The organism is Vreelandella alkaliphila, assembly GCF_016107625.1.
Lineage (GTDB): Bacteria > Pseudomonadota > Gammaproteobacteria > Pseudomonadales > Halomonadaceae > Vreelandella > Vreelandella alkaliphila.
Genome location: NZ_JABASV010000003.1, coordinates 57672 through 115342 on the forward strand (window position 1 = coordinate 57672; position 57671 = coordinate 115342).

The window sequence follows — 57671 nt, forward strand, 5'->3', positions numbered from 1 at the left end:
AAGAAGGTGGTTCAAACCGGCCCTGATTTCCAGATCGAGACGGTAGAAAACATCGACGAGGACGCCCAGGCACTGCTGATGGGAGCGCCGGAGGGCAGTGCTACTTATATTCCAGGCAAAGACCTGCCATTAGAACAAACCATCGCCAATATGAGCGCGATGCTGGCTGACCTGGGCATGAAGATCGAGATCGCCTCCTGGCGCAATATCGTGCCCCACGTCTGGTCACTGCATATTCGCGATGCGGCTTCACCGATGTGTTTCACCAATGGCAAAGGGGCTACCAAAGAGAGCGCCCTGTGTTCGGCGCTGGGCGAATTTATTGAGCGCTTAAGCTGTAACTTCTTCTATAACGATCAGTACTTTGGTGAAGAGATTGCCAACAGCGATTTTGTTCACTACCCCAATGAAAAGTGGTTCAAGCCGGGGCCTAATGATGAACTTCCCGCAGAAATTCTCGACGACCATTGTCGCGATATTTATAACCCTGAAGGCGAGCTGTGTGGCTCGCATCTGATCGATACCAACTCTGGTCGTGAAGATAGGGGCATTGTCTCACTGCCGTTTGTGCGCCAGTCCGACGGCGAAACGGTCTACTTCCCCTCCAATCTGATCGAAAACCTGTTCCTCAGTAACGGTATGAGCGCGGGCAATACCCTGGTAGAAGCCCAGGTGCAGTGCCTGTCGGAAATTTTCGAGCGGGCGGTGAAGCGTGAAATCCTCGAGCAGGAGTTAGCTCTGCCGGATGTACCGCAGGACGTGCTAGCTAAGTATCCAAGTATCGTAGAAGGCATTAACGCCCTGGAAGCCCAAGGGTTCCCGGTGTTGGTCAAAGATGCCTCTATGGGCGGGCAGTTCCCGGTGATGTGCGTCACCTTAATGAACCCGCGTACCGGCGGCGTATTTGCTTCATTTGGTGCCCACCCAAGCTTTGAAGTGGCGCTGGAGCGCAGCCTAACTGAGCTTCTGCAGGGGCGCAGTTTCGAAGGATTAAACGATCTGCCGCTGCCGACGTTTAACTCGCAAACCGTTTCTGAACCCAACAACTTCGTTGAGCATTTTATCGACTCGGTGGGCGTGGTTTCCTGGCGCTTCTTTAGTGCCAAGCCCGATTTTGAATTCAGCGAATGGGATTTCTCTGGCAGCAATGAGGAAGAGGCCGCGACGCTGTTTGGTATCTTTGAAGAGTTGGGCGCGGAAGTGTATATGGCGGTCCACGAAGACCTGGGCGCACCCGTCTGTCGCATTCTGGTGCCGGGTTACTCAGAGGTGTACCCCATTGAAGATTTAATCTGGGATAACACCAATAAAGCGTTGGATTACCGGGAAGATATTCTCAATTTGCATCGCTTGGATGACGACCAGCTCACCGACCTGGTCGAGCGGTTGGAAGAGAGCCAGATGGATGACCACGCCGATATCATCACGCTGATCGGTATCGAGTTTGATGAGAACACTGTGTGGGGGCAGCTAACGATTCTAGAGCTCAAGCTGCTGGTTTACCTTGCGCTGCAACGCCATGAAGAGGCGCTGGACTGCGTGCAGATGTTCCTGCAGTACAACGATAATACCGTTGAGCGCGGCCTGTTCTACCAGGCGGTGAACGCGGTGCTGGAAATTGTGTTGGATGATGAACTGGAGCTTGAAGATTATCTGCATAACTTCCAGCGCATGTTCGGCGAAGCGACCATGGCGGCTGTCGTGGGGTCGGTAAGTGGCGAAGTACGCTTCCACGGCCTAACGCCGACTAACATGCAGTTAGAAGGCCTGGAGCGCCACCAGCGCTTGATCGAAAGCTATAAGAAGCTTCATGCGGCACGGGCGGCGAAAGCGGGCATTTAAGCATTCCCCAAACGCGCTGCTAGTTAACTGTTTTGCTGGTGTTACGGCGCCAGCAGAGCAGGTCGCCATTTTGCCCGAACAGACGGTCTAATCAGCAGCGTGGAACCAAGATTGGCGGCTGAGAAATTCGATTAACTCGCTGCGGAACACCTTTGAACGCGCTGAAAGGCTGCGCCGGTAGGGCCATACCAAGAAGATCTCACGGTGGCGTCCCCGCCACTCAGGGAGCACTTGTATTAACTCTCCCGCTTGTAAGCTGTTCGCCACCATACTGGCGGGCATCAACGAGACGCCTGCTCCCGACGTTGTGAGGTTCAGCACAATATTCATATCGTTACTGATATGGAAATGGCTCTTGTGACAAGCGTGCTGACTACCGTCGTGATGGAACAGCAGCCAATCGCTAAACATTTTTGCTGCCACGCTGGGGCATGCTTGTAGCTCTTTAATAGTGCTCGGAAGAGGATGCTTCATCGACGGTGAAGCCACCAAAATCGGCTCTATATAACCCAGATGTTTTTGGATCAGCGTCGAATCTTTTTGTGGCCCCGAGCGAAGCGCAATATCAGCCTGGTGGTCGCGAATATCAACCACGTTGTTATCGAGTTCGATCGTCAGCGCAATCTCAGGGTAGCGATCAATAAAGTGACGCCAAAATGCATCCAGTGGCCCGCTGCCCAGGTTGACAGGTGCCATAACCTTCAATGGCCCGCTTAGGCTATACAGTGTTTGATCCAGGTCTGAAATTCGCTGATCCAGTGCGAGTACTAACTCCTCACACTCGCGGAAGTAGGACTCACCCTGAGGCGTCAACGTTAACCCCTTGGTTGAGCGATGGAGCAACTCTACGCCTAGTGTGGCTTCCAGTGCGCTTATGCGCCGAGACACGGTGGCAATGGTCATCTTCAACGTTGCCGCCGTAGCCGTGAGGCTGCGTTGGTTGGCGGCCACGATAAAGATATTTAGGTCATCAAGAGAGGGTTTTCGCATTTTGCAATTCTGTAAAATTGATTCTCATATATTGGCATATATTACCGTTATAGGTGTTTGTTAATCTGTCCGCACTCAAACATCACTCTCAGGTACTGCCATGAAACACAGAATTATCTTCGCTATTCTCATGTCGTTTACGCTATCGCTGATTATGTCTGCCTGGGTGACGTACGTGAATATCGGAACTCATGCTGATTTTGTTGGCATCTGGATGCACGCTTGGCTGCTTGCTTGGCCAGCTGCTGGGATCATTGCGTTTATCTGCGGCCCCTTTATTCATAAATTAGCCCATCGCATTGCCGAGAAAGTCTGACGGCTTGCCTGATGCACTCTGGTGCACCCGCTGATGCAGTGAGTGCACACAACTGCATCGCTGCGCCAAATTTAATTCTTCCCCATGCTTGGTAAAACGTTCTCCGCGGCGCGGTTTTAAGAAGCGCGAAATAAAACGACGCGAATTCCAACATAACGCTAATACAAGAACGCGGAGACAATCACATGCTTGATATGCTCAATGAGCTCCTCTGGGGAAAGGTACTGCTAGTGCTGCTAGTCGGCGTTGGCATCGGTTTTACCGTTGCTTCCCGCTTTGTGCAGTTTCGTTATTTCAGCCAAATGTTTCGCATCCTGGGGTCGGGTCAGGCCTTCAAGCGTAATAAACACGGCCACTTAAGTTCGTTTCAGGCGCTTGTTCTGTCAGTGGCGGGGCGTGTGGGTGGCGGTAATATTGCCGGCGTGGCGGTCGCGATTACGCTAGGTGGCCCTGGGGCTATTTTCTGGATGTGGCTGGTGGGCCTGATGGGGATGGCGACTAGCTTTTTAGAATGTACCCTCGCGCAGACCTACAAAGAGGCGGAAGGCGATGGCACTTATCGCGGTGGCCCGGCGTACTACATTGTTAAAGGGTTGGGCAAACAGTGGCGCTGGCTGGCAGCGTTTTACTCGGTGCTATTGCTGTTAACCTTTGGTTTTGCCTTTACCGCACTGCAATCTTATGCGGTAGCGACCTCGTTTGGCGACGCCTTCGGTGTGCCGGTGCTTTACAGCGGCATTGCCCTGGCCATGCTGGTCGGGCTGATTATTTTTGGTGGCATCAAGCGTATTGCGCGTATCTCAGAGTATCTAGTGCCTTTTATGGCGGTCAGCTATATCGCCATTGCGCTGTTGGTCATCGCCATGAACATTGGTGAAATTCCCGGCGTTATAACGCTAATCGTAAAAAGTGCGTTCGGCCTTGAGCCGCTGATTGGTGGCGGTATTGGTGCGGCCATTATGATGGGCTTGAAGCGTGGCTTGTTTTCTAACGAAGCGGGTCTGGGCAGTGCGCCTAATGTGGCGGCGGTTGCTTACGTACCGCACCCAGCTAACCAAGGTATCGTGCAGGCGTTTTCGGTGTTTATCGATACCGTGATTATCTGCTCGGCCACGGCGTTTTTGATTCTGCTCAGCGGTGTGTACGACCCGGCCGCAGGTGCTGGCGTTGAAGGTATCGCCCTCACCCAAGCGGCGCTTGCCGATCATGTAGGCGAATGGGGTCGCACCTTTGTTAGCCTCGCGCTGCTGTTGTTTGCGTTCAGTACTATTTTGTACAACTACTACCTAGGCGAGAACAGCCTCAACTTCTTTAGCCGCGATAACCAGAATCTGTTTAACGCTTTCCGGGTCGCCATTGTGTTGCTGGTGTGCTGGGGCGCGACCACAGATCTTGGCACTGTGTTCGGATTTGCCGATGTCACCATGGGCCTTCTGGCGGTGGTTAACCTCGTGGCACTGATTCTGTTGTTCAAGTGCGGCCTACGCATTCTTAACGATTACGATAGCCAGCGTCGCCAGGGCATCAAGCAGCCAATTTTCGATGCCAATCAACACCCAGATCTTGAGCTAGATCCGAAAGCCTGGGAGCTAGAGCCTGAAGAGGCCGAAGCGTTAAAGCAGCGTCTAGAAAGCGCGCCTGCTAAGTAAGCCCCCGTATGCACTAACGCTATTAGATAAGGAGGGACTATGCCCCGCGTACTCATGCTCTACACCGGCGGTACCATTGGTATGCAGCCATCGCCACATGGGTATGTGCCTTGCGCGGGGCTGGCCGAGCGCTTAACCGCGCACTTAGCGATGGGCGATGCCGACAGGCTACCATCGTTTGATGTGCTGGAAATGCAGCCTCTCATTGATAGTGCCGAGCTAATGCCCGACGCCTGGAACCGTTTAGTGGCACAGTTAGAAAGCCACTGGCAAACATACGATGGGTTTGTGGTGCTACACGGTACCGATACCATGGCGTATAGCGCCGCTGCGTTGTCGTTTATGCTCGGCGCGCTCAACAAGCCGGTGATCTTCACTGGCGCTCAAATTCCTTTGGGGGAGCCCCGTAGCGATGCACTGAATAATCTCGTCAGTGCACTGCAACTGGTGGCTAACTCCGCAACACCTTGTGAAGTGAGTCTGGTCTTTCACGATCGACTTTTGCGCGGTAATCGCGCGCGCAAGGTGCGCACCCAGGGGTTAGATGCCTTCGACTCTCCCAATTTTCCTTGGCTTGCCGAGCTTGGCATCGCCATATCTTACCCTCAGCCCTCTGCGTTGCTGAGCGGACGGCCTGACTTTTCTCCCATTGAGGTAGATGATGAGGCGGTTGCGATATTGCCACTCTATCCTGGTATGTCGCTACGTCGCGCCAAGGCGTTGCTGGCCGATGAACGCTTAAAAGGTTTGATTCTGCATAGCTACGGCGTGGGCAACCCGCCTAGTTTTGAAGGCGAGCTGTTAACGGCGTTAACGGCTGCAAATGAACGAGGGGCCGCACTGCTTAACGTGACTCAGTGCGCCCAAGGGGAAGTCGTACAGGGAGCCTACGCTACCGGCGCGGCGCTGAACCAAGCCGGTGTGATTGCAGGAGGTGATATCACCCTAGAGGCCGCCGTTGCAAAGCTCACGGTGCTGCTAGGTCGTGGAATGAGCGGCCCTGCACTGCGCAGGGCACTTAGCGGCTCACTACGGGGCGAGTGCAGCTAACGACTTGCCTACTAGTGCTTTTTAACCTTCCAAATTCGCCACGTTAAGATGGCTATAATAAGCGCACTCAGTGGCGCTATAACGGAGGCAGCAACGTTGGGTTCGATATCGACACCGAGTGCTCTTAAGCTTTCCAGCCCTAATTTCATTAAGCTAAAAATGTAGTAGCTGATGACGATGATCGAGAGGCCTTCAACGGCCTTTTGGATTTTTAGCTGGCTGCTCGCACGGGCATCTAAACTCTGCAAAATTTTGTAGTTTTGTCTCTCGATTTCGACCTGGGTGCGGGTACGCAACAAGTCGTTTAAGCGTGTAGCGCTGGTGGCCAGCGTTTCTACGCGGCGATTCATGGCATCGCAGTAACGCACGGCAGGCTCAAAACGCCGCAAAATAAACATGCCAAGCCGAGGATAATTACCGATACGCTCCTCGCGTAGCTCATTGATGCGTGCCAACACGATGTTGGCATAGGCATCGGTCGCGCTAAAGCGTTGACGTGTTTGTACTCCGCAGCGTTCGAGTTTTGCCGAGAGCAGTGTCAAGGCGTTGAGCAACGGTTCGGCTGGTGAGGTGTGCTGTTCGGCGTGTTGATGAGAGAGCGCAGACAGCTCCGTTTCATAGTGTTGTAGCTCACGGCTGAGTGCTTTGGCTTCCGGTAGCGCCAGCATTGCCATTATGCGGTAAGTCTCAATATCAAATAAGCGTCTTGCCATCCTGCCTAGTCGATAGCTATCCAGATTATCGTTAACCATTAGCAATCGGTTTCTTTGTTGATCATCCAGGTTGAAGTCGCTCCAAACCGTGGCATCTCCGCCGCCTACCTGTGAACCCGCTGGCTGATCTAATCCATAGGCCTCCACGCTACCTGCCCATCGATTAGCCGTTTCCACGCGCAATACGCTGGCGCTGATTATTTTATCGGCAACATCCGCGAGCAAACGGGCTAAAAAAGTAGGTGGTGTTGGCCAAATGCGAGGGTTGCTGTTGTTGTCGTGCTTAATGGTCAGCGTAAAAAACTCGGTGTGCCGCTCCCACTTTACTAAGCAACCCTGGCAACTGACTATTTGCTGAACCTGATCGGGCGTGACAGCGACCTCTGTCAGCTCTGCTAGGCGATTAAGCAACGTCGTAACGTCATCGCCTTCAAGCGTAAAAGCGTAGTGATGAAGACAAGCAGGCCCTTCAAAATAGATGGGAGGCCGCGCGTGAAGCTCGTTATGTAATGCCGTGTGTTGAGCATGCATGAAACAAATTACCTGATCTATTGTTGTTACGAGTGTTGTAAAGAGAGTTGTAAAGAGTGTCGTTAAGAGCGTTGTGACGAATGTTGTTATGAATAACCAGTTTGTTGGCTAACCTAGTTGCCAAGCGGCGTTAGCCAAAGAACCAATAGCAGACAGTGATGGCAGTAATAATGCCCGCAGCGTCAGCGATGAGCGCGCAGCCCAGGCCATGGCGAATACGGGTAACGCCGACCGCGCCAAAATAGACCGCTAGCACGTAGAAGGTCGTCTCGGTGCTGCCTTGCAGGGTGGCGGCCAGCAGGCCAGGAAAGCTATCGACGCCAAAGTTGTTCATTGTCTCAATCATCATGGCTCGCGAGCCGCTACCAGAAAGCGGTTTTACAAAGGCGGTAGGCAGCGCATCTACAAAGCGAGTGTCCCAGCCAATCCCTTCCACTAACCAGCGAATGCCACTGAGCCCTGCGTCCAGAACGCCGCTGGCACGCAGTACGCCAACCGCCACCAGCATGGCAATAAGATACGGCAGCAGGGTGACGGTAAAACTGACACCTTCTTTTGCCCCTTCAATAAAGGCGTCATACACCCTGACACCACGCAGTGCGCCGACCACTAAAAACATCATGACAATAGTGAATAACGTTAGGTTACCCACCAGTGTTGAAGCAGCCGCCAATGCCTGGGCCGACATGCCCGCCAGCGTGGTGATTAATAGCCCTAAGGCAAGCGCTGCAGCGACCAAATAGGCCAGCACCACGGGTTGCCAGAGCTTTAAGCGCTGTACGAGTGCAACCGCGAGTAGCCCTGCCAGGCTGGAGGCGCTGGTAGCCAACAAAATCGGAAGAAAAACCAGGGTGGGCTCTGCCGCGCCTTGCTGAGCACGATAAATGAAGATCGTGACAGGTAGCAGCGTCAGTGATGATGTGTTGAGCACTAAAAACAGAATTTGTGCGTTGCTGGCGGTATCGCGGCTCGGGTTGAGACTTTGCAGCGATTGCATGGCTTTAATGCCAATCGGTGTGGCGGCGTTATCTAAGCCTAGAATGTTAGCCGCAAAGTTCATGCTAATTAGCCCCATGGCAGGGTGGCCCCGGGGCACTTCTGGCATTAGGCGGGAAAACAGTGGGTCAAGCACGCGGCCTAGTAAGCGAATCATGCCTGCCTTTTCGGCAATTGAAAGAAAGCCTAACCAAAGCGTCATCGTGCCTAGCAGCACTAAAATAATATCCACGCTGACGCTTGCCATATCGAACAGCGATTGCACTAAGCGAGCAAAAACCTCGCTATCACCACCGACTAACCACTGCCATAAAGACGCTGCAAACGCAGCAATGAAAAAGCTTAACCAAATTCCGTTTAGCATGGTAGGCAGTCATCCTGGGCAGTGAAGCAGTTGTGTTTTAACTGCGCGTACACTCCTAACTAAGCGTGCGCAAAAGGGTACGTAGTTACAAATAACGCTGCTTATCCTACCCAATGATTGCCTGCAATCGCTAACCCGACAGCGAAAGAAAAAACAGAATCAGTGGTGGAGAGAGTAGTGACAGGATAAATCCGCTGACCACTGCAATCGGGACACAGGCCACACCGCCGTGCTGCTGGATCACCGGCAAGGTAAAGTCCATCGACGTCGCGCCGCCATAGCCAATGGCTAGCGCGGTGTGGCGGTGGATAACGAGCGGAATCAGAATAAATGCCAGCAGTTCGCGCGTTAGGTCGTTGAAAAACGCCACGCCACCCATTAACGGACCAAGTTGGTCGCCAATCAAAATAGCCGAAAGCGAATACCAGCCAAAGCCAGATGCCATGGCTAAGCCTTCATTCCAGCTAAGTGAGAGTAGCGGGGCGGCTAACAAGCCAGCCAACAGTGAGCTCAGTGCAAGGGTGACCGCGATGGCAAGCCCTAGGCGATTGAGCAAAATTTGTTTAAGTGGCATGCCAGAATTGCGTAGCTGGCAGCCAATTAGCATCAATAGTGCGTATAGCACCCATTCCGCCAGCCAGTCGGCGGTGGTAAACAGCGCTTCCCCAATAAGCGGGCCGAGCAGTAGCCCAACCGCTACACCACCTGCCACCACGCCTACCAACATTAGCGAGCCCTGCATGGCGGCGAGTTTGCTGGTAGGGGCATTTTCCACCACCGGTGAACCACCGGCCTTCAAAGCCACTCGGCGTGATAGCCACCATAGGGCGCCTAAGTTGAGCACCGTGGTAATGCTAAACAGCAGTAGCGCGTTACCGCCTAATCTTGAAAGTTGGCTGCCCAAGTTTTCAAGACCCGCAAGGCTGACCCCCATAAATAATAGAATCAAATAAACCGAGCCATTAACGGCTCGGTTGATGAGGTTCAGTAAGCGGGTAGAACGAACGCGCACTAAGTAGCCTAACAAGAGAGGCAATAAGACAATCAGTAATCCAGAAAGCATTTAAGGTGCGTTACCCCCAGCGGGGTTGAATTGAGTCATGGTGAGATACGTCTGACGACGCCCCTCTTTTCGATATTCTGCCGAGAGGATCAGTCCTGGCCAATCTGGGTGAAAATTAATGTGTAGATATCGGTCGGGCTTTTCTTTATCAATCAGCGTGACGCGCGTGGCTTCGAACTCACCGGCGGGAATGGTAATGGTGTTGGGCTCGTTGATATTCTGTTGATCGACATAGTACTGAAAGTGTTCGTCGCGTCCGCGGTGATCAACAAACTCGATATCACAGGGGGTGCTTACCATGCAGTCTTCATGACCCGCTCGTCGGGAAAGGTCAAATAGAGCGGCCTGGCGATCAAGCGAGCTAATATCACTTTCGTTGAGTTGGTAACTGTCGCCTATACCCAGTAGTGAATAACTGCTGTTATAGAGCAAAGAGCGAGTCGAGGTATCGTCTATCGAAAAGCGACTACGCTCCTCACCTCGGGCAATCGCGACTGCAAAATTCATATCACTTAACCAGTGAAGCCCTTCATTACTGAGCGTATGGGTAATAGTTGCGCCGGGCCAGCCGCGTATTTCTAAACGATATTGAGCCTGGAAGGGGTGTGGGGCCTGCAGAGTTTGCTCATCTTGTGGAGTATCTGCTGTTGCTAAGCCGCACAGGGAAAACAGGCAAGCGCCCAATATTGCGCTCGCAGACTTAGGGTGTCTGATGCCTCTTGTAACATAACGCAAAGGCCCTTCCTCCTTCTCGAGTGTTTTCCTAAGAGCCTTTAGCTAGCGCTTGGTTCCCCGTGCAGTATAGCGTGCGTATGGCTAAGCGTCAGTAGCCTGCTTCTGGGCTAATCGTTGCTAACGATTCACCCGCTTCAAATGCCTCAATATACGCAATGACTTGATCAATGGCGTCATTAAGTGGTGTAGGCGCTGCCATGTGAGGCGTTACTAACACGCTTGGGTGCTGCCAAAGGGGGTGGTTGGTTGGAAGAGGCTCTTCACAGAAAACGTCTAGCAGGGCACCACGCAGATGTCCTGGCTTATTCGTTTCACCGAGCGCATCTAGCAACGCCTGTTCATCGATTAGGCTGCCGCGACCGGGGTTAATAACACTGGCACCTTCGGGTAATTTCGCTAGCCGTTCGGCGTTAAGAATGCCTTCAGTGGCGGCGGTGTCTGGCAAAATAGTGACTAAGCTCTGCACTTGGCCAAGCAGTTCATCAAGCCCTTTATCGCCATGCAGGCAGCGTACGCCGCTAATTTCTTTAGGTGAGCGGCTCCAGCCAAGTACGGGGAATCCTGCTTGCGACAAGTGAGTGGCTACATAACTGCCGATTGCGCCAAGGCCTAATACGCCAACTGGCCACTGTGTTTTTTCAGGCACGGCTTGGGGTTTCCAAGTAGCGCTCTGCTGTTGAGTGGCGTAGCGATCCATGCTGCGGTAGAAGTGCAGTACGCCATATAGCACGTAATCTGCCATGAGTTCGCCCATGCCAGCATCACGTAATTTCACGATAGGAACATCGCTTGGAAGGCCGGGTGTTTTCAGTAAGTAATCAACACCCGCACCCAGATTAATAATGCCTTTGAGCTGGCTTTGCTCCTGCAGTAAATGCTCTGGGGCTTTCCAAACGGCAAGGTAGTCGGCGTTTTTTCGTTCATCTTCAGGTGCGTCACTTGTCAATACAGTGGCCTGGGGTAACGCTTTTTCAAGTGCGGCTTGCCATTGGGCTGAATCATCAATATGGATGACTACTTTCATTTTTCCTCCTGACTACATGTTAACTATGGTTACGCTATCACGGCTTGCCACAATTTTTGTCATAAAGGCTTTGACCGGCAACCAAGGGTCGGTGCTAGTATCGCCCTAAGACGACATTGGCAGGCCTACTGCGGGGGTGGCCAGGTCGATCCTGTGGCCCAGCGTACCTAACTTACAATAGATGGCGCTGGTTCTTAGTGATCTTTGATGGCGAGTTGCCCGATGACTGAGGTTTCCCTGCCTTTCACGCGTGAAGAGTATGCTAATCGCTTGTGGAAGGTGCGTGCAGAAATGGCTGGCCGTGGCATTGACGTGCTGATTGTCAGTGACCCCTCCAACATGGCGTGGTTGACCGGCTACGACGGTTGGTCATTTTATGTTCATCAATGTGTATTGGTGGGCCTTGAAGGCGAACCTGTATGGTTTGGCCGCCGTATGGATGCCAACGGCGCGCTGCGCACCTGCTGGATAGACCCCGATAATATTACCTACTATCCGGATTACTATGTTCAAAATCCGGATATGCATCCAATGGAGTATCTTGCCCAATCGATCATGCCCGACCGCGGTTGGCATACCGGTGTGGTGGGTATGGAGATGGATAACTACTACTTCTCTGCTAAAGCCTATCAAAGCCTTTTACGTGAGCTTCCCCATGCGCGTTTCATGGATGCCAACGCACTTGTCAATTGGTGCCGGGCGATTAAGTCGCCGCAAGAAATAGCTTATATGCGTGTGGCAGCAAAAATTGTTGAAGGTATGCACACGCGTATTTTGGAAGTTATTGAACCCGGGCTGCCAAAAAGTAAGCTGGTGTCGGAAATTTACCGCGTCGGCATCGAGGGATTTGTCGACGAGAATGGCAAGGTGTTTGGCGGCGATTATCCTGCCATTGTACCGATGTTGCCAACCGGTAAAGACGCTGCTGCGCCGCACCTTACCTGGGACGACACGCCATTTCGCAAAGGCGAAGGCACGTTCTTCGAAATTGCTGGTGTATTCAAGCGCTACCACGCGCCGATGTCGCGCACCGTATTTTTAGGTACGCCGCCAACAGACTTTATTCGTGCTGAATCTGCCTTGTTGGAAGGCATTGAGAGTGGCTTGGCCGTGGCTAAGCCGGGCAATCGTACGGCGGATATTGCCATGGCACTGGGTGCGGCGATGGATAAGTACGGTTTTGACCGTGGTGGCGCACGCTGTGGTTACCCGATTGGTATCTCGTACCCGCCGGATTGGGGCGAGCGCACGATGAGCTTACGCCCCTCAGACGAAACTATTCTTCAGCCCGGAATGACATTTCACTTCATGCCTGGCCTCTGGGTAGAAGACTGGGGGCTGGAAATTACCGAAAGCATTCTGATTACTGAAAATGGCTGTGAAACCCTGGCCAATTTTCCGCGCCAGCTGTTTGTTAAGTAGCTGTCTATACAATACAAGGGACATACAATGACGCTTCAACCGAACCAACTGCGGCCTAGCCCTATTTCCGCCACCGTTGATTTCGACGCCGATGGCGTACAGCACGGTTTTTTAAAACTGCCGATTTCCACCGATGAGTCTGCCTGGGGCGCGGTGATGATACCTATTACCGTGGTTAAAAATGGCGAAGGCCCCACAGCGTTATTAACGGGCGGGAATCATGGCGATGAATACGAAGGCATAACGTCGTTGTTGAAGCTTTCTTCCACGTTGAAAGCGGAAGAGGTGAGTGGGCGAGTAATTATCGTACCGTGTATGAACACGCCAGCAGTCATGGCCGGGAAACGCACGTCGCCGATGGATAAAGGCAACTTGAATCGTAGTTTTCCAGGGGACCCAAACGGCACCGTAACGTCGCAAATCGCTGATTATTTTACCCGTGTATTGGTTCCTATTAGCGATGTAGTACTCGATTTGCACTCTGGTGGCCGCACGCTGGATATTTTGCCGTTCGGCGCTTCTCACGTTTTAGACGATAAGTCTCAACAGCAGGCTGCGTTGGAAGGCGCTAAAGCGTTCGGCGCTCCCTACGCGATGGTGATGTTTGAGCTAGATGCAGAAAAGCTGTTCGATACTGCCTGTGAGCGCCAAGGTAAAGTATTTGTGGCCACTGAACTTGGCGGCGGCGGTACGTCCACGCCGCAAAGCATTGCTATTGCTGAGCGCGGTGTGCGCAATTTTTTGATCCAGTACGGTTTGGTGCAAGGCAAAGTGGAAATGCCTGAGGGCGGGCAAATGTACCTCGATATGCCAGATGCCAGCTGCTACGTGCAAAGCCAGCACTCTGGGGTGTTAGAGCTGTTGGTGGCGTTGGGTGATAGCGTGAAAAAAGGCCAAACCATTGCTTATGTTTATGATATGACCCGCAGCGGTACCGCTCCTGTGGCTTACAAAGCGGAACGTGATGGCATCTTAATGGCTCGCCGTGCGCCATCGTTAATCAATATGGGGGACACCCTGGCGGTGATTGCCGATGTTGTTGAACGCCTGGAGGCGTGACAACCAGCATGATGAAATTGGACCGTTATGATTTAAAAATTCTCGATATTCTCTCTCGGGATGGACGAATCACTAAGTCGAAGCTGGCGGAAGCCATCAACCTCTCGGTGAGTCCCTGCTGGGAGCGAGTTAAACGCCTGGAAAAGGCGGGCGTTATCGAAGGATATACCGCGCGCATTAATGCTGATGTATTAGTGCCGCGCAACTCCGTATGGGTGCAGATCGAGCTTAAACAGCACAATGCTGAAAGCTTTACCCGCTTTGAAGCATTAGTCATGCAAACGCCCGATGTCACAGAGTGTGTGGCGGTAGGCGGTGGCGTGGACTATCTAGTGAAGTTTGAGGTGTTTTCCATCGACAGTTATCAACGTTTGATCGATAGTTGGTTGGTCTCGGACGTGGGAATAGAGCGTTACTTCACCTATATCGTGACCAAGTCCGTCAAACGGACTGAGCCAGGTATTGGATCGAACGACTTTTTGTAATGTCGGTCTGTGCAAATTGGATTTAATAAATCCCCTTTGTATTTGATCAACGATATTTCAGCGTTTCATTGGCTTAACATGAAAGTTAATGCCACTCACCACTAGCTTAGTGAAAGACATCCATAGAAGTTAATTTGCTAAGCGGAAACAGTCAGACCGCCTGACGCAGAGAGAAGCTAATGTCATATTTCACCATTGCCGGTGTTCAAATGCATGCCCTGCACCATGGCGACAATACCGAGGCTATGCGCCATCGGATCGATGCGCTAATGAATCGTTTTCCTCAGGTTCAAATGGTGCTGTTCAGCGAATTAATGCCGATGGGAGCTTCACCGCTCCACGCTCAAACGTTGCCCAGCGATACCGAAGCATTTTTTTGCCAACTGGCTGCGCAACATCGCATCTGGTTAATTCCGGGCTCAATGTTCGAGCAAGTAGGCGAGCATACCTACAATACCTTGGTAGTGATTAACCCACTGGGCCAAGTTGTAACGCGTTATCGCAAGATGTTCCCGTTCCGGCCTTACGAAGCCGACGTCGAGGGCGGCAGTGAATTTGTGGTCTTCGATGTGCCAACGATAGGCCGCTTTGGCGTTTCTATCTGTTATGACATGTGGTTTCCCGAAACGACTCGTACTCTGGCTTCAATGGGGGCCGAAGTCATTCTCCACCCCACTATGACGGATACCATTGACCGAGATATTGAGCTGTCAATTGCCCGCACCAATGCGGCGATCAACCAGTGTTACTTCTTCGATATCAATGGCGCTGGCGCGTTGGGGAACGGCCGCTCTATCGTCGTTGGTCCTTCTGGCGATGTAATCCATCAAGCGGGTATTGGTGAAGAAGTCATACCCATCGAAATTGACCTCAACCGCGTCCGCCGCGAGCGCGAAACAGGGTTACGCGGTTTGGGCCAGCCACTGAAAAGTTTCCGTGATCGTGAAGTCGATTTTTCGCTATACCGTAGCGAAAACGGATCTTCTCCTTTCCTTGACACCTTAGGACCACTTGCTAAACCGGTACGTACCGACCAAGACATTTTTTAGGAGCCTATTTGGCTTGACCCATCATCACGAGAAGAACGGATTTCGCGCCAAGCTGGATGATCAATTTAGGCGAATATCGCGATATTTAGCGAAACTCCTAGGCAGCACTAGTTCAACACGGCCTTCAGTACGTGTCATACAAGGAGCGAAAACAATGAATAAAATAACGTCCATTGCAGATGTTCGTAGATATTTTTTAAACAATAAAGAGCCGGTTTACTTTATTTCTGCGACGAACTTCAATCTTCTGGGTATCGGTGATTGGGTAGGGAGCTTCCGTCATATTAACTATATTGACTGCTTTGAAGGCAAGCAGCGTAATGTCTTCGTGCCTAAACAGAAGTTTCCCCGCGACTTCGAGAGCATTGAAGACATTAATAACTATCTGCTTGAGCACAAAGAAGTCATTGATTTCATTCAATCACGAGCCAATGGCGAAAGCGCAGGGGTGGCAGCGTTTTTAATGTTTGATGAGCACACCGAAGAAATTTGTGAGCAGTTGGGCCTGCGGGTTGCCTTCCCTCCCGCCGAACTGCGCAAGCGGATGGATAATAAAATTGAGACGGTGCGTATTGGCAATAAAGCGGGTGTGCCCAGCGTGCCCAACGTGTTGGCCAGGGTAGGCAGTTATCAGGAGCTTCTAGAGGTCAGCGAGTCGCTCGGTAACGATTTAGTGGTACAGACCGCGTTTGGCGATTCTGGTCATACCACCTTCTTTATTGCCAGTGAAGAAGACTATTATAAGCATGCTGAAGAGATCGAAGCCGAACCCGAGGTCAAGATCATGAAGCGCATCAACTGTCGCGGCTCGGCGATAGAAGCTTGTGCCACGCGTTGCGGTACGGTCGTAGGCCCGCTGATGACAGAGCTTGTAGGCTTCAAATCCTTGACTCCTTATAAGGGCGGTTGGTGTGGCAACGAAATGTTTGCCGGCGCCTTTAGTCAGGAAGTGCGTGATTTAGCGCGCGAGTACACCTTTAAGTTTGGTGAGGCACTACGCGAAGAGGGCTATCGAGGATATTTTGAACTCGATTTCCTGATTGATATGGATACCAATGAAGTGTATCTGGGTGAACTTAACCCCCGTGTGACCGGAGCAAGCTCTCTGACGAATGTGGCGGCTTTTGCTCATTCTGATATTCCACTGTTCCTGTTTCACCTGCTTGAATTTTCGGATGTCGATTTTGACCTGGACATCAATGATATCAACGAGCGTTGGGCGCATCCTGAAAGTGTCGACAGCTGGAGCCAGCTGGTTATCAAGCATACTGATGAAAGCGTTGACCTGTTAACGCAGGCGCCTACTACCGGCGTATGGCGCATGAATGCTCAGGGCGAAATTGCTTATGATCATTATAGCTATCACCCCCACGCGGCAGAGAACGAGCATGAAGCCTTTTTTCTGCGCATTAGTGGCGCAGGAGACTTCCGGTATGAGGGGGCCGACCTGGGTATTTTGATCACCCGGGGGCGGTTAATGGATGATGACTTCCAGCTGAATGAGCGTGCCAAGGCTTGGATAGACGGCATTCGTGGTCAGTACACCGGACAGGCGTTGCAAGATCCAGTGGTGGAGGAAGTTGCCGTCAGCCATGCTATCGGCGGTGGCAACTTCAAAATTCTTTAATCATGGACAGCAACTTTGCTGCAGGCCGAGCACCTGGTGTGGAGCTGGACAAAGCCTTGACGTTTCGCACCGTGCATGAAGAGGTGGCGGGGCCAAAATGGCAGTCGTTGTTCCATTACCACTGGCCTGCCTATGAACCCTGGTATCTGGCCGAAGGCGAGCGTGAGCGTCCCTCTTATCTTGAGTGTCATAACGCCTTACGCAAGCACATGCCCGAATTGCTGGCTACTTACCGTACGTTGTGCGAAGTAGCCGGTGGAGGAGATCTTTCGTCACGGCTACTGAGTTTGTATCGTCCGCCGCCGTATATTACCGGCTGCTCACAGGCGGTACTAGCAAGGCCGACATCAACTGTGCTGGCACGCAACTATGATTACCCGCCGGAGCTATGCGAGGGCTCCATTCTTTACACCCGCTGGAATCAGCGCCGTGTTATCGCTATGTCTGATTGCCTGTGGGGCGTGCTAGACGGGATGAACGATTCAGGGCTTGCTGTTTCTCTGGCCTTTGGTGGGCGCAAGGTGGTGGGGGATGGCTTCGGTGCTCCGATTATTCTTCGCTACATTCTCGAATTCTGCGATACCGTGCCCGAAGCTGCTGCGGTACTTGCGAGAGTGCCTACCCATATGGCCTACAACATTACCGTGGCAGATGCTTCGGGACGTTATGTCACGGCGATGATTGCACCAGATCGCCGCGCCAGCATTCGGCGGGTGGCGGTGGCTACTAATCATCAAAAGAAAATCGAATGGTATGCCCATGCGCTGGCTTCTGAAACCCTAATTCGCGAGCGCCAGCTCTCGATTCTGGTGGACGATGACGCCACCACTGAAGAGCGACTAATTTCGGCTTTTTCCGCTCCTCCTTTGTTTCGCCATGACTATCGGCGTGGCCTGGGCACAGTGTATACCGCGGTATATCGCACCAAGGAAAGGCTTACCCAGTTCCGTTGGCCCGGCAGAGTATTAGACTTGAACTTCGACGAGTTTCCAGAGGAGCAGATTACCGTGCGTTATGGCTCCCGCGGACTGTATGGCTGATTAGCACTATTGCTGAGGCAAGTGTCTTTTCCAGATAAATACCTAAAAAGGATGGGTGTCGTCATGCAAGAGAATAATTCAACCGAAACTTCCTACACCGCCCTGGGTTTTTATCACAAAATTTCCCAACTTCGTGCTGATACCTGGAATGAGCTTAAACGTGATTTGGGTATTTTGACGCGCCTTAAAGAAGAGGATCGCGCCAAAAACTTGATTAAAGCTATCGACATCAAGTTGACACGCTTAGAGATTATTGAGGACTACCACGCATTTCCATCCAAAGAGGATTTTCGCCACCTTTGGACGCTATTTAATCGCGGTGAATATGCGCTGTTGGATAAAGTCGTTAAGCGTTTGGTAAGGGCGTTGATCAGTGAGTCCTATCGTCGACGGCATGTCGATCTTTCTGAGACGGATGCGGGTGCTGAAGACATGGAAGCACTGGACGCCCTTAATCAACTTCGCCGCGGGCACCCGGCTTCCAATAGTTCGGCGCAACCTTACTTTGAACTGCTGATCGTAGATAATCTTTCTAACCAGGAAGAAGATGTGGTGCGTGAAGCATTTCATAACATGCGCCGATCTGAAGATCGCTTTGTTTACGATGTTGTAACGGTAAAAAGCTTTGAAGATGCGTTGATTGCCATATTAGTGAATCCTAATATACAAGCATGTCTGATTCGCTACGAGTTTCCGTATAAGTCCAAGTATAACCTCAGTGCTTTGCGTAATTATCTGGAAGGTCTCTCAGAAAATGAGCTGGAGCACCATAGCGAAGCTGATCGCAGTATCCTGCTGAGTTCGATGATTCATGAGTTGCGCCCAGAAATTGATCAATTTCTGGTGACGAGCGGTGATGTTGAAGCCACGGCAAGCCGAGATATTAAGCACTTCAACCGTATCTTCTACCGCGAAACGGATTACATCGAGCAGCATCATACGATTCTACGCGCCATTGATAATCGCTATCGCACACCGTTTTTTGATGCTCTGCGTGAATACAGTAGAAAGCCCACAGGGGTATTTCATGCCATGCCCATTTCCAGGGGCAAGTCGGTGACTCGGTCCCACTGGGCAGGGCACATGATCGACTTCTACGGCATTAATATTTTTCTGGCAGAAACATCAGCAACATCCGGGGGACTAGACTCTCTGTTGCAACCGTTTGGGCCAATCAAAAAGGCACAAGAGTATGCTGCCCGCGCCTTTGGAGCTCGTCGTAGCTTCTTTGTGACTAATGGTACGTCCACTGCCAATAAGATTGTGGTGCAGGCGCTAATTAAGCCGCGAGACATCGTGTTGATCGATCGTGACTGTCACAAGTCGCATCATTACGGCATGGTTTTAGCCGGTGCACATGTCAGTTATTTAGACTCCTATCCGCTTGATGATTATTCCATGTACGGTGCGGTGCCGCTGCATGAAATCAAGAAAACGCTGCTGTCCTACAAGCGTTCCGGACAATTGCACAAAGTTAAGATGTTGTTGCTGACCAACTGCACCTTCGATGGCATCGTCTATAACGTGCGCCGAGTGATGGAAGAGTGTTTGGCGATTAAACCAGATCTGGTTTTTCTTTGGGATGAAGCATGGTTTGCTTTCGCTGGTTTTAACCCGACGTATCGGCCACGTACGGCTATGAATGCGGCACGTACGTTGCGCGATCGTTACCGAAGCGAGAGTTATCGGGAAGAGTATGCGGCTTGGAAAGCCGAGTTCGATAAGCTCGACCCAGAAGATGACGCTACATGGCTTGACCAGCGACTGATGCCCGACCCAGATGAAGTACGTATTCGCACCTATGCTACTCACTCAACCCACAAAACGCTGACTTCATTACGCCAAGGCTCAATGATTCACGTGTGGGATCAAGATTTTCGTCAGAAAGTGGAGGCTTCTTTCCATGAAGCCTACATGACTCACACTTCTACTTCGCCCAACTATCAGATTGTGGCATCGCTGGATGTGGGAAGAATGCAGGCGGAAATGGAAGGTTTCGAACTGGTACATGCCCAGGTAGAGACGGCGCTTTCGCTCCGCGAACAGCTCTACACCCACCCATTACTGCAGAAATATTTCCGCGTATTGAAGAATAGCGACATGGTGCCTGAAGCCTACCGCGAGTCGGGTGTAGAGTCCTATTACGACCCGGTGACGGGTTGGAATAAGATGGAGGAAGCCTGGGCGCGAGACGAGTTTGTTGTTGACCCTTCCCGTGTCACGATTGCCATCGGCAATACTGGGGTTGATGGCGATACATTCAAAAATGAATACCTGATGAATAAGTACGGTATTCAAATTAACAAAACTTCCCGCAACACCGTACTGTTTATGACCAATATCGGCACGACACGGGGCTCTATTGCCTACCTGCTGGATGTGCTGATCAAGTTGGCGAAAGAGTTCGAATATCGCTTGGAAGACAGTAGTCGTCCTGAGCGCAAAATCATCGAAAATCAGGTGCATTCGCTGAATCATGATTTGCCGCCACTACCTGACTTCAGTCGTTTCCACGATGCCTTCCGGCCGAATCCCGATACGCCCCAGGGCGATATTCGTTGCGCTTACTTTCTAAGTTACGACGAAGAGAATACTGAGTACTTACGCTTCGATAATGGCAAGTTGCAGGCGCAGATGCGTGCCGGTCGCGATGTTGTATCGGCAAGTTTTGTCATCCCTTATCCGCCAGGATTTCCGGTGTTAGTACCAGGGCAGGTCATCAGCGAAGAAATTTTAGCGTTTCTTCAGGCGCTGGATGTCACTGAGATCCACGGCTATCGGCCGGAGTTAGGGCTAGTGGTGTTTACCGAGGAAGCCTTGATTAACCCCGCAGCAGGTTAAATGCAGCAGATTAAATAGAGGCGCTGCCAAAAAAAAGCACTTTAAAGGTAGCTTTCACAAAAAAAGCGCCGGAATTATCCGGCGCTTTCAAAAACACTTCGTGCGGTATCTCCCTTACGCTAGACACACTGAAACAGCCCATCGAGACGTTGGGCTGTATAGCGATTTTTTAGCAACATTTTTCTGTGCAACGGTTTGTCGCCAGCGATTGGCTTCACCGTAACTGGCTGCAACCTGGGGAGGTGCCCATGACCACACTATCGACCACGCTCACTAAGCGCTTGGAAGATCCGCGTCTGTTCCGGCAGTACGCCTACGTAGACGGTAAATGGACCCACGGTGACGGCGGCCGCGAAGAAGCGGTGTATGACCCGGCGACCAATGAAGCCATTGGCCACATTCCCTTGCTGGAAGCGGAACAAATTACCGCTGCCGTGGATGCTGCTGAAACTGCCTTTGTACAGTGGCGTGCCCTACGCGCTGACGAGCGCTGCGAGCGCTTGCTGGCTTGGTACGATTTGATTCAAGCCAATCGTGAAGACCTAGCCACCATCATGACGTTGGAGCAGGGCAAGCCGCTGCCGGATGCCCGTGGCGAAGTAGAGTACGGTGCCAGTTTCGTACGTTGGTTCGCTGAAGAGGGTAAACGCACCTACGGTGAAACCATTCCAAGCCATATTCCTAATGCATCACTGGGCACCATTAAAGAGCCGGTAGGCATTGCGGCGATGATTACGCCGTGGAACTTCCCGCTGGCAATGATTACCCGCAAGGCCGCAGCGGCGTTGGCCGCTGGATGTCCGGTGATCATCAAGCCTGCCAATGAAACGCCGTTCTCTGCGCTGGCGCTGGCGGAGCTTGCCGAGCGAGCAGGGATTCCGGAAGGTATTTTTAACGTCGTACTGGGTGATCCTGCAGAAGTCTCTAAAATTTTGTGCAGCGAGCCGCGTATCCGAGCGCTCTCTTTCACTGGCTCCACCCGTGTTGGCCGCTTGCTGATTGAGCAGAGCGCAAATACGGTCAAACGGCTATCGCTGGAATTAGGTGGCAATGCGCCGTTTATCGTTGGTCCGGATATGGATCCCAAAGAGGCAGCCTATGCTGCAGTCTCGGCCAAGTTTCAAACGGCTGGGCAAGATTGCCTAGCCGCTAACCGCATTTTGGTTCACGAATCTATCCATGATGAGTTCGTTGAGCAATTTACCGAGCGTATGGCGGCACTTACCGTGGGTAACGGATTGCACGGTGAAGTTGACCTTGGCCCGCTGATTCATCGCCAGGCAGTCGAAAAAGCAGCATCGATTGTTGATGATGCGATTTCCAAAGGTGCCACTATGATTGCTGGTGACCAGAGCCAAGCACCGGGCGATAACTTCTTTATGCCAGTGCTGTTGACCAATGTAACACCGCAAATGAAAGTCTGGCGTGAAGAGAACTTTGCCCCGGTGGCCGGTATTACCGCTTATAGTACCGATGACGAAGTTATTGAAATGGCCAATGACACCGAATACGGCTTAGCGGCCTATATCTACACCCATGATATTCGTCGTATCTGGAAGCTAATGCGGGCGTTGGAGTATGGCATGGTTAGCGTCAACTCCGTGAAAATGACAGGCCCACCGGTACCTTTTGGTGGCGTGAAACAGTCCGGCCTTGGCCGTGAAGGCGGCGCTACTGGTATCGATGAGTATTTAGAAACGAAGTACTACTGTCTTGGGGCATTAGGTTCAGTATCGGGAAGTTGATATCCAATCGGTTTTATTAATTTAAGCATCCTCCTCACACGGTGGGGAGGGACTGTATAGAGAGAACGTTATGAGCTTGCATCAGGATCTGATCGAACGCGACCGTAAAGTCACTTTTCACGCCTCTACGCACCTGCGCGACTTCGCCCACGGCGATTTGCCAGGTCGTGTTATCACTGGCGGTAAAGGTATTAATATCGTAGATAAAGATGGCCGTGAGTTTATCGACGGCTTTGCGGGCCTTTACTGCGTCAATATTGGCTATGGCCGCACTGAAGTTGCTGAAGCGATCTATAAGCAAGCGCTAGAGCTTTCTTATTACCACACCTATGTAGGCCACTCGAACGAGCCGCAGATCGAACTTTCTGAGCGTATTCTGAAAATCGCTGGCATGAACATGTCCAAGGTGTATTACGGCATGTCAGGCTCTGATGCGAATGAAACACAGCTCAAAATAGTACGTTACTACAACAACGTGTTGGGACGTCCGCAGAAGAAAAAAGTGATCTCGCGTATGCGTGGTTACCACGGTTCCGGCATCGCATCTGGTTCGCTAACTGGTCTTAAAGCGTTCCACGACCATTTTGACCTGCCAATTGACACCATTCGCCACACTGAAGCGCCGCACTACTATCTGCGCGCGGCAGAACAGCACGGTATGACAGAACTCGAGTTTTCTGCCTACTGTGCTGAGAAATTAGAGGCAATGATTCTGGAAGAAGGCCCCGACACCGTCGCAGCATTTATCGGTGAGCCGGTGCTGGGTACCGGTGGTATCGTACCGCCGCCAGAAGGCTATTGGGATGCGATTCAAGCAGTGCTGAACAAGTATGACGTGCTATTGATAGCCGACGAGGTCGTGTGTGGCTTTGGCCGTACCGGTTCGGACTTCGGTAGCCACCACTACAACATGAAGCCTGATTTGGTCACCATTGCTAAGGGGCTAACCAGCGCGTACCAGCCGCTTTCTGGCGTGATTGTTGGCGACAAAGTATGGAAAGTGCTTGAGCAGGGTACTGGTGAGTTTGGTCCCATCGGCCATGGCTGGACCTATTCAGGTCACGCACTAGGCTGTGCCGCTGGCCTTGCCAATTTGGATATTATCGAACGCGAAAACCTAGTGGGTAACTCTGCTGAAACTGGCGGCTACTTCCAGCAGCAGCTCCAGGCTACCTTTGAAGGTCACCCGTTGCTTGGCGACGTGCGCGGTGTTGGCCTAATGGCCGCTCTAGAGTTCTCGCCAGACGCCAAACAGCGCTTGCATTTCGACCCGGCGTTGAAAGTTGGCCCGCGTGTTGCTGCAGCGGCAATGGAAGAAAACCTGATCGCCCGTGCGATGCCACAAGGTGATATTCTGGGCTTTGCACCGCCACTGACTATTAACCGTGATGAAGTTGACGAAATGATTGGTCGCGCCAAACGCGCCATTGATCGCGTGACTGATGAACTGGTGCGTTCCGGTGATCTTAAAACCGGTGAGCAAGAAGCCGCCTTTACGATTTAATAGCGCTTAACGCTCCCCAAACGCCGCTGCCTATCGCAGCGGCGTTTTTGTTTTTGAAGAGGGCAGCTATGCTAAATGCATGAGATCATCTATCTCCCACCATTATCCGATCCATCAGGCTAGGAGTTATCATGCAACCGGTACTTGCTTTTGATGTATACGGCACGCTCATTGATACCCAAGGGGTAACGGTTGAGCTGGAGCGCCGCCTAAGTGACGCAGCCAAAGCTGGGGATTTTGCTAAGCGCTGGCGGGAAAAACAGCTGGAATACAGCTTTCGCCATGGTTTGATGGGGGCTTATGTGCCGTTTTCGGAGTGCATCCGGGAGGCATTAGTGTTCACTGATCGTGCGATGCAAACCGGTCTTTCTGATAACGATCATGACCACTTAATGGCGGTTTATGCGGAGTTACCTGCATTCCCAGATGTGGTGCCTGCCCTAGACCAACTACGTGATGCTGGAATTCGTTGCGTGGCGTTTTCTAACGGCACTCAAGAAGCTGTAATTAAGCTACTGGCCCGCGCAGGTGTGGAAAACCACATGGATGCGGTGGTAAGTGTTGATGACGTTAAGCGCTTCAAGCCTGATCCTGCAGTATACGCCTACTTACGCGAACGTTTAGAAGCACGCCCAGAACATACTTGGCTGATTTCCAGCAATCCTTTTGATGTGATTGGAGCAACGCATGCAGGTTTACATAGCGCCTGGGTGCGCCGCCACCCTGATGCGCCGTTCGACCCTTGGGGTGGAGAGCCGGATATGACAGTGCCAGATTTGGAAATGCTGGCCGAACGAATGAGCCGTTAGGTTGTTAACCCACACCGACAAGCCGCATAATGGTGCCAACTTAACCGCTTAGGATATGACCATGTCGGAAAAAATTTATTGTATCGCCAGCTTTAAGCCCAAAGCTGGAAAAGAAGAAGCGGTATTTAAAGCGCTGCAATCATTAGAACCAAACACCCATCGCGAAGATGCTTGTATTCACTACACTGTGACTCGGCAAATCGACAATCCTTTTGCCCAGGGCACCAGCTACCCGATCGTGTTTCATGAAATTTGGGCCAGCCGAGAAGAGTTTGAAGCCCACTGTCAGCGCAAAGAGATACAAGAGTTTTTCGCTAAGCACGTCGAGTCACCCGACGGCGATATTGAAGATGCCAACGTGTGTGTTTATACCGACGAGCCGTGGAATTTCGACGCTCCCAAGGTGTGAAAAGCGGTAACGGTGTAGAATAAGTAAGCGTTGTACCTAGATGACGGAGCCAACATGACTGAAAAGAAAATGAACGTCGAAAGCTTTAACTTGGACCATACCAAGGTAAAAGCACCTTACGTGCGTTTGGCCGATATTAAAGAAGGCCAAAATGGCGACCGTATCCACAAATATGATTTGCGTATTTGCCAGCCCAACAAAGAGCACATGGAGATGCCCGCGCTGCACTCCCTGGAGCACTTGATGGCTGAAATGTCGCGTAATCACACCGATAAAGTGGTTGATATTAGTCCGATGGGTTGCCAAACCGGTTTTTACATCGCGATGATTAACCACGACGATTATGACGGCGTGCTAAGCATTATCGAGCAAACGCTCAACGATGTGCTGACTGCCACGGAAGTACCTGCCTGTAATGAGATGCAGTGCGGCTGGGCCGCTAGCCACAGCCTGGAAGGTGCCCAGAAGCTAGCCAAAGGCTTGCTGGCTAAGCGCAGTGAGTGGACCGAAGTATTTGCTTAAACGGTAAGCACGTAATATCGGTAATACGCCTCCTTATTGGGGGCGTTTTAGTGTTAGTCCATTAACCAATGGAAAACGCCCAATAACGTTAAGCATGGGGAAGGTATGAACATCACTGCTCTATCAATCGAGCAGTGATGTTTAAGCGATTTAAAATACGACGGTTTGATTTAATCACATTATTGCGTGGCTTGAAAATTCTCGGCAGCTGCTTCTAGTACGGCTAATGCAGACTCGGCGTCTTCAAACCCTAGACCTTCCATACCACCGTCAGGGCCTTTGTAATTCGCGAACCAGATATCAACAATCTGGCTAACACCAGGGAACTCACTATCGAGTTGCTGCATGCTTTCAATATGGGCAAATGGTGAATCCTGGGTAAGCACCGCCACCAGTTTGTCGTCTTGCTCACCGTCGTCTAACATTTTTAAAACGCCAATAACACGTACATCAACGACTTCACCGCGCGGTAATGCTTGGCCTAATACGATGACATCTAGTGGGTCACCGTCACCGCCTAGTTCTTTGGGCAGGGCGGTACCCGGTATGGCGCCATAATTGCCGGGATAACCCAGGTAATTTACAACGCGCGGCTCGCCATCTTTATACTCCCAATAAACCGCGTTCGGGTCTTCTTTGCTAACTTCCCATTTGGCAGATGTGCCAGTTGGTATTTCGATAATGGCGTTGGCATAACCATTGCTATTAATGGCATCCATCGCCATTAAATCGACATCACCGACAATGGTGAAATCATCTTTTAGGGTCATGTCTGAGGTATAGGGCGTTGTTTCAGAAAAGGCTAGATTGCCTAATGACTCCGCATGCGCCGTAGAGGTTAACATCGAGATGCTTATCACACCTGCAAGCAGTAGTTTGTTATGCATGACCATTCCTGTAAGCGATTTAATTCGGTAAACCCTATCAGGTGGGAGTGACGAATTAGTGACAGGGGTAAGTCGGTCAAGCGGGGTCTATCGTTAGCAATAGCCGCTTTTGACCTGCCTCCAAAGAGGGGCTGCGGTGCACTAAGCCATGCTCTTCACAGCCCACCCAACCGCTGCCTTTTAGCAACGCGATGTCACCAGCCAGCAAACGCTGAATGGCAGTTGGGTCGTTGATAATCTCGGGGCGATCAGGCGTTGGCGCACCTAGCCCTGCGCGGTTAATCGCATTTTCAGGCAACCACTCGCTGCCTGGGCCGACATAGGTGGTCACTAAACGTACCGGCAAGTTGTCGCAGTGAAAACGTGGGCACATCGCCGCTGTTAATAAGCGTAGACGAATGCCAACAGTGTCGGTATCAAACAGGAATGCGATGGCTTCAGCAATGGTTGCGATATCGTCAACCAACGCATCTCCTGCTGAGGGCTCTGGGAGCTTTCGACGCAAGTCATTTTTAAAGTCATCTGTAGGACTGCCAAGCCATGCATACTGCCAGTCTCGCGATGTTTGGCTCTGTGCGTTTGCGCTAAGCGCCACATCGGCGGGCAGAGCGCGTTGCAGAATAGCGATGTTAATCTGCTCTTCAAATATACGCGGAAGCACGCTGATGTCGGTATCCAGTGCGGCGTGTTGTGGTAGCGGCCAGGATGCTGCTTGATGAGAGTGTGGGGTGGGCATGTAGGTCTCCTGTTACGTTTAGCAGTGCACTAGCATTGAGAAAGGTTAGGTCGCAGAGCTCTATTTGTTATGTTATAACGTTTTTATCAATAGGAGGCTATACATTGCAACCCGATATCACTCAGTCAGTAACTGCCAGAGCAGACAGTGGCGCTGAATTCCTAGATGCAAAAAAAGCTGAGGAGGCTTTGCTGTTGGCCTCATCAGCAGACGAGTACATGAATGCCGTACAGCTTGCGTTTTTCCGTCAGCGGCTTTTGAACGAACGTGCGGAGCTTGAGGCGCATTTAAACGAGGTGAAAACGGCTATCGCCTCCCATGAGAGAGATAGCGACGAGGCTGATCAGGCCTCGTTTGAGGAGGAGCTGCGGTTGTCACTTCGCCAAGCAGATCGTGAAAGTCGGTTGATCAATAATATTGATGTAGCCTTACAGCGTATCGAAAATGGTGAATACGGCTTCTGTGAAGAAACTGGTGAGCCCATTGGTCTCCCACGGCTACTTTTTCGTCCCACGGCAAAGCTTTGCATTGAGGCAAAGGAGCGCCAGGAGCGTAAAGAGCACCATTTCCGCAAGGCACGGGGGGAGTGATGCAGTTCTCCACGCTGACACCGGTTAACGTACTGACCGGTTTTTTAGGGAGCGGTAAGACAACGTTACTCAATCGTTGGGTACGCCAAGCGTCAATGCAAAACACGCTGATCGTAATTAATGAGTTTGGTGATATTGGGCTAGATCATCAGTTGATTACCCAGAGTGATGAGCAAGCGGTGGTGGAGATGAGCAGCGGCTGTTTGTGCTGCACATTGAGGGGGGACTTAAGCCGTACGCTAAAGCAGGCTATTGATTCGCTGTTGGCAGAGGGAAAACCAGCACCTTCCCGTGTTGTGATTGAAACCACAGGACTGGCCGATCCCGCCCCTATTTTACAGCTGTTAATGACCGATCATTGGCTTGCCCACCGTTTCCAGTTGGATAGCGTGGTGTGCTGTGTTGATGCCGCGAACGGTGAGGCAACGTTGCAGGCGCATCGTGAGTCACAGCGCCAGATAGCGATAGCAGACCGGTTACTCATCACCAAAACTGACCTGGTCGACGAAGTCCGCCTAACACCACTGGCTAACCAACTGGCGTCCATCAATCCGGCAGCAGAGCAGTGGCAGGTAGTGAACGGTAACCTTTCGCCTGAGTTGTTGGTAGGTGCAGGGCTTTTTCGTCAGGATTCTCAACGATACCAGGTAGAGCAATGGCTGAAGTCAGCACGTTACAGCGTTATCCACGCTGAAGATGTTAAGCACGAGGGGGAGCAGCAGGGCGACAGTAACGCTGCTTTTGTGCAGCCCACTAGCCAGCCAACGTTGACTCGTCATGGGGAGAATATCAATGCGTTTTGTTTTTGCGTTGAGGGATTAATTACTCCAGAGGCTTTGGAAAACTGGCTGGATCTATTGATGTCGTTGATGGGCGAGAAAATGCTACGCATTAAAGCGATTGTGCATCTTACCGATCGCGATGAACCGCTCGCACTGCACGGCGTCCAGCACATTTTCCACCCGCCGACGCCTCTGCCGATGCAGTGTGTTAATGACCGCATTTCTCGGTTTGTCTTCATTACTCAAAATGTCGCGCCTGCCACTGTGGCGCAGCTTTATCGTTATTTCACACCCTTTAACTCATCAGCTAACTCATCAACGAACGAGGCAATTTAATGACGGCTTTTACTTTACCCGATATTGCCCAACAACCTGCCCGTTTACCGGGCACGCTTTCCTGGGTTGGGATGGAAGGCATTGCGTTGCCGGTACAGCTGGCGGGGTACCAAGTGAATGCCAATGTGTCAGCTGGTGTTAGCCTTGAGGAGGCCGGTGCTCGTGGTATCCACATGTCACGGCTGTATACCGCATTGGATGCATTAGAGCACCAGCCGCTAACGCTCACATTAATTCATCGTGTTCTTGCGGCTTTTTTAGAGAGTCACCAAGCATTATCAGAAAATGCTTACCTAACGTTCAGTGGGGAGGTATTACTTAAACGTGACGCGCTGATCAGCCCTTTGTCAGGTTGGAAAGGCTATCCGTTTACACTGCACAGCCAGCTCACACCGTCAGGTTTTAAGGTAGAGCTAGACGTATCCGTTGGTTACTCCTCAACTTGCCCTTGCTCAGCGGCATTAGCAAGACAGCTAATCCAGCAAGCGTTTGTGGAAGATTTTGAAGAGATCCCCTTAACCAAGCAGGCTGTACTTGCGTGGCTAGGCAGCGAGGAAGGGGTACTCGCCACTCCACATAGTCAGCGCAGTGTTGCCCACTGTTCCATACGGCTGGCAGGAAACGATGTTATTCCGCTTGCCGACCTTATTGAGCGTATTGAGAACGCCCTGGGGACAGCGTTACAGACAGCTGTTAAACGTATTGATGAGCAGGCATTTGCGCTCGCCAATGGTCAGAATCTGATGTTCTGCGAAGATGCAGCCAAACGTCTAGATCAAGCGCTTAGAAGGATGGCTGATATTTCAGGCTTCCAGCTGAAGGTGGTTCATGCTGAAAGTTTGCACGCCCACGATGCGGTAGCGAGATGCGAATGGCAGTGGTGAGAAATGTTCATGAGAAATGTTCATGAGAAATGATGTTAGCTGGCTGTAAGAAAATAAAGATGTGTTTACGCATTGACACCAAGCAGTCGTGACCTTATATACGATGCATCATCCATCACTATGAGCTCCCATGTTCCTTCTTATCACGATTGCTACCCTTTCAATCGCGTTCTCTTTTCTGTGCTCTATCCTTGAAGCAGCGTTGCTGTCTATTACGCCAAGCTATATCGCCAAGCAAAAAGAAGATAATCCCAAGCTTCATGCGGCGCTGACGAAGCTAAAAACCAATATTGATCGGCCGTTGGCCGCGATCTTAACGCTTAACACCATTGCGCATACTGTCGGTGCAACGGCAGTGGGGGCGCAGGCCGCGGTCGTGTTTGGCGAAGCCTCTATTGCCATTGTGTCGGCCGTCATGACCATGCTGATTTTAATTCTTTCTGAAATCATTCCCAAAACGATTGGTGCTACCTATTGGCGAGGTCTATCACCGGTGTTGCCACGGTTACTGAACCCAATGATCATTGGGTTGCTGCCGTTTATCTGGATGTCCGAACAGATTACGCGCCGTTTAGGGAAGTCAGAGCATGATGTTGACTTGCGCGATGAAATTAAAGTGTTGGCGCGGGTAGGTTTAGAAGAGAAAGTGTTGGATGCGGATGAGTCACGCACCATTATTAACATGTTGAATTTGCATGAAATTGCGGTTAATAAAGCGATGACGCCCCGTACTGTCTGTGAAACGGTATTGCCTAACATGACGGTTAAGGAGTTTGACGAGCAGTATGGCAAAATGCCATTCACTCGTTTCCCTGTGATGGATAACGGTGAGCAGGCATTTGGTTATGTACACAAAGCCGATATGTATCACGCCGATGATGCCAAAACTATGCGCGAGCTGATGCATCCGATTGGCAGTGTCGACGTATCGAACAATGTCGAGCAGGTGTTTACATCAATGTTAAAGGATCACCTGCACATGCGGGTGGTTTATGATGAACACGGCACCTTTGTGGGCCTTATCACCCTAGAAGACATCATTGAGACGATATTAGGTCAAGATATTGTCGATGAAACCGACAGTGTGGCGAACTTGCGCCACTATGCAAAACAGCGCTGGGTAAAGCGCATCAAGCGGGAAGAGAAAGACGTCAAATCGCTGGATTGAGCATAGTAAATGTTTCACTGCTATAGCGCTAAACGTTCTATAGTGAAGGTGTTGAAAGTCATATAAGGTATTAAGGTCACTTGACCCTAATGAGGAGGAACGATGTCATTACGTATCAATGCGGTAGTGCCTGATTTCGAAGCAGAAACTAGCCAAGGCCCGATTCATTTTCACGACTGGATCGGCGATAGCTGGGCGATCCTCTTTTCTCACCCTAAAGATTTCACGCCGGTCTGCACCACAGAATTCGGCGCAGTGGCAACGCTGAGCCCCGAATGGGAAAAGCGCGGCACCAAAGTCATTGGCGTCTCTGTGGATGGCGTTGAAGACCACAAACGCTGGGCAAGCGATATCGAGAAAGTTTGCGGCAATACGGTTGGCTTCCCCATTATTGCTGATGAAGGCCTAAAGGTTTCCAAGCTGTTCGATATGCTGCCAGAAGATGCTTATCTGCCAGATGGCCGCACCCCTGCCGATAGCGCAACGGTACGCTCGGTGTTCATTATCGGGCCGGATAAGCAGTTGAAACTATCGATGACCTACCCGATGACGGTAGGCCGTAATTTCGCAGAAATTCTGCGTGCGCTGGATGCACTGCAAGCCACGGCAAAACATGGCGTTGCAACGCCTGCTGACTGGACAGTTGGTCAGGACGTTATTATTCCGCCGAGCGTGTCTAATGAAGATGCCAAGCAGAAGTTCGGTGAATTTGACGCTGTTCTGCCGTACCTGCGTAAAACGAAATTGCGCTAATAAGTTAACGCTACCTTGTTTTAAGACTAAAAAAACTCGCCATGAACATGGCGAGTTTTCTTCTTATGAAGGTGCTAAAGAGAGTCGTTCGATAGAGTGAGAAACATTCTGCGCGCCTTGCAAAATTTCGCTCACAATTGACTCTATTTCTTTAACACTCGTTTGACTGCTTTCACCTTGCTTGACCACTTGCTGCATTGCCTGAGTGGTGCGGGCGACAAGTGCATTATTTTCTTTTAGAACTCGAGTGATTTCGCTCACCGCTTCACTTGATCCTTTGGCTAATTGGCGTACTTCATTTGCTACAACCGCAAATCCACGGCCCTGTTCACCTGCTCTTGCGGCTTCCACCGCGGCATTTAATGAAAGCAAGTTTGTTTGGCTGGCAATTTGCGCGATTGATGCAGTAATTTTGTTAATCTGTTCCGCTTGTTGGTTTAGTGCAGTGATTAGTTGCTGTGCTTCGTTGAGCGTATGGGCGGCATGTTGTGAGTCGGAAAGCACCGTTTGCAAGTGGGTTAACCCATTTTGAGCAATCCGCTCGGTTTGGCTAGACGATGCTTGAGCGCTGCTTACGGTGGCTTTAGCCGCTTCAGTTGCCAGCATTGCTTGAGTGATATCGGTAGCAAACTTAACGACCTTTACCACCTTACCCTCGTCATCAAAGATAGGGTTATAAGTAGCTTCCAGCCAAACGGCGTCTCCTTTGGCATTTAGGCGTAAGAACTTACCCTGCTTATACTCCCCTTGGCTTAAGCGTTGCCAGAAATCTGAGTGTTCTCGGTAAAAATCATTATCGCAGAACAGTCGATGATGTTCGCCACGAAGTTTGTGCAGAGGATACCCCATTACTTGTTCAAAATTAGTATTGGCATCCAGAATAAAACCGTCAGTTGTGAATTCAATGACTGCCATTGAGCTATTTAGGGCTTGAAGAATGAAACGTTCGCTAGCGGCGTTTTGGTGCTCTTTGGTCACATCAGTGGCTACTTTTAAAATTTGTACAACGTTGCCACGACGGTTCTTGATCGGTAAATAGGTGGCCTCAAGCCATACCTCTTCGCCAAGTGCGTTCATGCGCCGAAAACGCCCCTGCTGGCTTACACCTGCTGCAAGTGATTTCCAAAAATCATCATATTGACGGTTAGACGTTTCTTCAGGAAAACAAAAAATACGGTGATGCTGCCCCTTAATATCAGCTAATAAGTACCCCATAGAGGCTAAAAACGGCTCACTAGCCTCTTGGATAATGCCTTCCGATGAAAAATAGATACACGCAGTATGTTGGGTTAGGGCGCTACGTAAGGCGTCAGAAGCGAAATATGCGAGCATTGGTAGTCCCTTGAATCTAGTCTGTTGTCACCGAGAATAGGGTGATAGTAGATCAGATCTTGATAAAAGGCACTCTGTTTGTAATGGTTTTGTACAAATAAGTAGTATGCTAGCCTTATTTGACTATTGGGGACATGTAGGGGGAGTGCTAAGGCTAGAAAAGCCTAGTTGGGTAAACCACGCAGTGGCGTTGCCGCCTGTATTATCACCATCACTCATTAAGGCGATACCGTTGACTTGGCTAGGAGCGTTGCCAAAAAGAGCTTGGTAGTCAGCACGGACATCGCGTACTTCTGCCACCCACTCCCCAACCGCGCTATTGCCACTTTGCAGCGCCATCAGTTGTGCTCGGTCAGTAAAGGCATTTGGCCACGATGCACCCTGAGGTTGGGTAGAGGACCAGACATAGTTAACCGATTCGACCTGCCAGGGAAGAATCCCCGTCTTACGCGCCACATAAACCCGTGCTGGATAGTCATCGCCCGCTTTCGTAGTTTCATCAACGCCCGGATAGATTGAGTCTACTTGCCAGCACCAGTGAAGGTAGGGCGTTTCATTTAAGTCAATATCGCGTTCCAGGTAGCGTGCAGAGGCCTGGCCCTGAGCATTGGCTTCAAGCACTCGTTGGCCTGATTTCTCAACAATGGAATAGCGTGTTTCGCCTTCGAAGCTTCGGGTAGGCCAGGTCATGATTTGGTTAGGTGTAAAGCGTATCTCTTGCCCGCTAGCGGTTGTGAATAATAACGGGCTAAAAAATAGGCTCGCTAATACTGTTCCTTTGATGGGAAAAGCGCTAGCGAGGCTCATAACGACCACCGCCGTCTGTTGAGCTTTTGGGTGCAGCAGGGTGGTGCTCACCAATTTTGTGAAGCAGGTCAAATTGGCGGGCACAGGCGCGGCAGGCGCTGCACATAGAGAGATGTATGCGTAGTGCAGTACGTTCGCGAAAGGTGAGTGCTCTATCTTGTTTAAGTGACATCAAACGCGTTGCTTCACGGCACATTAGCATCTTTATTGGCTCCTACTGAATCCAGCCGTTATCCAAACAGGCTCTTAACCTTAGCCGTGCTCGGTGTAAGATAACCCAACAGTTAGTTTCTGTTATGTCGAGTTCCTTACAAATATCCTGTGTCGATAATCCCATCAGCTCTCGTAAGGTAAATACGCGTGCGATACTGTCAGGTAGCGCTATTAAACAAGCATCGAACACTTGCCAGAAGCGCTGATTCTCTAAAATATGCTCAGGTTCTCCCCAGTCGTGCGGGCGGGCGCTGGGCTGCCAATGCCCATTTGATTTGAATAGTCGGTCTAACGTGTCCTCGTCGATTGAGTCATTTAGCGGCTGCCAGCGCCCCTGTTTTTTCTGCTGGCGCAGATGGTCAAGTATCTTAAATTTCAAGATGCCAAATACCCAGGTTTCAAATTCTGAGCGCCCTTCAAATGAACTGGTTTTTTCAAACGCGGTGAGCAACGTTTCCTGAACGGCATCTTCAGCGGCAGCACTCTCCCTAAGCTGCAAGCGTGCAAATGCAAGCAGGCGGGGGCGGATATGTCTGAAGTGTTCGGCAGCTTGCTGTGAGGAGATAGGCAATATGAGCGTCCCTAAGCTAAGAAAAGTCAGGCTTAAAGCTCAAGGATCCCATCACCGCGTAAGATGCGTTGCGGTGACGGGAGAAGCACCTAAACAGTTAAGCGGTTAAGTGCTCTACGAGCGCTTGGGCAAATGTATCGGTTGTGCCGGTGCCGCCCATGTCGGGTGTCACCATATCGCGGCGTGTCTCCAACACCGCGCGAATTCCGTGACGAATCGCGTCGCCTTTTTCGTTCATGCCTAAATGGTCAAGCATTTGGGCGGCTGCTAGTAGCAGGGCGCAAGGGTTGGCGATTTTTTGTCCGGCAATATCCGGTGCTGAACCGTGAACTGCTTCAAAAATAGCAGCCTTTTCGCCGATGTTAGCACCGGGCGCTAGACCTAATCCGCCAACTAGCCCTGCACATAGGTCAGAAAGAATATCGCCAAACAGGTTGGTGGTGACAACGACATCGAACTGGTGCGGATTCATCACTAGCTGCATGCAGGCGTTATCTACAATCATTTCCTGGAATTCGATCTCGGGATACTCTTTGGCGACTTCCCGAGCGACATCCAAAAACAGGCCAGAGCTGGTTTTAATGATGTTAGCTTTATGTACAGCGGTGACTTTCTTACGGCCGTTATTTTTGGCTAGCTCAAACGCATAGCGCACAATGCGTTCGGAACCCTGGCGGGTTACCTTGATGACTGAAATGCCGGTATTGCCATCGTCAATCATCTCTTGGCCATCAGAGAGGTAGGCGCCTTCGGTGTTTTCCCGCACGGTAATCATATCGATATCGCTGTAACGCGAACGCGTACCGGGGAAGCTAATCGCAGGGCGCACGTTAGCGTACAAGTCAAAATGACGACGCAGTTGCACATTGATGGAGGAGAAACCTTTGCCAATGGGAGTGGTCAGCGGGCCTTTCAGGGCAATACCGTACTTCTCGATGGCATCAAGCGACTCTTGAGGAATCAGCGTACCGTGTTTTTCAAGCGCCGCCAGGCCAGCATCGATAAACTCATAATTCAGACCGCACTCCAGCGCATCAAGCACGCGCAGGGTGGCATCCATAATTTCTGGGCCGATACCGTCGCCTTTAATCACCGCAATTGACTGACTCATCATCTACTTCTCCTCTTTGGCGGGCATATTCGGCACGTGGCTATGTGTGCCGCTTCAACATAAAACGTTGGCAATTGTCATCGTTTCTGGTGGCGCAATGGTACGCCACAATCAGTCGCGAGGTCACCCTGCCTAAGTAGAGGTGAGGGCGTGTTAGCGCGTATCACAGTGTGAGCTACCAGAGTGGCGTGAGATGCAATGCGGCTGTGATGCTGTTAGAATACTGCGCTTTGTCGCATCTTGCTTATTGCAACCGTACAGAATATTACTTATGACTGAATTTACTCACATCTTTTCTGGGCTGATGACTCCGCCCTAAGTAATTCCCTCCTTTATATAAGCGCCATGACGCCTATCGCGTTTTGTCGGCGCTTGTGCATCCTATGGCCGTTCATTGGCTATTGATGCTGCCCCGTATCTTCGTGATGCAGCACTGTTTTGACAACCTATTCGCTTAATTGCGCGTTCTCGCTTCACCTCGGTGTGGCGGTAGTGCGTAGTGTTTCACCTTCAACTATGGACTCCCTGAATGGCACTTTTCAGTAAGCAAGAGTGGTTCTCTAACGTCAAAGGCGACACGCTCTCAGGCATCGTTGTTGCCCTAGCGCTAATTCCTGAAGCGATTGCATTTTCGATTATTGCGGGCGTTGACCCCAAAGTGGGCCTATACGCCTCATTTTGTATCGCAGTAGTGATCGCCTTTACCGGTGGTCGCCCAGGTATGATTTCAGCAGCTACCGGCGCCATGGCACTGCTGATGGTTACCTTAGTGCGCGAACATGGCCTTGAGTACCTACTGGCGGCCACGCTATTGACTGGGGTATTACAGATTATCGCAGGCTACTTAAAACTTGCAGAGCTGATGCGTTTTGTATCCCGTTCGGTGGTCACCGGGTTCGTGAATGCCCTAGCGATATTAATCTTCATGGCGCAACTGCCCGAGTTAACTAATGTGACGTGGCATGTTTATGCCATGACGCTAGCAGGCTTAGGCATTATCTATCTCTTCCCGTACTTGCCGGCGATTGGAAAGTCGGTTCCTTCTCCTCTGGTATGCATCGTGGTGCTTACCGGGGTGTATATGGTAAGCGGCATGGATATACGCACGGTAGGTGATATGGGCGAACTGCCCGATACACTGCCAATGTTCTTATGGCCTAGCGTGCCACTTAATTTAGAAACGCTAATGATCATCTTTCCCTACGCCATCATGCTGGCGGTGGTGGGCCTTCTGGAATCTATGATGACAGCCACCATTGTTGATGACTTAACGGATACACCCAGCGATAAAAACCGTGAGTGTAAAGGTCAGGGTATCGCTAATATCGGATCGGGTTTACTGGGCGGTATGGCAGGCTGTGCAATGATTGGTCAGTCAGTCATCAACATAAAATCCGGTGGCCGGACTAGGCTCTCAACGCTTATCGCTGGTGTTGTTCTGTTGTTGATGGTGGTCTTCCTCGCGGATTGGGTCTCGCAGATTCCTATGGCAGCGCTGGTAGCGGTGATGATTATGGTATCGATTGGCACCTTTAGCTGGGAGTCGATTCGCGACCTTAAAAAACATCCGGTGAGTACCAATATCGTTATGCTAGCCACAGTGGCGGTGACTGTGGGGACGCACAATTTAGCGATTGGTGTCTTTGTAGGTGTACTGCTGGCGGCGATGTTCTTTGCTAATAAAGTCGGCAACATCCTGTATATCGGCTCGAAAGAAGTAGAGCCCGGTAAAGAGCGTGAATACCAAGTGGTTGGCCAAGTGTTCTTTGCCTCTTCTGAGCGTTTTATTGCGGCCTTCGATTTTAAAGAGAGCATCGATAAGGTCACTATCAACCTTTCCCGTGCCCACTTCTGGGATATTACCGCTGTTCAAGCCCTGGACCGTGTGGTGATTAAGTTCCGTCGTGAAGGTACTGAGGTGGAACTGGTGGGCTTGAGCGAAGCCAGTGCCACTGTCGTCGACCGCTACGCGGTACACAACGACCCTGAAGCGGTTGAAAAGCTAATGGGCGGCCACTAACCACCGCAAGGAGAGCGATATGACTGAACACGTACTCGCCGCGATTGACGGCTCCCAATATGCAGAAAGCGTCTGTGACTACGCCGCTTGGGCAAGCTTGGCATTAAATGCGCCGCTTAGCTTTGTGCATGTGGTGGATAATCATTCTGATGTGCCAGCAGAGCAAAATTTGTCGGGTAACCTAAGATTTGGTGCCCGCGAGCGCTTGATGAAAGAGCTTTCTGAGCTTGATGAACAGCGCGCTAAGGTAAACCGTGAGCAAGGCAAGCTTATGCTGGAAGCTGCCAAGGCACGGGCAGTAGAAGATGGGGTCGTTGATCCCATTATTCGCCAGCTTAACGGCACGCTGGTCGAAACCTTGGTAGAGCTAGAGAAAGACATACGTTTGTTGGTGGTAGGCAAGCGTGGTGAAACCGCTCACCACGCCAGCGGCCACTTAGGTTCAAACCTTGAGCGTGTGGTGCGTGAAATGCATCGCCCAATTCTCATGGTGCCCAAAGCCTTTAAGCAGCCTGAAAGGGTGCTGATTGCGTTTGACGGTAGCAAAACTGCCCGTAAAGGGGTGGAGATGCTGGCGCGTTCTCCGTTATTTACCGGTACCGAATGCCATGTGCTGATTGTGGGTGCTGAAACCGCTGAGCATCGCAGCGAGCTTGATTGGGCGTTGACTACGCTACGCGATGCTGGCCACCAAGCCGAAGGCGCCATCCGTTCCGGTGAGGTAGACGACACCTTGCAAGCGTACGAGAAGGAGCATGCGATCGACCTTCTAGTGATGGGCGCTTATGGCCACTCGCGTATTCGCCACTTGCTGGTCGGCAGTACCACCACGGCGATGTTACGCGGTAGCCGAATTCCGGTACTAATATTGCGTTAATCAATACGTACGCTTTAACGCCGGTCACCACGCTAAGGGGCCGGCGTTTTTTATAGCTGGCTCGGAATTAGCTTGCCGGGCACCCAGCGTATCAACGCTATCATGCCAAATAACTCCACTAGCGATTGAAAAACAATAACTACTACCGCGGCTTGCCATCCATTGGGCAGGGTAAGCGTAATGGGCAACATGACAAACGAATTGCGCGTGCCAAAACTAAAGGCAAGTGTTCGGGCGCTGGCAGGCGGTAGTTTGAATAGGCTGCCTAACGTTTTACCCAACAACCCAGCGATGACTAAAAAGCCAATAAAGATAAACACAACCTGCCACAGAACATAGCTAAGCCCTAGCACGCTATTTACTTGCGACGCGGCAATGATGAACACCGCCAGTGCTAGCAGCGGCACTGGTAAATAAATGAGGCAGCCCACAGAGCGTTTGATAGCTGAAGATCGCTTGGCGGCAAGTTCTGTCAGCCATGCCAAACTCAAGGGCAGCAGGATCAGTCCAGCAAATGCGCTGAGAAGGTCTGCAGAAAAGGTTAACTGCAACCACTCGCCGCCTAAAAATAGCCACAGATAAACGGGCAATGCGACCATTTGGATGAGCAGCAGCAGTGGCGTTGCCGCAACCGCGCGGGCGGCATCGCCTTTGCCTAAGTGCGTGAAGGTAATAAACCAGTCTGTGCAGGGCATCAGTAGCACTAGCAAAACACCAGCCATTACCGGTGGGGGAAGTGGTAGCCCCACTACTAAAAGACCTAGCACCAACACCCCGAGTAGTGCAGGAATGATAATGAAGTTGCCAATCAGCAGCGCTGCCATAAAGCGTTTATCGGTAACGCTTTGCTTGATATGTAATAGCGGTATTTGAGTAAAAGTGGCGTAGAGCAGTATGCCGAGGAGCGGACATAGCAGCTGTTCAAGTGATGACGCTAGTAAGGGAGCTATCAGACCCAACGTAAGCCCTAAGCAGATAAATCCCAGGTAAAGCCAAGACTGTTGTCGCTCTAACTGCTCGCGCATGAAATACCTACGGTTATAGACGAGAAAGCGCTATGCGTTCTCCTAGCCAGGCCGCCAGTAACCAAAGCGGTAGGCTGATAAGTACATAAAGCAGCGCTAGCCCAGAAAGCCCCTGTTGAATAAGGTGCAATGTTTCCAGGCTAAAGAGTGAAAACGTGGTAAAGCCGCCGCAAAAACCGGCCACTAACAGCGGCTGCCAGTGCGCAAGCTTGCCGTTAGGAAAACGTGAGGCGGTAGCGGCAATCCAACCGATGATTCCAGAACCCAGCACGTTAACCAGCAGCGTGCCCCAGGGGAAATAGCCACCAAGTGCTGCCAAAGACATGAGAGATACCCCGTAGCGAAGTGCACTGCCAAGCCCGCTACCAATCCCGACGGCTAGGTAAGCTCGCCAGTTCATAGCAACAACCCCTTAGCTAACAGCCAACCGAGCATGGCCATCACCATGCCGAGCACTAGGGTAGCGGCAATATTTAAGGCGGCACGCAGCGCTTGGCCGCTTTGCCACAGCTCAATAGTTTGTAAGCTAAATGAAGAAACGGTGGTGTAGCCACCTAGCAAGCCTGCAACAGTAAATAGCCACAGCGGCTGTGCGCTTGGCACGCCGTAGTAACCAAGAAGCCCGCCCGCTATAAACGCACCGCTGGCATTCACCAGTAAGGTACCCCAGGGGAAGGTTTTGCCCAGCAGGTGGGCCATAAGGTTAGAAACGGCATAGCGACCCATGCCGCCCAATGCGCCGCCAAGTGCTACCAGTAGCATGCTCGCGATACCATGCCCCATCGTAACTCCTTTAACTGGCCGCGTTGATAGGCTGCTAAGTGTACCACCTACCCCATAACGATAGGGATGAACACAAAGAACGCGTTAAGGTGTCGCTGGTCAATAAGTTCGTGTAAAAAAGAGTGAGAATAATAAAAATCTTAACGCACCCGCTCAAGGAGTCGCTTTTATGTCTGATCGCGTGTTCGCCGCTATTGATGGATCTCAGTATTCAGAAAGTATCTGTGATTATGCTGTTTGGGCCGCCAAGGCACTTGGTGCGCCATTAAGCTTTATTCATACCCTGGATAACCACGCCCAGGTGGCAGAACCTGATCTAACCGGTAATTTAGGTTTAGGGACCCGAGAGCATCTGCTTGAAAAGCTTTCTGATATTGAAGAACAGCGCGCGAAAGTTGCCCGTGAGCAGGGGCGCTATATGCTCGATGCGGCAAAAGCACGCGCAATCGAAGCCGGTATTGTTGATCCACTCTGCCTTCAGCGTAACGGAACGTTGGTAGAGACCTTGGTTGAGAACGAAAAGGAGATGCGCTTACTGGTACTAGGCAAGCGTGGCGAAACTGCGCATCAAGCCAGTGGCCATCTCGGCTCTAACCTTGAACGCGTTGTGCGTGAGATGCATCGCCCACTATTGATGGTGCCTAAGCAGTTTACGCAGCCGAAAAACGTGATGATGGCGTTTGATGGCAGCAAAACGGCTCGCAAAGGCATTGAGATGCTGGCCAAAAGCCCGCTCTTTGAAGGTGTTGCCTGCCATGCTGTGATCGTGGGCGCTGAGACGGCAGAAAATCGATCACAGCTTGAGTGGGCAATTGATGTTCTTGAGTCTGCTGGCCACCACGCTGAAGGCGCAATTCGCGCTGGCGAAGTGGAAGAAACCTTGCGCGCTTATAAGCAGAAGCACGGTATTGACCTGTTGGTCATGGGTGCCTATGGGCATTCGCGTATTCGTCACTTGCTGATTGGCAGCACGACGACCGCCATGCTACGCAATGCCCATTTGCCGGTGCTGATTCTGCGCTGACTTGTGAAAGATTATGCTTCTACTTCGACATCCGCACCTTCCTGCTGATGCTGCTTGGTGGCCTGCGCCATATTAATGCCTGACAGCAGCGCCTTCAGCGATGCGCTAACGGTGTCACTATCTTCGGCCACGGCGCAAAGTCGTTGTCCATCAATATTCAGCTGCACAAAGGCAATCGCATTGGCTTCGCTGTCGCCACCCAAGGAGTGCTCACTGTAGTCAATAATGGCTACATTGCTGCCTGAATGCTTCTTCCAAGCATCAGTGAAGGATGACATGGCGCCATTGCCGGTACCTGACAAGCGCAGTGTTTCAGCGCCTTGCCAAAGGGTTATTTCTATTCCCTCGTGCTGGCCTTTTGATAGCCGGTAATCGGCCAATGCCAGTGGCGCATCCTGAGTGAAATTATCAAACATCACTTGGCGAATGATTTCACTAGAAAGCTCGCCGTTGCGGCGTTCGCTCTCTTGTTGCACGTAAGGAGCAAGGGCCAGCATCATCCAACGCGGTAAATTAATGCCGTAGTCTCGCTCCAACAAAAAGGCCATGCCACCTTTGCCAGACTGGCTATTCACCCGGATAACGGCTTGGTAGTCGCGGCCAATATCATGCGGGTCAATGGGTAGGTAAGCCACTTGCCACGGCTCGTCGGGCTTTTGATGCTTGAGGGATTTACGAATAGCATCCTGGTGGCTGCCAGAAAACGCGGTATACACCATCTCGCCAACCCAGGGATGGCGCGGATGCATAGTAATACCAGTACACTCATGCACCACCTGAACGATCTCGTCCGGGTTAGAAAGATCCAGCTGCGGGTCGATGCCTTGGCTGTACAGGTTCATCGCCAAGGTGACAATGTCCATATTGCCGGTGCGCTCGCCGTTACCCAGTAACGTGCCTTCGACGCGGTCAGCTCCCGCCAACAGTGCCAATTCTGCTGAGGCGACTGCGCCGCCGCGGTCGTTGTGGGTATGTACCGAAATAATCACGCTGTCGCGACGGCTAATGTGCTGGCAAAAGTATTCAATCTGGTCAGCATGATGATGTGGCCCCGCAACTTCTACCGTGGTGGGCAAGTTGAGGATGCATTTGTTGTCAGGCGTTGGCTGCCAGACATCCATCACGGCTTCGCAGATGGCCAGTGAAAAATCGATTTCAGTGCTAGAGAAGCTTTCCGGCGAATATTGGAAACGCCAGTCAGCATCTGGGTGTTGGGCAGCATAGGTCTTCACCCAGGTAGCGCCTTGCACGGCAATATCGGTAATGCCATCTCGATCCATCTCAAACACCCGCTCGCGCTGGATGGTCGAAGTGGAGTTATACAGGTGAATAATGGCGCGCTTGACGCCCGTCAGCGATGCAAAGGTTTTCTCGATTAAGTGTTCACGGCACTGCACGAGTACCGCAATAGTGACATCGTCTGGAATTTGGTCTTCTTCAATTAGCCAGCGGACAAAGTCGTAGTCTGGTTGGCTAGCCGAGGGAAAGCCCACCATCACTTCTTTAATACCCACTTTAATAATCTGCTGCCAAAAGCGCTGCTTTTGCTCAACCGTCATCGGCTCTAATAGCGCCTGATTGCCATCGCGTAGGTCTTCACTTAGCCAAATGGGCGCTTGAGTTAGGTCGCGGTCAGGCCATTGGCGGTTGAAGGCGGGAACACGCGGAGCAGGGCGGTATTTGCGATGATCAAAAGCAGACATGGTGAGTTTCCTGAAGGCAGTGAGTTAGTTGGGCGGCCGCTTGTGGCGTAAGCCGCGTTAACAGGTGTCTGGGTAAGGCACCGTGTAGGGGCTGCTTGTGACAGTCAATACAGTTTACTTGAAGTAAGGCGAAAGGTTATTGCGAAAATGTGGTTTTATCGCCAATAATTGGCAATAAATGTCGTATTTTTATTTTTTATTGGTAGGAGCTGCTTGTTATGCCTGTCGTGCCGCTTGAACTTGATCGTTTTGATCGCCACATTCTGAATGTGTTACAGCAGGAAGGGCGGATTAGTAACCAGGAGTTAGCCGAGCGCATCGGGCTTTCCCCTTCACCTTGCTTGCGCCGGGTGCGTGCGCTAGAGGAGCACGGCTTAATTACCCAATATCGGGCCGATGTTGATGCGCGGCAGCTAGGCTATCAACTGATGGTGTTGCTGCACATTTCAATGGATCAACATACTCCCGAACGGTTTGATAACTTCGAACGTCATATTCGTAAAATCCCCAACGTGATTGAGTGTTTGATTATCACCGGCCAAGCGGCAGATTTTCAGCTCAAGATTCTAGTGCGGGATATGGACGACTATCAGCACCTTTTACTGCACGTGATCAACCGTATTGAAGGCGTCACCGGAGCCCACACCAGCTTTGTTTTGCGACGAGTCTTTGAGCATCGCCCCGTGCCTACGGAGCGCGTTTGATTAAGAAGGCATAGGCAACGAAGCGGTGGCGGTTTACACTGCTTTTTTTGTCTTACCTAGGAGATTGAACCATGACAATTCAGCGCCATGATACAAAAGCCCGTATGAGCCGTGCCGTTATTCATCAAGGTGTGGCCTATTTGTGTGGCCAGGTAAGCGGTCCTGAAGCGCGCCACGAAGGAATTAAGGAGCAAACCGAGAGTATGCTGGCACGGGTTGATGCCTTGCTAAAAGAAATTGGCTCCAGCCGCGAGCAGCTACTGAGTGCGACAATCTACCTTAAAGACGGCAATGATTTTGCTGCAATGAACGAGGTGTGGGATGCCTGGGTACCCGAAGGCTATGCACCGGCACGCACCTGTGTATGCGCGCCGTTGCCTGCGGATGAGTTAAAAGTAGAAATTACCGTTACCACTGCCGTCAGCAGTTAAGGTATCCGTATCAGCGATAGCTGTCTTACTGATTACTTACCTGCCTTTTCCACAGGAAAGCGGGTATCGCGCAGGCTATCTTTGATTTTCTTCAGGTGCGGTAGGAAATCTTCGCCGCGCCTGAGTGTAACCCCAGTGGCTAAGGCATCAATCAGCGTTAGTTGAATCATCCGCGAGGTCATGGGCATATAGTGGTCGGTGTCCTCGGGGGTGGCGACTTCGAGAGTCGAGGTACATTCCAAAGAAAGCGGGGAGTTAGGGGCGGTGATCCCCAGCACCACGGCGCCTGCTTCGCGAGCAACGCGTGCAATATCGACCAGTTCTCTGGTGCGGCCTGTGTACGAGATAATCACCACTACGTCACCGGTATGACAAGCGGCAGCCACCATGCGCTGCATCAGCACATCTACATAGGCCATGACGGGCAAGTTAAAGCGAAAGAATTTGTGCTGGGCATCCTGAGCGACGGCACCTGAGGCACCTAAGCCAAAGAAATGGATCTGTTTTGCTTGAGTAAGATAATCAACCATGCGCTCAACGGCGGCCATATCGACCTCACGCTGGGCTTCGTCCAGGGCGGCAATCGTCGCGCCAAAAATCTTATGGGTATACTGCGTTGCCGTATCGCCGGGCTCGACAGCTCGCGTCACATAGGGCGTTCCGCCTGCGAGGCTCTGCGCAAGTTTGATTTTAAAATCGGGGTAGCCTTTGGCGCCGAAGTTGCGGCAGAACCGGTTGACCGTAGGCTCGCTGACGCTGGCCGCTTGGGCAAGGCTTGCAATGCTCAAGCTGGTGGCTACTGCTGGGTCCTCCAGGATGACATTGGCAACTTTGCGTTCTGAGCGGTTTAATTCTTCTAAGCGTTCGCGTAAGCGGTCAAGCAGGTCATGCGCCATCAACAGCCTCCATGGCAATATTTTTTTGGGCGTTGGGTGCCCATTCGAGGCACCACGTAAAAAATGCGTCGGCGGTTAGCGGACGCGCATAGTAATACCCTTGCGCCGCTTCACAGCCAATAGAACGTAAGTAGTCCGCCTGGGCAGATGTTTCAATACCTTCTGCCACTACGTCGCACCCAACGGCATGGGCAAGCTGAGTAATGGTAAGGGCTAAATGACGGTCTACTGCGTCGTGCTCTAAATCCATGACGAAGGCACGATCTATTTTCAGGGTAGAGAAGGGCAGTGTTTTAACATAGGCGAGAGAAGAGTGACCAGTGCCAAAATCGTCGATCGCAACGGCAATATTCATCTCAGCAAGCTGAGCCAACTGCGTGCGTGCGTTGTGCATATCGCTTAATAAGCCTGACTCAGTAACTTCCAGTGCAAAAAAACGTTCAGGGATCTCTTGCTCAGCCAGCTTGGAAAGCAATGCCTGAGCAAAGTCTTTGCGCGCCAACTGGCGGGCTGCAACGTTCACCGCAATATGGAAGTCATCATCCAGCAGGCCTTTTATTCGCCATTCGACGATATGCTGCATTGCTTTCTCAAGCACCCACTCACCAATAGAGAGGATATCACCACTTGCTTCCGCAAGGGGAATAAAGTCCCCTGGGGAAATATGGCCTAGCTCGGGGTGGTTCCAGCGTAGGAGAGCTTCAGCTCCGATAACACGCTGTGTTGCCAGAGAAACTTTTGGTTGAAATGCCAGGGACATCTCGCCCCGTTCGGTCGCACCACGAATAGCTTGCTGAAGATTCAGGCGCTGGCGTTGTTGCGCTTCCAGCGTTTCGTTATAGCATTGAACGCGCAGCGTACCGTTCTGCGGCAACGCTAAGGCGGCCATATGCACAAGGCGTTCAATATCGAAATGGGCATCCGCCCAGCTAATGCCAATGCGCGCATTTAGAGGCAGTAGTAGGTCGCCCAGCGCTTGGTCTTGATCGAAGCAGCTCAATAGCTGCGCCGCGGAGTGGCGTAACGCCTCGAGTTCGGCGCGAGCAGTAATCACCAGTATCTCACTGCCTCCCCACAAACCTATTTGGCATTGCTGACTGAGTTTAGCCGAAAGTTGACGGCTGATATGAACCATCAATTTATCAGCGACGCCATAGCCATGTAGCTTAATAACGTCGTCTAGGTGGTCCAGCGCAATGAAGAGAAGCCCTGTTCCCGTGCCTCGCATTGCTGCTTCACGAAGCATTTGAGTCAGTGCGCGGCGATTAGCTAGTTGGGTGATTGGGTCGGTACGAGACTGGCGATCTAGCTCTTTTGTACGCTTTGCCACCATGCGTTCAAGTACGTCTGCCTGTTGATTGCGGGTTTGATAACGGTGCTCAACGCTTAATGTATTGCGGATGCGCTGTAGCACCTCATCCTGTTTGAACGGTTTCGTGACGAAGTCGCGCACACCCATGCTCAGTGAGCGATGACGCGTTTCATCATCAATCTGTGCGGTGAGTATAATAATTGGGGGGATATGGTGACCAAACTCTGCTTGCAATTGATTGATAACCGCGTACCCATCCAAGTAAGGCATGCGAATATCAAGCAGGATCAGGTCTGGCAACGTTTGCTGACAGTGCGCCAGCACTTTGCGTGGATCGCTTATACCATGCGTGTTTTCAAAGCCATGGTCGTCAAGCAGGTCCAATAGCAGCTCCACGTTAATACTGTTGTCGTCCACCACGAGGAGGTGTTTATGGAGCAGACTCATAGCGCCGTCCTTGGTGCAATGGTAATAAATCGATTTAGCGATACGGTCAATTTGTCAATATCAATAGGCTTGGTAAGGTAGTCCGCAAACCCAGCCGCCAGTCCATAATGTAAGTCTCGCTCCATCGCATTGGCAGATAACGCTATGACATCGATCTGCTTTAGCATGGGGTCGTTTTGCATAATGTCGAGCGCTTGAAAACCACTCATTCCGGGTAGATGGATATCCATTAGGACGAGATCAGGTGGCGAATGACGCATTATCTCCAAGCTGAGTTCAGCGCTTGCCACGACACGTAATTGTATTGATGGGAAGTCGTCAATAATATCTTCCATAAGCCGCTGATTAGCAGGATTATCTTCTACATAAAGCAGGTTGAATGCGCGGGGAGAACCGCTTGAGGTGCCCACGACGCTATTATGAGACGGTGCTTCATGTTCGGCCGGGTGTTCGGTAATGGGCAGCGTAAACCAGAAGGTGGAGCCTTTGCTTGGTTGGCTATCAACACCGAGACGCCCTTTCATCCGCTCTACCAGTTCACGCGTAATGGCTAACCCAATGCCTGTCCCTTCAATCGGTCCGTGCTCTGCATCCAGGCGGTTAAACGGTTCAAAAAGCTCGTGCTGGCGCTCTGGCGCAATACCATGCCCAGAGTCGATAACGCTCACTTTTAGTTCGCTCCCAATCGGCTCAATATTTACATGGATGGTGCCGTTTTCTCTATTGTATTTAATCGCGTTGGAAAGCAAATTAAGCAGTACTTGCTTAACCCGCGTGTAATCCGCCATGACCATGCAGGGTAGCGCTAATGAATCACGCGTTAGCGTAATATTGGCTGCTCCGATGTTGGCTTCCAGCGTTGTGCAGGCATCATCCAATACGTTTTCGATTAGCATAGGCTCTAATGAAAGCGTCATGTGTCCTGCTTCGATCCTCGCTAAATCAAGTACTTCATTAATCAGGCTTAACAGGTGTTGACCGCTCTTCTCGATTTGCCCTACTTGGCGTTGCTGCTTCTCACTCAGTGGATCACGACGGCCTTTTGCTAACAGTTGGGCAAAGCCGATAATCGCATTAAGAGGGGTGCGCAACTCATGGCTCATTGAAGAGAGAAACTCACTTTTTGCCTTGTTAGCTTGCTCTGCCTGATCACGAGCGGTTGCTAAATCGCAGGTAACTTGCTCGCGCTCTGCCATTTGGCGATAGAGGTTAATGAGTAGCGCGCAGGTATCAGTAAAAGGTTGAAGCCAGTCTAAAAGAGTCTGGTTTAATGGCTGTTTACTATTTGCGATGGCAAACATGCCAATAAGTCTATCGCCGCTGAAAATCGGCACGCCTAAGTAGTTGTCTAAGCGAGGGTGACCTGGTGGGAAGCCGCCGCGCTTGGTATGGCGATAAACGTCGTTAGTCATGATGACATCGCCATGGGCAAAGACACGCCCTAAGAGTGAGTTAGGGTTGGTTAGCGTCATATCTCCGCTGCGTAGACGCTCCATCAGAAGTCTGGATTCATCGCTCCAGGAGAGGTCAGTGATAGCATGTATCTTGAGAGCATTGGTGGTATCGGTAGGCAGCACTTCCCCAATCAAGGCGTAGTCGCTATCAGTGAGTTCTCGCAGCGCTTCCATTAAAAACGTCCACAACTGTTCAACCGACATTAGTGCCTGATAGTCCGTAATGCCTTGATGAAGCACTTTAAGTAGGCTTTGCTCTTTATGAATTTGCTGTGTGGCGTTATAAACATCAGTTAAGTTGGTCAGAATACCCAGAAACTCAGCAAAATCTCCCTGCTCATTATGGATGGCGTTGACGGCAAGATGGACGGGTATCAAGTGGCCGTCTTTATGGAGTGCTTCTACTTCTCGGCCTCGGCCAATCACCTTGGGTTCGCTGCCCGCCAAAAAGTTGGCAAGAAAGCTGTCGTGATGAGCGTTGATCGATGCAGGTGTAAACATCGACACATTGTTACCGACTACTTCGTGTTGCTGATAGCCCAGCATCGTTAGTGCAAAAGGATTAATACTTAACACGCTACCAGAGCGGTCAATGCGCACGATGCCGGTGGCACTTTCGTTAAACAGCGCCTCGTAACGGCGCGTCGTTTGAGCCAGGGCTCTACGTATTTGATGCTGGCGAAGCAACTCTTCCACTTGCCCAGCTAAGCTTTTTAAAATGCCTCGGTCTCGCTGACTAAACGAGCGCGGCTGACGATCAATTAAACATAGCGTACCTACGGGCAGATCATCGGCCAGTTGTAATGGCTGTCCGGCATAAAAGCGAATGTGCGGGGGGCCGGTGACGAGGGGATTGTCCGCAAAGCGCAGATCATCGAGTGCATTTTCGACGACCAGCATGTCATTAAGCCCCACCGCGTGGGCACAAAACGATAGGTCTCGGCAGGTTTCGCTGGTAGTCAATCCTTGGTGAGACTTAAACCACTGTCGTTCTGCATCGACGAGGGAAACTAGCGCAATAGGTAAGTCAAAGAGGCCGCAAGCAAGCTGAGTGATTCGGTCAAACGCTTCGTCAGCGGGTGTGTCAAGCACCTGGAGAGCGTGCAATGCCGCCAAGCGCTGGTATTCATTCTCAGGAAAATCTGCGGCTTGCATTGTGCGTCCCAAAAAATAGTTCATTCAAAAAGTGCGCTCAACTAAGTCGTTAACTAATCGGCGTAGTTAACTAATCGGCGAATAGTAATAATTATCGGGTATTAATGGCGAAGCTTTAGCCAATCCTGAGTAATTTTAATAGCCAGCGCTTATAAGGTGGCCTTACCAGTGAACTAGAGGCCCGTTTTGATTGATAAAAAATACCTCGTAAATGGCTGAACCGTTCAAAACCATGGCGACCGTGATAAGCCCCCATACCGCTTTCACCAACGCCACCAAAGGGCAGCGAGGGAACGGCGTGATGAAGCAGCGTTTCGTTAAATACCAGCGCACCAGAGCGAGTGGTGTGACGCAAGGTTGTTTGCAGCAACTTATTGTCGGTGAAGGCATAAAGTGCCAGTGGGTGAGGCCGGGTATTCACAAAGGTAATCGCGTCGTCGATGTTTTTAACGCTGATAAGCGGTAGTGCACGGCCAAAAATTTCCTCTTGCATCAGCTCAAGGTTTTGGGTTGGATCAATAACGAGCGCTGGTGCGTGTTGCCCGATATCGATGATGCGGCAGCCGTGATCTCTCGCTTGTGCTATCAGCCGTTCACTGCGTTTCTGATGATGGGGGCTGACAAAGCCTGTGGCCTCTTTATCGCTGGGGCGCTGCTGTTCGATAGCTCGACTTAGTGCCTGAATAAGTGCTTCCAGGTGGCGGCTTTCTACAAGCACATAATCCGGCGCAATGCAGGTCTGGCCGGCATTCATTCCCTTGCCAAATATAATTGAGGTGGCCGCACGATCCAGATCAGCGTCACTCGCCACGATAGCGGGTGATTTACCACCTAGTTCAAGCGTCACCGGGGTTAACTGCTCGGCAGCGGCAAGTGCAACTTGGCAGCCCACCGCCGTCGAGCCGGTGAAAACCAGATGATCAAAAGGTAGTACGCTAAACGCTTTTGCTATCTCTGGGCCGCCTTCAACAACGCATACTTCTTCATCGGTAAAGTACTGCGGTACTAGCTTAGCCAGCAGGGCGCTGGTATTGGGGGCGTGCTCGCTGGGCTTGATCATGACGCTATTACCCGCTGCGACAGCATCAATAGCGGGCATCACTGCTAAGCTCCAGGGGTAGTTCCAGGGCGACATAATACCCACCACGCCAAGTGGCTGAGGAGCGATGCGGGCGCGGGCGGGCCATAAGCGCCATGGCATGTTGGCAGCGTATGGGCGCATCCAATGCCATAGGTTTCGCCGTGTATGACGAATGGCATGCAGCACCGCGTTAATCTCTGCTAAGCGTATCTCTGTCTCACTACGCTTGCCGAAGTCAGTTTGAATGGCCTGGATAATCTCCCGCTGGTGATGCTTAGTCATTCGTGCAAGGCGGGCTAAGCGCTCTCGTCGCAATCTTAATGAGGGGAAGGGCGCTTGGCCAAACGCATGACGCTGAGTGTGCAACAGGCGCATTAAATCGCGTTTCATGGCAGCTCCTTGGGTTAATTCTTAATAACAATAGTCGTTTGTCCTGCTACTTGAATACCTCACTCCAAATAGAAATGACAGCATCAACAAAAGCACTGACAGCTTGGTTGGTGGTAAGGTCACACTTTCACCATTTAAACGATATGCCTCGGGAGGCATCATGCTTTCGCGCTCACTGTCATGCATTATGCTACCTGCTATCGACGCTGTGGATGCCGCCCAATGGGACGCACTGGTGAGTAGCGACCAGCCTTTCCTACGACACGCGTTTTTGCATGCATTAGAAAGCAGCGGCTCTGTCTGCGAGGCGACCGGCTGGGAGCCTTGCCATCTGTGCGTATGGCAAGATAGCCGCTTAGTGGGCGCGTTGCCCATGTATCGCAAACACCACTCTTACGGTGAGTATGTGTTTGATTGGGGATGGGCCGATGCACTGGAGCGAGCAGGCGGCCATTATTACCCCAAGGCATTAAGTGCCATTCCTTTTACCCCGGTGCCTGGTACGCGTACTTTAATTGCCGATGATGCCAACGCGGAGGATGTTCGCGGGTTATTAGCAGCGACGTGGCAAACCCATTGTGAAGAACAAGCGTTATCGAGTTGGCACCTCCTGTTTGCACAAGATGACGAAGTGGATGCCTGGCAGCGCCAGTTTCCAGCGTTAATTGCGCGAGAAGGCGTTCAGTTCCAGTGGCGAGATCGCACCTTTGGTGATTTTGAAGGCTTCCTGGCGAGCCTTACGTCGAAGCGTCGCAAAATGATTAAACGTGAGCGTCGCTTGGTCGCCGAGCAAGGCTTTACGCTACGACGTTTAGAGGGCGAGGCGATTACGCAAGAAGCAATGGCGCACTTCTTTCGCTGCTACACGATCACATACCACGAGCGGGGACGGCCTCCCTACTTAAATGACGTTTTTTTCGAGCGATTACGGCATTCGATGCCTGAAGCGCTTGTATTGGTTCAGGCGCTGCTGGATGGCCAGCCTGTTGCAGCGGCTCTCTATTTTCGTGGCAATAGCACTTTATACGGCCGCTATTGGGGAAGTGAGGTGGTTGCCGACTGTCTTCATTTCGAAGCCTGCTACTACCAAGGCATTGAATTTTGTCTGGAAAAGGGGCTCTCTTTGTTCGACCCCGGTACTCAAGGAGAGCACAAACTGGTGCGTGGTTTTGCGCCCCAGCGGGTACGTTCGCTGCACTATCTTGTACACCCAGGCCTAGCGGCTGGAGTCGCCCAATTTTGCCAAGAAGAGGGGGCCCATATCAGCGCCTATCGAGAGGCAGCGGCCGACGCATTACCGTTCAAATGAAAATCGCTTTATAAAGCCAGCTATATAAAGCGTGACTCGCTGGAAATAGCCCATGATGGCATAATGCGCCTCGTTCAGGCCTAAACAAAGGGATGCGGTGATGCATAAATGGCTAACGGTTGCGCTGCTTGCTGTATTGGGGCTTCTCCAATACCAACTTTGGCTAGGTAATGGTGGCTGGGAGGATTTGCAACTGGTAGAGGAGCGCGTTGCCGTTCAAGAGGCTGCCAATGTGCCGATGAGAGAGCGCAATGCTCGGTTAGCGGCTGAAGTTACCGACCTAAAAACCGGCCTGGATGCGATTGAAGAGCGTGCTCGTAGCGACATGGGCATGGTGCGTAGCGATGAGCAGTTTTTTTGGGTGCCGGGTGTTGCCATTGAAGCAGAGCTAGTGGGCATCAATGCGGGGCTAGTGACTCAGCCAAACTTGCCTAGCGAGGACACAAACGAATGAGTCATTCGCTGTGGCTAATCGTGCCCGCCGCTGGGCAAGGTAAGCGAATGGGCGCTGATAAGCCTAAGCAGTACCTGCCACTGGGCGAAAAGCCCATTCTTGCCCATACACTTAGTCGACTACACCGAGCCTTCCCCACTGCGCATCTTGTGCTGTGCCTGGATAGTGATGATCATTGGTTCAAGCCTGAATGGGTGCCATTTCCCCAGTGGCAACGGGTGGCGGGTGGCGCGGAGCGAATGGATAGTGTTTTAAATGCGCTGCACGCTATAAAAGCGCAAGAAAACGATATGGTGATGGTGCATGACGTCGCGCGCCCCTGCATTACATCATCTGATTTGCTGGCGCTTTATGACGCTGCTCAGCAGCACTCAAGTGGCGCACTCTTGGCGATGCCTGTTGCTGACACCATGAAACGGGCCAATGCCGAACAATTAAGCGCCGTGACAGAGCCTCGGGATCGGCTGTGGCACGCGTTAACACCTCAAGCTTTTCGTTATGCGCTTTTGCGGCGCGCCCTTGAATATGCTGTCGCTAATCACTGTGTGGTCACGGATGAAGCCTCGGCTGTTGAAGCGCTTGGTCAGGCGCCCAGGCTGATTAGTGGGCGTCGTGATAATCTCAAGATCACCCATCCTGATGACCTTGCCCTTGCTGCCGCTATCATGGCGTCGCAAGTAGCCCAATCCTCTGAATCTGAAAGGAGTTGTTAATGCGAATTGGCCACGGATTTGACGTGCACCGATTTGGCGTTGGCGACCATTTGATGATTGGTGGCGTTAAGCTGCCTTTCGAACATGGTTTTGTTGCCCACTCGGATGGCGATGTGTTGCTGCATGCTATCAGTGACGCACTGCTAGGTGCCTGTGCGCTCGGTGATATCGGGCGGCATTTCCCCGACACCGACCCAGCATGGGCTGGCGCAGATAGTCGCCATTTATTGCGCCACGTGGTTCAACTGGTTCACGCAGAGGGCTTCTGTGTGGTTAACCTGGATGCTACGTTAATGGCGCAGGCGCCTAAAATGGCGCCGCATATTGATACGATGCGCGCTGTCATCGCTGAAGATTTAGGTATTAGCCTTGGGCAGGTCAATGTTAAAGCCACAACGACTGAACGGCTTGGGTTTACCGGGCGAGGCGAGGGTATCGCCGCTGAGGCAGTGGTGTTGATTGAACACCAAGAGGCGTTAAATGCTTAACTTACCCGCTTGGCAGCGCTGCTTAGATGCCGAGTTTGGTGCCCCTAGTCCAGGTGGCTATCGCGTTCAGCCAGAAGATTTTGTCGTCGACGAGCAGTTGGACTTTACGCCTGAAAATCATGGCGAGCACCTGTGGTTACGTCTTGAAAAGCGCCATCAAACCACGTTAGATGTGGTGAAAAGCGTCAGCCGCCTTTGTGGTGTCACACTTCGAGATGTGGGCTACTCCGGGATGAAGGATCGTGTCGCAGTGACGCGGCAGTGGTTAAGCGTGCATTTGCCCGGACGCGAGGCGCCACGTGATTTGAGCGAATCATTAGCGGCAGTGGGTATTACTGTGTTGGCCCAGGCAAGGCATCCCCGAAAACTCAAACGCGGTGTCCATCGCACGAACCACTTTACCTTGCGGCTTAGTGGTGAAGCGCTTCAACATCCGAATTTTTTTGACCGCTGGGAGGCGCTTTGTCGCCACGGTGTGCCTAACTATTTTGGACCCCAGCGTTTTGGTCCTGAAGGGCGAAATTTACAGCGTGCAGAAGCTCTTCTAGCTAAAGGTTGGCGCAAGCGAGATGATCGCCAAGGCATGATGCTTTCCACCGCGCGTAGCTTCTTGTTTAACGAGTTGCTGAGCGAGCGTTTGACGGATGGAACGTGGTGCCAGCCGCTAGCGGGCGATATGCTGATGCTGGATGGCACACACAGTGTGTTTACCGTTGATGCCGTTGACGACGACTTGATCGGTCGTGCCGCTGCGCTTGATATTCATCCAACCGGTGCCCTGTGGGGTGTCGGGGAACTCGCTGAGTATCAAGTGGCTGACTACGAAAAACGGCTGTTAGCGTGCCATCCAATGCTGTGCGAGGGATTGGTGAAAAGCGGTGTGAAACGCTCCCATCGGGCGCTGCGAGCAAGGTTAATTTCGCCTAGTATCGAGATATTACCTAATGCCGTGGTACTCTCATTTGCCTTACCACGGGGAAGTTTTGCCACGGCGGTGGTGAGTGAGTTAATTGCTCATCCGGATTTTGCTTAATGCGCCCAACGTGCGCTTATCTTTGCTAGGCATCTATAAAGGAGACGTTAATGCGGCGACTGCTGCTTTCCAATGACGATGGTGTCCATGCACCGGGCTTGCGGGCACTTCATGATGCGCTAGTCGCCCATGCGAATTTACGTGTGGTTGCTCCCGATCGAGACCGCAGCGGCGCCAGTAACTCGCTGACGCTTTCTCGTCCGCTCTCTTTAACCGCGTTAGATAATGGCTTTTATAGCGTAGACGGTACGCCTGCCGACTGTGTTTATCTGGGCGTGAACGGCGTCTGGGATGAGCGTCCTGACTTGGTGATTTCGGGGATTAATCACGGCAGCAATCTTGGCGATGACGTACTCTATTCAGGCACTGTGGCGGCTGCCATGGAAGGGCGCAATTTGGGCATGACTGCCATTGCTATGTCGCTGTGTGGTGAGCGCTATTTCGCGACGGCTGCGAAAGTGGCGGCCAGCTTAATCGGTGCTGCCGATCAGCTATCACTGCCACCCCGCACACTCTTGAATGTCAACGTGCCAGATGTTCCGTGGGAAGAAATTAAAGGCGTCAGAGTGACCCGCTTAGGCTATCGCGGACCAGCAGAGAAACCTGTTCCCGTAAAAGATCCGCGTGGTCGTACGCGCTTCTGGATAGCACCGGTGGCGGCTAACGCCGATGATGGTGAAGATACCGACTTCTCTGCTATCGAAGCAGGTTATGTATCAATTACTCCACTACAAACTGACTTAACGCGCCATCCCGCGCGCAGCGACGTGCAGGACTGGTTGGATGCTTTTGCCTGAGCTTTCGCCCAACGAGCTGCGCGGACGAGGCATGACCTCTCAGCGGACTCGAGATCGCATGGTAGAGCGGCTTGAGCAGCAGGGTATTCAGGATGCGCGGGTGCTCGATATTATGGCAGGTGAGCCAAGGCACTTGTTCGTTGATGAAGCGCTGGCGCATCGTGCCTATGAAGACACCGCGCTGCCTATCGGTTTTGGTCAGACACTATCGCAACCCTTGACGGTTGCGCGCATGACCGAGCTGGTGTTACGGGCTAATCCAAAGCGCGTGCTTGAAGTGGGGACCGGTTCGGGTTATCAAACGCTGATACTGTCTCGGCTGGTGCCAATGCTTTATTCGGTCGAACGTATTTATGCATTACATCAACGCGCTGCAGAGCGGCTTTGGCGGCTTGATGCCCCAGCGACGCTGGCAGTGGCTGATGGTGGTGAAGGGTGGCAAGAAGCTGCGCCTTTTGATGTGATTTTGTTAACCGCTTGTGCTCAAACGCTGCCAGAAGCTCTATTGGAGCAGCTTAGCCATGATGGTGTACTCATTGCTCCATTAGAAGAGCCTGACGGTAGCCAATGGCTCACCCAAATAAAACGCATTGGTAGTGCCTTTGAAAAGCGTCGGCTCGAACCCGTACGCTTTGTACCTCTATTGCAAGGAGTGGTGGATTGAAGCGTCGATTTGTAGAGCTGTTTTTAAAAGGCGCAGGGATGGGGGCAGCCGATGCGGTGCCCGGTGTTTCAGGTGGAACGATCGCATTTATTACCGGTATTTATGAGGAACTCATTAATACCATCAAACAGTTTGGCCCCGGCGCCTTCATCGCTTGGCGTCGTGGTGGTTGGCTAGCGCTGGCTCAGCATTTGAATTTGGCCTTTCTAGTGCCGCTGCTACTTGGCGTTGCGGTTAGCCTTTTCAGTGTGGCTCATATAGCGCTATGGCTAATGGAAGCGCAGCCGCTGCTGATTGAGGGATTTTTCTTCGGCTTGGTGGCCGCGTCGGGGTTTGTTGTCGCCAAGGCGGGAAGAGGCTGGAAATTTTGGTATTTATTGCCGATGGTCGGCGGGCTGCTGTTGGCTAAGTCGCTGCCAGGTATGATGCCGCTGGTGTTACTTATTGGTAATGAAGCTTTGGTAGTCATGGTAGCTGGCTGTATTGCTATTAGCGCCATGCTGTTGCCAGGAGTGTCTGGTAGCTTCTTGCTGCTTACGATGGGGCTTTATGGCACCATTTTAGGGGCTATTCGAAGCTTTGATATCGGTATTATCATACTCTTTGGCATGGGGTGCGTTGTTGGTTTGGCGTTATTCTCGCGACTACTGTCGTGGCTTCTGCGTCGCCATCATGATTCTACGCTACAGCTTTTGCTCGGGTTTATTGTTGGCTCGTTACCCGTGTTATGGCCGTGGAAAGAGCTGGTTCGTTATCAGCTTGGCCCTGATGGGCAAATGATCCCGTTGGCTCATCGTTATCTGTTGCCTAGTGACTATGCGGTATTGTCTGGTGCATCTGCACAAACGGTAGGCGTTGTGGCACTAATGGTGGTTGGCGCACTATTGGTGGTGTTATTAAACCGTCGCGCAGTGCACTATGCCGGACATAGATCAATAGGAAACGCGCGCGACGTT

At 51.6% G+C, this 57671-nt stretch carries 55 protein-coding genes (2 of these 55 cut by a window edge); 34 read left to right on the forward strand and 21 right to left on the reverse strand.

The window, feature by feature from the left end; translation table 11 throughout:
- Nucleotides 1-1842, forward strand: partial view of an OsmC domain/YcaO domain-containing protein gene (locus JFC11_RS05505; protein ID WP_198348926.1) — the 3' portion only. Its footprint begins 342 nt before the window's first position; only the last 1842 of its 2184 coding nucleotides appear in the window; its start codon lies off the left edge, out of view; it ends in the stop codon at nt 1840-1842.
- An 87-nt stretch (nt 1843-1929) separates the two neighbouring features.
- Here the strand turns inward: JFC11_RS05505 and JFC11_RS05510 are convergent, their stop codons facing one another.
- Nucleotides 1930-2832: a LysR family transcriptional regulator gene (locus tag JFC11_RS05510; protein ID WP_198348927.1), complete on the reverse strand. Its 903-nt coding sequence runs from the start codon at nt 2830-2832 to the stop codon at nt 1930-1932.
- A gap of 100 nt (nt 2833-2932) precedes the next feature.
- Between JFC11_RS05510 and JFC11_RS05515 the strand changes: the two genes are divergently transcribed.
- The 3 genes from JFC11_RS05515 (at nt 2933) to JFC11_RS05525 (ending at nt 5847) form a co-directional block, all read left to right on the forward strand.
- A complete protein-coding gene (locus JFC11_RS05515; RefSeq protein ID WP_198348928.1) occupies nt 2933-3148 on the forward strand; it encodes a DUF2798 domain-containing protein in 216 nt (71 codons plus the stop codon).
- A 185-nt stretch (nt 3149-3333) separates the two neighbouring features.
- On the forward strand, nt 3334-4797 hold the full coding sequence (locus JFC11_RS05520; protein ID WP_198348929.1) for an alanine/glycine:cation symporter family protein: 1464 nt from the start codon (nt 3334-3336) through the stop codon (nt 4795-4797).
- A gap of 39 nt (nt 4798-4836) precedes the next feature.
- Nucleotides 4837-5847 (forward strand): asparaginase domain-containing protein, encoded by a 1011-nt coding sequence (locus JFC11_RS05525; RefSeq protein ID WP_198348930.1) that lies wholly within the window; start codon nt 4837-4839, stop codon nt 5845-5847.
- Between the two features lie 11 nt (nt 5848-5858).
- Here JFC11_RS05525 and JFC11_RS05530 read toward each other — a convergent pair whose 3' ends face one another.
- The 5 genes from JFC11_RS05530 to JFC11_RS05550 all read right to left on the reverse strand — a co-directional run bounded on the left by JFC11_RS05530 (nt 5859) and on the right by JFC11_RS05550 (nt 11273).
- Entirely contained in the window at nt 5859-7091 is a 1233-nt protein-coding gene (locus JFC11_RS05530) for a DUF3422 domain-containing protein (protein WP_038477785.1), read from the reverse strand.
- Nucleotides 7092-7221: 130 nt separating this feature from the next.
- Complete coding sequence (locus JFC11_RS05535) at nt 7222-8451, reverse strand: nucleoside recognition domain-containing protein (RefSeq protein ID WP_038477782.1); 1230 nt, start codon at nt 8449-8451, stop codon at nt 7222-7224.
- A gap of 130 nt (nt 8452-8581) precedes the next feature.
- Complete coding sequence (locus JFC11_RS05540) at nt 8582-9514, reverse strand: LysO family transporter (protein ID WP_038477780.1); 933 nt, start codon at nt 9512-9514, stop codon at nt 8582-8584.
- Complete coding sequence (locus JFC11_RS05545; RefSeq protein ID WP_095604022.1) at nt 9515-10249, reverse strand: hypothetical protein; 735 nt, start codon at nt 10247-10249, stop codon at nt 9515-9517.
- Nucleotides 10250-10337: 88 nt separating this feature from the next.
- The gene (locus JFC11_RS05550; protein ID WP_095604021.1) at nt 10338-11273 is read right to left on the reverse strand and encodes a 2-hydroxyacid dehydrogenase; all 936 of its coding nucleotides are present in this window, start codon (nt 11271-11273) and stop codon (nt 10338-10340) included.
- 222 nt (nt 11274-11495) lie between these two features.
- Here JFC11_RS05550 and doeA point away from each other — a divergent pair, with 222 nt between their 5' ends.
- The 12 genes from doeA to JFC11_RS05610 all read left to right on the forward strand — a co-directional run bounded on the left by doeA (nt 11496) and on the right by JFC11_RS05610 (nt 25785).
- Nucleotides 11496-12695, forward strand: coding sequence for an ectoine hydrolase DoeA (gene doeA, locus JFC11_RS05555; protein ID WP_038477771.1), 1200 nt, complete (start codon nt 11496-11498; stop codon nt 12693-12695).
- Nucleotides 12696-12722: 27 nt separating this feature from the next.
- Complete coding sequence (doeB, locus tag JFC11_RS05560; RefSeq protein WP_198348931.1) at nt 12723-13754, forward strand: N(2)-acetyl-L-2,4-diaminobutanoate deacetylase DoeB; 1032 nt, start codon at nt 12723-12725, stop codon at nt 13752-13754.
- A gap of 8 nt (nt 13755-13762) precedes the next feature.
- Nucleotides 13763-14239: an Lrp/AsnC family transcriptional regulator gene (locus JFC11_RS05565; protein WP_038477764.1), complete on the forward strand. Its 477-nt coding sequence runs from the start codon at nt 13763-13765 to the stop codon at nt 14237-14239.
- Nucleotides 14240-14418: 179 nt separating this feature from the next.
- Nucleotides 14419-15288, forward strand: coding sequence for a carbon-nitrogen hydrolase family protein (locus tag JFC11_RS05570; RefSeq protein WP_198348932.1), 870 nt, complete (start codon nt 14419-14421; stop codon nt 15286-15288).
- Between the two features lie 154 nt (nt 15289-15442).
- Entirely contained in the window at nt 15443-16915 is a 1473-nt protein-coding gene (locus tag JFC11_RS05575) for a biotin carboxylase (protein ID WP_198348933.1), read from the forward strand.
- Between the two features lie 56 nt (nt 16916-16971).
- On the forward strand, nt 16972-17955 hold the full coding sequence (locus tag JFC11_RS05580) for a C45 family autoproteolytic acyltransferase/hydrolase (protein ID WP_038486210.1): 984 nt from the start codon (nt 16972-16974) through the stop codon (nt 17953-17955).
- A 63-nt stretch (nt 17956-18018) separates the two neighbouring features.
- Entirely contained in the window at nt 18019-20796 is a 2778-nt protein-coding gene (locus tag JFC11_RS05585; protein ID WP_198348934.1) for an aminotransferase class I/II-fold pyridoxal phosphate-dependent enzyme, read from the forward strand.
- Nucleotides 20797-21044: 248 nt separating this feature from the next.
- Complete coding sequence (locus JFC11_RS05590; protein WP_038477754.1) at nt 21045-22541, forward strand: NAD-dependent succinate-semialdehyde dehydrogenase; 1497 nt, start codon at nt 21045-21047, stop codon at nt 22539-22541.
- Between the two features lie 70 nt (nt 22542-22611).
- Nucleotides 22612-24045, forward strand: a complete 1434-nt coding sequence (locus JFC11_RS05595) for an aspartate aminotransferase family protein (RefSeq protein ID WP_038477752.1) — start codon at nt 22612-22614, stop codon at nt 24043-24045.
- Between the two features lie 131 nt (nt 24046-24176).
- Nucleotides 24177-24854 carry a haloacid dehalogenase type II gene (locus JFC11_RS05600; RefSeq protein WP_038477749.1) on the forward strand — a complete coding sequence of 226 codons (678 nt, stop codon included), beginning with the start codon at nt 24177-24179 and terminating at the stop codon, nt 24852-24854.
- 61 nt (nt 24855-24915) lie between these two features.
- Nucleotides 24916-25263 carry a putative quinol monooxygenase gene (locus JFC11_RS05605; RefSeq protein ID WP_038477746.1) on the forward strand — a complete coding sequence of 116 codons (348 nt, stop codon included), beginning with the start codon at nt 24916-24918 and terminating at the stop codon, nt 25261-25263.
- 54 nt (nt 25264-25317) lie between these two features.
- Nucleotides 25318-25785 (forward strand): S-ribosylhomocysteine lyase, encoded by a 468-nt coding sequence (locus JFC11_RS05610; protein WP_009721376.1) that lies wholly within the window; start codon nt 25318-25320, stop codon nt 25783-25785.
- A 179-nt stretch (nt 25786-25964) separates the two neighbouring features.
- Here the strand turns inward: JFC11_RS05610 and JFC11_RS05615 are convergent, their stop codons facing one another.
- Both JFC11_RS05615 and JFC11_RS05620 read right to left on the reverse strand, forming a co-directional pair.
- Entirely contained in the window at nt 25965-26672 is a 708-nt protein-coding gene (locus JFC11_RS05615; protein ID WP_095604018.1) for an inorganic diphosphatase, read from the reverse strand.
- Nucleotides 26673-26748: 76 nt separating this feature from the next.
- The gene (locus JFC11_RS05620; RefSeq protein ID WP_038477739.1) at nt 26749-27408 is read right to left on the reverse strand and encodes a DUF1826 domain-containing protein; all 660 of its coding nucleotides are present in this window, start codon (nt 27406-27408) and stop codon (nt 26749-26751) included.
- Between the two features lie 104 nt (nt 27409-27512).
- Here JFC11_RS05620 and dksA point away from each other — a divergent pair, with 104 nt between their 5' ends.
- From dksA to JFC11_RS05645, 5 genes are all read left to right on the forward strand, one after another.
- On the forward strand, nt 27513-27998 hold the full coding sequence (dksA, locus tag JFC11_RS05625; RefSeq protein ID WP_198348935.1) for an RNA polymerase-binding protein DksA: 486 nt from the start codon (nt 27513-27515) through the stop codon (nt 27996-27998).
- Complete coding sequence (locus JFC11_RS05630) at nt 27998-29116, forward strand: CobW family GTP-binding protein (RefSeq protein ID WP_198348936.1); 1119 nt, start codon at nt 27998-28000, stop codon at nt 29114-29116. Before dksA ends, JFC11_RS05630 begins: the two co-directional genes overlap by 1 nt.
- Nucleotides 29116-30000 carry a GTP cyclohydrolase FolE2 gene (gene folE2 / locus JFC11_RS05635; RefSeq protein ID WP_198348937.1) on the forward strand — a complete coding sequence of 295 codons (885 nt, stop codon included), beginning with the start codon at nt 29116-29118 and terminating at the stop codon, nt 29998-30000. Before JFC11_RS05630 ends, folE2 begins: the two co-directional genes overlap by 1 nt.
- 130 nt (nt 30001-30130) lie before the next feature.
- Nucleotides 30131-31168: a CNNM domain-containing protein gene (locus tag JFC11_RS05640; RefSeq protein WP_038477731.1), complete on the forward strand. Its 1038-nt coding sequence runs from the start codon at nt 30131-30133 to the stop codon at nt 31166-31168.
- A gap of 102 nt (nt 31169-31270) precedes the next feature.
- Nucleotides 31271-31921, forward strand: a complete 651-nt coding sequence (locus JFC11_RS05645) for a peroxiredoxin (RefSeq protein ID WP_198348938.1) — start codon at nt 31271-31273, stop codon at nt 31919-31921.
- 63 nt (nt 31922-31984) lie between these two features.
- Here the strand turns inward: JFC11_RS05645 and JFC11_RS05650 are convergent, their stop codons facing one another.
- The 5 genes from JFC11_RS05650 to JFC11_RS05670 form a co-directional block, all read right to left on the reverse strand.
- Nucleotides 31985-33253: a methyl-accepting chemotaxis protein gene (locus JFC11_RS05650; protein ID WP_198348939.1), complete on the reverse strand. Its 1269-nt coding sequence runs from the start codon at nt 33251-33253 to the stop codon at nt 31985-31987.
- A 123-nt stretch (nt 33254-33376) separates the two neighbouring features.
- The gene (locus tag JFC11_RS05655) at nt 33377-34060 is read right to left on the reverse strand and encodes a DUF3047 domain-containing protein (protein WP_095604012.1); all 684 of its coding nucleotides are present in this window, start codon (nt 34058-34060) and stop codon (nt 33377-33379) included.
- Nucleotides 34047-34262, reverse strand: a complete 216-nt coding sequence (locus JFC11_RS05660) for a zf-HC2 domain-containing protein (protein ID WP_198348940.1) — start codon at nt 34260-34262, stop codon at nt 34047-34049. The genes JFC11_RS05655 and JFC11_RS05660 overlap by 14 nt, the downstream gene beginning before the upstream one ends.
- Before the next feature lie 12 nt (nt 34263-34274).
- Nucleotides 34275-34844, reverse strand: coding sequence for a sigma-70 family RNA polymerase sigma factor (locus tag JFC11_RS05665; protein ID WP_038477716.1), 570 nt, complete (start codon nt 34842-34844; stop codon nt 34275-34277).
- A gap of 97 nt (nt 34845-34941) precedes the next feature.
- Nucleotides 34942-35955 carry an isocitrate dehydrogenase gene (locus JFC11_RS05670; protein WP_038486203.1) on the reverse strand — a complete coding sequence of 338 codons (1014 nt, stop codon included), beginning with the start codon at nt 35953-35955 and terminating at the stop codon, nt 34942-34944.
- Between the two features lie 529 nt (nt 35956-36484).
- On the opposite strand from JFC11_RS05670, the gene JFC11_RS05675 reads away from it, so the two are divergent.
- Nucleotides 36485-37975, forward strand: coding sequence for a SulP family inorganic anion transporter (locus tag JFC11_RS05675; protein ID WP_198348941.1), 1491 nt, complete (start codon nt 36485-36487; stop codon nt 37973-37975).
- A gap of 19 nt (nt 37976-37994) precedes the next feature.
- Entirely contained in the window at nt 37995-38852 is an 858-nt protein-coding gene (locus JFC11_RS05680; protein WP_198348942.1) for a universal stress protein, read from the forward strand.
- Between the two features lie 50 nt (nt 38853-38902).
- On the opposite strand, the gene JFC11_RS05685 is transcribed toward JFC11_RS05680, so the two are convergent.
- From JFC11_RS05685 to crcB (JFC11_RS05695), 3 genes are read right to left on the reverse strand one after another with little or no spacing between them, the layout of a single operon-like run.
- Nucleotides 38903-39877 (reverse strand): arsenic resistance protein, encoded by a 975-nt coding sequence (locus tag JFC11_RS05685; protein WP_198348943.1) that lies wholly within the window; start codon nt 39875-39877, stop codon nt 38903-38905.
- 13 nt (nt 39878-39890) lie between these two features.
- Nucleotides 39891-40277 carry a fluoride efflux transporter CrcB gene (crcB, locus tag JFC11_RS05690; protein ID WP_120386432.1) on the reverse strand — a complete coding sequence of 129 codons (387 nt, stop codon included), beginning with the start codon at nt 40275-40277 and terminating at the stop codon, nt 39891-39893.
- Entirely contained in the window at nt 40274-40660 is a 387-nt protein-coding gene (crcB, locus tag JFC11_RS05695; RefSeq protein WP_038477702.1) for a fluoride efflux transporter CrcB, read from the reverse strand. Before crcB (JFC11_RS05695) ends, crcB (JFC11_RS05690) begins: the two co-directional genes overlap by 4 nt.
- 169 nt (nt 40661-40829) lie before the next feature.
- Between crcB (JFC11_RS05695) and JFC11_RS05700 the strand changes: the two genes are divergently transcribed.
- Complete coding sequence (locus tag JFC11_RS05700; RefSeq protein WP_198348944.1) at nt 40830-41684, forward strand: universal stress protein; 855 nt, start codon at nt 40830-40832, stop codon at nt 41682-41684.
- An 11-nt stretch (nt 41685-41695) separates the two neighbouring features.
- On the opposite strand, the gene JFC11_RS05705 is transcribed toward JFC11_RS05700, so the two are convergent.
- A complete protein-coding gene (locus JFC11_RS05705) occupies nt 41696-43387 on the reverse strand; it encodes a 2-isopropylmalate synthase (RefSeq protein WP_120386435.1) in 1692 nt (563 codons plus the stop codon).
- A 218-nt stretch (nt 43388-43605) separates the two neighbouring features.
- Here JFC11_RS05705 and JFC11_RS05710 point away from each other — a divergent pair, with 218 nt between their 5' ends.
- A complete protein-coding gene (locus JFC11_RS05710) occupies nt 43606-44091 on the forward strand; it encodes an Lrp/AsnC family transcriptional regulator (protein ID WP_038477693.1) in 486 nt (161 codons plus the stop codon).
- A gap of 71 nt (nt 44092-44162) precedes the next feature.
- Entirely contained in the window at nt 44163-44522 is a 360-nt protein-coding gene (locus JFC11_RS05715) for a RidA family protein (protein WP_038477690.1), read from the forward strand.
- Nucleotides 44523-44554: 32 nt separating this feature from the next.
- Here JFC11_RS05715 and JFC11_RS05720 read toward each other — a convergent pair whose 3' ends face one another.
- The 4 genes from JFC11_RS05720 to JFC11_RS05735 form a co-directional block, all read right to left on the reverse strand.
- Nucleotides 44555-45418 (reverse strand): MurR/RpiR family transcriptional regulator, encoded by an 864-nt coding sequence (locus JFC11_RS05720; RefSeq protein WP_038477687.1) that lies wholly within the window; start codon nt 45416-45418, stop codon nt 44555-44557.
- Complete coding sequence (locus JFC11_RS05725; protein WP_198348945.1) at nt 45408-47177, reverse strand: EAL domain-containing response regulator; 1770 nt, start codon at nt 47175-47177, stop codon at nt 45408-45410. The genes JFC11_RS05720 and JFC11_RS05725 overlap by 11 nt, the downstream gene beginning before the upstream one ends.
- Nucleotides 47174-49786, reverse strand: coding sequence for an ATP-binding protein (locus JFC11_RS05730; protein WP_198348946.1), 2613 nt, complete (start codon nt 49784-49786; stop codon nt 47174-47176). The genes JFC11_RS05725 and JFC11_RS05730 overlap by 4 nt, the downstream gene beginning before the upstream one ends.
- Before the next feature lie 115 nt (nt 49787-49901).
- Nucleotides 49902-51257, reverse strand: a complete 1356-nt coding sequence (locus tag JFC11_RS05735) for an aldehyde dehydrogenase family protein (RefSeq protein WP_198348947.1) — start codon at nt 51255-51257, stop codon at nt 49902-49904.
- A 160-nt stretch (nt 51258-51417) separates the two neighbouring features.
- Between JFC11_RS05735 and JFC11_RS05740 the strand changes: the two genes are divergently transcribed.
- The 8 genes from JFC11_RS05740 to JFC11_RS05775 all read left to right on the forward strand — a co-directional run.
- Nucleotides 51418-52566: a GNAT family N-acetyltransferase gene (locus tag JFC11_RS05740; protein WP_198348948.1), complete on the forward strand. Its 1149-nt coding sequence runs from the start codon at nt 51418-51420 to the stop codon at nt 52564-52566.
- 100 nt (nt 52567-52666) lie between these two features.
- On the forward strand, nt 52667-53020 hold the full coding sequence (gene ftsB / locus JFC11_RS05745) for a cell division protein FtsB (protein ID WP_038477672.1): 354 nt from the start codon (nt 52667-52669) through the stop codon (nt 53018-53020).
- On the forward strand, nt 53017-53733 hold the full coding sequence (ispD, locus tag JFC11_RS05750; RefSeq protein ID WP_038477669.1) for a 2-C-methyl-D-erythritol 4-phosphate cytidylyltransferase: 717 nt from the start codon (nt 53017-53019) through the stop codon (nt 53731-53733). Before ftsB ends, ispD begins: the two co-directional genes overlap by 4 nt.
- Complete coding sequence (gene ispF / locus JFC11_RS05755; RefSeq protein ID WP_038477666.1) at nt 53733-54221, forward strand: 2-C-methyl-D-erythritol 2,4-cyclodiphosphate synthase; 489 nt, start codon at nt 53733-53735, stop codon at nt 54219-54221. Before ispD ends, ispF begins: the two co-directional genes overlap by 1 nt.
- Complete coding sequence (gene truD / locus JFC11_RS05760) at nt 54214-55254, forward strand: tRNA pseudouridine(13) synthase TruD (protein ID WP_198348949.1); 1041 nt, start codon at nt 54214-54216, stop codon at nt 55252-55254. The genes ispF and truD overlap by 8 nt, the downstream gene beginning before the upstream one ends.
- A 50-nt stretch (nt 55255-55304) precedes the next feature.
- Nucleotides 55305-56051 carry a 5'/3'-nucleotidase SurE gene (gene surE, locus JFC11_RS05765; RefSeq protein WP_089039633.1) on the forward strand — a complete coding sequence of 249 codons (747 nt, stop codon included), beginning with the start codon at nt 55305-55307 and terminating at the stop codon, nt 56049-56051.
- The gene (locus JFC11_RS05770) at nt 56038-56715 is read left to right on the forward strand and encodes a protein-L-isoaspartate(D-aspartate) O-methyltransferase (protein WP_095604000.1); all 678 of its coding nucleotides are present in this window, start codon (nt 56038-56040) and stop codon (nt 56713-56715) included. Before surE ends, JFC11_RS05770 begins: the two co-directional genes overlap by 14 nt.
- Nucleotides 56712-57671, forward strand: the 5' portion of a protein-coding gene (locus tag JFC11_RS05775) for a DUF368 domain-containing protein (RefSeq protein ID WP_120386438.1). 12 nt of this gene lie beyond the right edge of the window; only the first 960 of its 972 coding nucleotides appear in the window; it begins with the start codon at nt 56712-56714; the stop codon falls past the right edge of the window. The genes JFC11_RS05770 and JFC11_RS05775 overlap by 4 nt, the downstream gene beginning before the upstream one ends.

Excerpts from the sequence above, each read along its gene's own strand:
- JFC11_RS05735 (WP_198348947.1), bottom strand. The coding sequence starts at position 51,257 with ATGAAACGCGATTTAATGCGCCTGTTGCACACTCAGCGTCATGCGTTT.
- JFC11_RS05670 (WP_038486203.1), bottom strand. The coding sequence starts at position 35,955 with ATGAGTCAGTCAATTGCGGTGATTAAAGGCGACGGTATCGGCCCAGAA.
- JFC11_RS05520 (WP_198348929.1), top strand. The coding sequence starts at position 3,334 with ATGCTTGATATGCTCAATGAGCTCCTCTGGGGAAAGGTACTGCTAGTG.
- JFC11_RS05655 (WP_095604012.1), bottom strand. The coding sequence starts at position 34,060 with ATGAGCCTCGCTAGCGCTTTTCCCATCAAAGGAACAGTATTAGCGAGC.
- truD (WP_198348949.1), top strand. The coding sequence starts at position 54,214 with ATGCTTAACTTACCCGCTTGGCAGCGCTGCTTAGATGCCGAGTTTGGT.
- folE2 (WP_198348937.1), top strand. The coding sequence starts at position 29,116 with ATGACGGCTTTTACTTTACCCGATATTGCCCAACAACCTGCCCGTTTA.
- ispD (WP_038477669.1), top strand. The coding sequence starts at position 53,017 with ATGAGTCATTCGCTGTGGCTAATCGTGCCCGCCGCTGGGCAAGGTAAG.
- JFC11_RS05770 (WP_095604000.1), top strand. The coding sequence starts at position 56,038 with ATGCTTTTGCCTGAGCTTTCGCCCAACGAGCTGCGCGGACGAGGCATG.
- JFC11_RS05740 (WP_198348948.1), top strand. The coding sequence starts at position 51,418 with ATGCTTTCGCGCTCACTGTCATGCATTATGCTACCTGCTATCGACGCT.
- JFC11_RS05610 (WP_009721376.1), top strand. The coding sequence starts at position 25,318 with ATGACTGAAAAGAAAATGAACGTCGAAAGCTTTAACTTGGACCATACC.
- JFC11_RS05715 (WP_038477690.1), top strand. The coding sequence starts at position 44,163 with ATGACAATTCAGCGCCATGATACAAAAGCCCGTATGAGCCGTGCCGTT.
- JFC11_RS05680 (WP_198348942.1), top strand. The coding sequence starts at position 37,995 with ATGACTGAACACGTACTCGCCGCGATTGACGGCTCCCAATATGCAGAA.
- JFC11_RS05530 (WP_038477785.1), bottom strand. The coding sequence starts at position 7,091 with ATGCATGCTCAACACACGGCATTACATAACGAGCTTCACGCGCGGCCT.
- crcB (WP_038477702.1), bottom strand. The coding sequence starts at position 40,660 with ATGGGGCATGGTATCGCGAGCATGCTACTGGTAGCACTTGGCGGCGCA.
- JFC11_RS05685 (WP_198348943.1), bottom strand. The coding sequence starts at position 39,877 with ATGCGCGAGCAGTTAGAGCGACAACAGTCTTGGCTTTACCTGGGATTT.
- JFC11_RS05550 (WP_095604021.1), bottom strand. The coding sequence starts at position 11,273 with ATGAAAGTAGTCATCCATATTGATGATTCAGCCCAATGGCAAGCCGCA.
- JFC11_RS05705 (WP_120386435.1), bottom strand. The coding sequence starts at position 43,387 with ATGTCTGCTTTTGATCATCGCAAATACCGCCCTGCTCCGCGTGTTCCC.
- JFC11_RS05660 (WP_198348940.1), bottom strand. The coding sequence starts at position 34,262 with ATGCTAATGTGCCGTGAAGCAACGCGTTTGATGTCACTTAAACAAGAT.
- JFC11_RS05725 (WP_198348945.1), bottom strand. The coding sequence starts at position 47,177 with ATGAGTCTGCTCCATAAACACCTCCTCGTGGTGGACGACAACAGTATT.
- JFC11_RS05710 (WP_038477693.1), top strand. The coding sequence starts at position 43,606 with ATGCCTGTCGTGCCGCTTGAACTTGATCGTTTTGATCGCCACATTCTG.
- JFC11_RS05675 (WP_198348941.1), top strand. The coding sequence starts at position 36,485 with ATGGCACTTTTCAGTAAGCAAGAGTGGTTCTCTAACGTCAAAGGCGAC.
- JFC11_RS05645 (WP_198348938.1), top strand. The coding sequence starts at position 31,271 with ATGTCATTACGTATCAATGCGGTAGTGCCTGATTTCGAAGCAGAAACT.
- JFC11_RS05535 (WP_038477782.1), bottom strand. The coding sequence starts at position 8,451 with ATGCTAAACGGAATTTGGTTAAGCTTTTTCATTGCTGCGTTTGCAGCG.
- JFC11_RS05720 (WP_038477687.1), bottom strand. The coding sequence starts at position 45,418 with ATGGCGCATGACCTGCTTGACCGCTTACGCGAACGCTTAGAAGAATTA.
- JFC11_RS05700 (WP_198348944.1), top strand. The coding sequence starts at position 40,830 with ATGTCTGATCGCGTGTTCGCCGCTATTGATGGATCTCAGTATTCAGAA.
- JFC11_RS05650 (WP_198348939.1), bottom strand. The coding sequence starts at position 33,253 with ATGCTCGCATATTTCGCTTCTGACGCCTTACGTAGCGCCCTAACCCAA.
- JFC11_RS05575 (WP_198348933.1), top strand. The coding sequence starts at position 15,443 with ATGAATAAAATAACGTCCATTGCAGATGTTCGTAGATATTTTTTAAAC.
- JFC11_RS05620 (WP_038477739.1), bottom strand. The coding sequence starts at position 27,408 with ATGCCCACCCCACACTCTCATCAAGCAGCATCCTGGCCGCTACCACAA.
- JFC11_RS05565 (WP_038477764.1), top strand. The coding sequence starts at position 13,763 with ATGATGAAATTGGACCGTTATGATTTAAAAATTCTCGATATTCTCTCT.
- JFC11_RS05600 (WP_038477749.1), top strand. The coding sequence starts at position 24,177 with ATGCAACCGGTACTTGCTTTTGATGTATACGGCACGCTCATTGATACC.
- JFC11_RS05585 (WP_198348934.1), top strand. The coding sequence starts at position 18,019 with ATGCAAGAGAATAATTCAACCGAAACTTCCTACACCGCCCTGGGTTTT.
- JFC11_RS05525 (WP_198348930.1), top strand. The coding sequence starts at position 4,837 with ATGCCCCGCGTACTCATGCTCTACACCGGCGGTACCATTGGTATGCAG.
- JFC11_RS05595 (WP_038477752.1), top strand. The coding sequence starts at position 22,612 with ATGAGCTTGCATCAGGATCTGATCGAACGCGACCGTAAAGTCACTTTT.
- JFC11_RS05615 (WP_095604018.1), bottom strand. The coding sequence starts at position 26,672 with ATGCATAACAAACTACTGCTTGCAGGTGTGATAAGCATCTCGATGTTA.
- JFC11_RS05510 (WP_198348927.1), bottom strand. The coding sequence starts at position 2,832 with ATGCGAAAACCCTCTCTTGATGACCTAAATATCTTTATCGTGGCCGCC.
- doeB (WP_198348931.1), top strand. The coding sequence starts at position 12,723 with ATGACGCTTCAACCGAACCAACTGCGGCCTAGCCCTATTTCCGCCACC.
- ftsB (WP_038477672.1), top strand. The coding sequence starts at position 52,667 with ATGCATAAATGGCTAACGGTTGCGCTGCTTGCTGTATTGGGGCTTCTC.
- crcB (WP_120386432.1), bottom strand. The coding sequence starts at position 40,277 with ATGAACTGGCGAGCTTACCTAGCCGTCGGGATTGGTAGCGGGCTTGGC.
- JFC11_RS05540 (WP_038477780.1), bottom strand. The coding sequence starts at position 9,514 with ATGCTTTCTGGATTACTGATTGTCTTATTGCCTCTCTTGTTAGGCTAC.
- JFC11_RS05590 (WP_038477754.1), top strand. The coding sequence starts at position 21,045 with ATGACCACACTATCGACCACGCTCACTAAGCGCTTGGAAGATCCGCGT.
- surE (WP_089039633.1), top strand. The coding sequence starts at position 55,305 with ATGCGGCGACTGCTGCTTTCCAATGACGATGGTGTCCATGCACCGGGC.
- JFC11_RS05630 (WP_198348936.1), top strand. The coding sequence starts at position 27,998 with ATGCAGTTCTCCACGCTGACACCGGTTAACGTACTGACCGGTTTTTTA.
- JFC11_RS05605 (WP_038477746.1), top strand. The coding sequence starts at position 24,916 with ATGTCGGAAAAAATTTATTGTATCGCCAGCTTTAAGCCCAAAGCTGGA.
- JFC11_RS05570 (WP_198348932.1), top strand. The coding sequence starts at position 14,419 with ATGTCATATTTCACCATTGCCGGTGTTCAAATGCATGCCCTGCACCAT.
- ispF (WP_038477666.1), top strand. The coding sequence starts at position 53,733 with ATGCGAATTGGCCACGGATTTGACGTGCACCGATTTGGCGTTGGCGAC.
- doeA (WP_038477771.1), top strand. The coding sequence starts at position 11,496 with ATGACTGAGGTTTCCCTGCCTTTCACGCGTGAAGAGTATGCTAATCGC.
- JFC11_RS05730 (WP_198348946.1), bottom strand. The coding sequence starts at position 49,786 with ATGCAAGCCGCAGATTTTCCTGAGAATGAATACCAGCGCTTGGCGGCA.
- JFC11_RS05515 (WP_198348928.1), top strand. The coding sequence starts at position 2,933 with ATGAAACACAGAATTATCTTCGCTATTCTCATGTCGTTTACGCTATCG.
- JFC11_RS05640 (WP_038477731.1), top strand. The coding sequence starts at position 30,131 with ATGTTCCTTCTTATCACGATTGCTACCCTTTCAATCGCGTTCTCTTTT.